The organism is Sphingobacterium sp. CZ-UAM, from assembly GCF_002000245.1.
Classification (GTDB): domain Bacteria; phylum Bacteroidota; class Bacteroidia; order Sphingobacteriales; family Sphingobacteriaceae; genus Sphingobacterium.
In genome coordinates, this window is sequence record NZ_MTCM01000008.1 from 1 (window position 1) to 57,671 (window position 57,671).

Here is a 57,671-nt window from a genome sequence, read left to right on the forward strand (position 1 = left end):
ACAACAATAAAAGAATAAAAAATAGATTAAATGGAAAGAGCCCGGTGGAATACCGAGCTCTCGTACAAAAAACTTAATTTTGTTAATCCGTCCAACTTTTTGGGGTCACATCATTTTTCATCAGGCCTTTTTTTATTTCATTTTATTTTCTAACTTAATCTAGAGGAATCTAACTTTCTGCCGGGATGGCTGTTTCTTCAACCAACGGATAACCAATATTTAATAAAACCTATTATGAAATATTGTAGCAAAATTTTGCTCTTTATAGGTTGTTTTATTGGGATAACCTGTATGGCGCAAACAAATGAAAAAATCAACCTCGAAGAATTATTTGAAAGTTTATCGGAGGAATTGCCCGAAGACACTGATTTAAGTGAATTAAGTGAAAAATGGCAGTATTATCTCAAACACCCCATCGATCTGAACAAGACAGATGGGATGGAATTAATCGAATTACAATTTATAGATCCGCTGTTGATACAGCGGTTGATCGAACACCGTCAGGTTTCTGGTAACTTTATAAATACCTTAGAGATTCAGTCCATAGCCGGTTTTAATACACGGCTCGTATCCTTATTGCTACCTTTCGTTAAGGTCAGAGAAGCTAGTCCACTTACAGGAAACAAATTCAAAGATGTATCCCACGAATTTATATTGCGTTATGGCCGGCCCCTGGAGCAAACAAAAGGGTACCAGATTACAGATACGACAAGATCTCGGTACTTGGGAGATCCCAATCGATTTGCTATTCGATACCGGGCTAATCTAAAAGATAAAATCCGCCTAGCAATTAATATGGAAAAGGATGCCGGTGAGCCATTTTTTAGGGATAAGCAAAAATTAGGATTTGATTTTTATGGAATAAGCCTGATCGTTAAATCGATCGGTCCTATTCGCAATCTCGTCGTTGGGGATTATGCATTGCAATTTGGTCAGGGGCTCAGTATGTGGAACGGTTTAAGCTTTGGCAAGGGTGGGCTGGTACAAAATACTGCCCGGCAGGGTATCGGTGTAAAGCAATACACCTCTTTAAACGAGGTTAATTTTATGCGTGGTATCACAGGAACCTTGCAGCTGCAGCGATTTGAGGTCACTCCCTATTTTTCTTACCGATCCATTGATGCCAATGTAGTCGATGATTCAGCAGGAACGAGGGTAATTAAGACGATTGCGCAGTCAGGCCTGCATCGAACAGCAACAGAACAGCGCTACAGAAATGCTGCGCATCAAATGACCTATGGACTGAATGTTCTGTGGCGATATAATCGTTTCAAGATTGGGATTCATGTCAATCAATCCCAATTGGATGCGATTAGGCTCCGGGGAGCGGCCAAAAGGCAGCAGTATGATTTTGAAGGTGATGTGTTGCAGAATATAAGCCTGTATACAAATTATACGTTCCGAAACGCCCATCTCTTTGGAGAGTATGCCAATAGTTTAGACGGGGGATCGGCTATATTATTGGGATCAATCGTTAGTTTACATCCAAGACTCTCTACTGTTGTTCTCGTCCGGAACTATAGAAAAAACTATCATACTTTCTACGGGCAGGGTTTTGGGGAATCAGGCAATACCGCAAATGAAGAGGGGATGTATGCAGGACTTACCTATCAATTGGCAAGAAAATTAGTTTGGTCCAGTTACATGGATATCTTTCGGTTTCCGGAAGCTAAATACCAAGCGGATACCGGATCTGTGGGAGCAGATTTTTTTAGCCAGCTCAGTTATATCTGGTATAAGAAAGGACAACTCATTTTAAGGTATAGAAATCGATTAAAGCAGACGAATTATATTGGGCAGGGACAAACTGAATCAGGACTAGTAAATAGTTCAAAGCAGCAGTTACGCATAGAATTCCAATATAAGTTGAATACCACCTGGACGATTCGTTCCCGGGCTGAGGCGAACCTGTTCCAAAGGGAATATGAGGATAATAGCCTAGGCTATCTATTTTATCAGGATGTTTTCTGGAAACCTGACATCGGTAAGATTCAGCTAAATGCCCGGATAGCTTATTTTCGGACCGATACCTATGATAATCGGATCTATGCCTATGAGAATGATGTGTTGTATGCTTCAGGATTTGGAATGTATCATACGAAAGGATGGCGTGCATATGTGAATTTGAGATATAAAATAAATCCTAATCTCGATATATGGGCAAAGTATGGGGTTTATTATTATCCGGATAAAGACACAATAGGTTCTGGTTTGGAGGAGATCAGCGGTAACAGAAAGTCCGAAATTAAGCTACAGTTGAGATGGCAACTATGAAAGAATTAACCTTTTATCAAAAGCTGGAGCGAATTCCGATATTAAAGATTACCTCTGTTTACGTTATCGGGCTCTTTTTAGCACCGCTGCTAAAATTCTCCCCCAAATGGTTTCAATACCTGGAATATAGCTTATTCCTATTCGTGGGGCTAACTCTTTGTTGCTATTTGCTCAGAAAAACAGGATTTAGATATGGCTATCTTTTCGGATATTATGTGCTGGTCCTGCTATTTGGCATATGGCAATTTTGGCGTAGCGACCCATTGTTTGTCAAAGATCATTTTTCGCATTTTCAGCTGGATAGCTATGTTGTCGATATTATCGATGAACCTAAAACAAAGGCCGATATCGTCCGATTCGAAGCTGAGGTAATTGGCGGTTATAAGCACGGAACTTTTGTTCAGACTACGGGCAAGATCATGGTTTCAATAAAATCGAAATTGAAAATCCAGTTTCAATATGGCGATCGGCTCTGGGTAAAGGGCAGTATGGCCCGTGTCGCCCCGCCATTGAATCCATTGGAGTTTGACTATAGAGGGTACCTGGAACGAGCTGATATCTACCATCAAATTTTCTTGCATACGGATAACTATACGGTAATTGCAAAAGGAGTTTCACAATCCAATGATATGAGAGGTATGGCGCTGGAAACACGTGGATATTTTTTACGAAAACTACAGCCTTACTTCCAGAATGAGGAATACTTTTCCATTGCAGCTGCTTTGTTATATGGTTTTCGTAGCGATATTGATGAGGAAATCCTAAGAGCATTTACAAACACGGGTACCATACATGTATTGAGCGTTTCTGGAATGCACGTAGCTGTACTCTTTGGTTTTTTGTCATTGGTTTTCAGGTTTGTGCCGCTGCCTTCTATGTTGCCCTGGTTACCTTTTGTAATAACATTTTCCGTTATTTGGCTATATGCTTTTATTGCTGGTCTGGGGCCGCCTATTGTGCGTTCGGCTATTATGATCAGTTTTGTTTTATCTGCGCAGTACTTTAAACGAAATAGCTCATCACTCAATGCTTTGGTAACAGCTGCAACTATTATTTTGCTCTGCTCTCCCAGAGCGCTTAGGGATGTTGGGTTTCAGCTCTCCTTTTTGGCGGTTTTAGGCATGATATTGTTTTTGCCCATTTTTGAAAAAATTATTGTGGTAAAAAAGCCGTTGATGCGTTTTTTTAGGGACGCAGTGAGTATCTCCATCGCTGCGCAGATTTTGACGACACCACTGACCCTCTATTATTTTGGACAGTTTCCCACCTATTTTTTACTGGCAAATTTACTCGTCGATTTCCCTTCAACATTAGCTATGTATCTAGGCTTTGTAATGACGGTCAATCCTTTGGATTGGCTCAATGAGATCCTGGGAATACTTTTGGAAAATTTAATCGGATTTATGCTTTATTGTCTGCAATCTGTTGATAGTCTTGCCTTTTCAACGATCAAAATCAATATCATTGATAAGGGCCTACTTTTTCTTTCCTATGCTGCTATTTTTTCCTTTTTATATGCCTATCAATGGAAGGACAATAAGTATCACTATTTAGGATTCTTTTGTGTCGCTGGGATGCTGATCATAGATATCCACGGTCGGGTTATCGACAGGAATATTGAGCGATTTCGGGTATATAATACGAGAAATGAGTTGACCATGGCTTATTTTAAGCATCAACAGGCTGTTATTTACAGCACTTTTGATTCGTTGAATCATAAAGCCCTGCAATATGCTTGCGGCCGCGAAATCCGGGTATTGGCCTCAGAAGATCATGTTCAATTTGTTCCATTGGGAAATGCAGGGAAAAGAGTGAATTATTTGATCGCGTTGCCAATAGGAAAGGTAATCATTATGGAACATTTTGAAGAGGTATTACCAACCGCAGATCTACTGATTGTCAGAAAAAATGCCATTCAAAAATTAGCTGCTGCAGTATCCCTTATTTCACCCAAACAGGTTATTCTCGATGGCTCCAATTCTTTGAAGAAATCACTCCGCGCAAAGGTCATACTCGACAGTCTAAGGATAAAGAATTATATCATAAAAGATAATTTTGCGTATGTTTGGGATAAGGAGAGCTTATGACTTTAGATAGCATATCAATCTTAAGACAATATTGGGGGTTTGAATCCTTTCGGCCATTGCAGGAAGAAATTATTCAGTCAGTAATTTCTGGTAAAGATACACTTGCTTTACTACCGACAGGAGGGGGGAAATCCATCTGTTTTCAGGTGCCGGCATTGATGATGGAGGGCATCTGCATTGTTGTGACACCCCTGATTGCGTTAATGAAGGATCAGGTGGAACATCTGAAGAAAAATGGTATCCAGGCTGTCGCTATTTATTCGGGGATGAAAAAAAGAGAAGTGGATATCACTTTAGATAATTGTGTCTATGGAAAGATAAAGTTTCTTTACCTTTCCCCGGAACGTTTGTATAGTGATCTTGTTAGAGAGCGGATCCGGTTTATGAATGTTAATCTGTTTGCCATAGATGAAGCGCATTGTATTTCGCAATGGGGATATGATTTTAGACCGCCCTATTTGGAGCTGGCCAAACTGAAAGAGCTTCACCCTAAAGTACCATTTTTGGCACTGACCGCAACAGCGACCGAACGGGTTATTGCCGATATACAACAGAAACTCAATTTTCCAAAGCAAAATGTATTTGTCAAAAGTTTTCTTCGGGACAACTTGGCTTATATGGCGATTGAGGAAGAGGACAAAATGGGCCGGATGCTGCGTATTATTCATAAACTAGGCGGGTCAGGTATCGTATATGTTCGAAATCGAAGAGAGACGCAGGAAATAGCCCGTATTTTGATCAACAATGGAATTGCATCTGACTATTATCATGCGGGATTACCGGGGCAGGAGCGGGATCGTAAGCAGGATGAATGGATGTCGAATGCTGTACGTGTAATTGTTGCTACAAATGCTTTTGGTATGGGAATCGATAAACCCGATGTTCGCTTTGTCATTCACCTGGACCTACCTGATTCGCTGGAAGCGTATTATCAGGAAGCCGGTAGGGCAGGACGTGATGGTAAAAAAGCTTATCCGGTTATTCTTTATCAAAAGAACGATGAAAGAAAACTTGTTGATACATTGGAGGCTAGTTTTCCAGATGTTCCTTTCATACAGCAGACTTACCATTATTTATGTAATCATTTCCAGATTCCGTATGGTGCTGGTGAAGGGCTTACGGTGGATTTTGATGTGGTTACCTTTGCTAAAAAATATCAATTGCCTTTGGTGCCGGTAATGAATGCATTAAAGTTTTTGGAACGCGATGGCTGGTTGACATTGTCAGAAGCAGTGACGATACCTTCACGTTTCAAATTTGAAATTGACAGCACAGAGTTGTACAAGATTCAGGTGCAATATGTCAAATATGATAAATTGATCAAAGCAATTTTACGTACTTATGGCGGCGTTTTTGAGAACTATATCCTAATTAACGAATATGAATTTGCAAATAAACTTGGCGTTCCATACGGTCGGGTAGTAGAGCTTCTCAAATCGCTGGAAGCATTGGAAATAGCTAGTTATCTCCCTTCTACGGACGCTCCGCAGTTGACTTTTTTGCAAAATCGAGTTGATTACAAGCATCTGCATATCGATCATATTTTCATCCGGGATCGTCATCAGGTGAAAGAGGAGCAGGTCAATGGAATGATAGATTATTTGGAACAAGCAAATTGCCGTAGTCAGTCATTATTACTTTATTTTGGAGAAAAGAATGCTGGTTTTTGCCAGGTATGTGATCTTTGTTTAATACGTATACACAAAGAAAACCAACGAGCTCAAATCAAGGAAGAGATAAAGAACAGCTTACTTGCCACATCTAAAAATCTTCACGATCTTGTTGATAGTTTAACCCTTGGAACTGAAAAAAGAAGAATAGAGGTTATCCGGGAACTACTGGATGCCGAAGTAATTCGTTTGGAGGATAAGCTCTATTCCTGGAATACGGTATTTTGATTATTTTTCTATGGGAAGATTAAGTTCTTCACGGCCCCATTCAGACCAGGAACCATCGTATACACGTATGTTTGGATGACCTGAAATATAGGATGCAAAGGCTAGGATAGAAGCTGTCACTCCCGAACCACAGGAAAATACATATTCCTTTCCTGTTTTGAATTGATCAAAATGCTGCTTGAGTTGGTCAACTGGTTTATAGTAAATACCGTCAAGCAATTCCTCGAAAGGCAAATTTTTAGAGTGGGGGATATGCCCGCCGTTCAGTCCTTTTCGGGGCTCGGCAACTAAGCCAATAAATCTTCCTTTACTTCTTGCATCGAAAATGCTTATAGCTGATGACTTATAGTGTGCCAGGATATACTCCTTGTCGGCATACAGGTTTTTCTGAAAATGTGCTTTAAAGTTTCCCGTTTTTCGCTGTTGCTTATAATTGTCTGCTAGGTCAAATTTGTTTTTTTTCCAAGCGGGCACTCCTCCATTTAGAATATACACCTGATCAAACCCCATCACCTTAAACATCCACCAAGCACGCGGACTGGAGTACACCCCCCATCTATCATATAAAACTACGATGCTGTCCTGATCAATACCCAAGGCTTGGGCTTCAGTTTCAAACACCTGTTGTGATACCAGTGTATGTGGTAATTTAGCTGTGTGGTCAGAAAACTTTCCCTCGATATCAAAAAATAATGAATTTGGCAGTAATTCTAAATTTGAATCTTTTAAGGATTGGCCGACTTTATCGATGGTACAGTCAAGTAGGATCACATTGTCGTCTCTTGTCAATGTATCCCGAAGTTCGGATGGATTAATTAAGGCTGATCTGAATGACATAACAATTATTCTTATGTATACAAAATTACAAAGCAGACCTTTAAAAACAAAGCGGCTGTCCTTTTGGAACAGCCGCTTTTTATGGATTGAAAATACTAATTACTTAGCGTTTTTGTCATTTTCCATTTGCTCTTTCAATTGAGCTAACACGTCTAAGTCGCCTAAAGTAGATTTTTCAACAGAATCTTTTACTTTTTTAACAGCTGAAGATTCAGCTTTAGCGTCTTTTTTACGGTTGTTAGACTCTTCTTTGCGAGCTTCTTCTTTCTCTTCTTCCCAGATACGAGAGTGAGAAATTACCAAACGTTTGTTCTCTTTGTTGAACTCGATGATTTTGAATGAAGTAACTTCATCAACTTTCAATGAAGAACCGTCTTCTTTAACAGAGTGTTTAGAAGGACAGAAACCTTCAACACCGTATTGTAGCGCAACGATATCACCTTTGTCACCAACTTTGATCACAGTACCTTCGTGGATAGAACCTTCAGTGAAGATTGTCTCGAAAGTATCCCAAGGGTTTTCTTCCAATTGTTTGTGACCTAAAGATAATTTACGGTTTTCTTCATCTAATTCTAATACAACTACGTCTAATGTTTCACCAACTTTAGTGAATTCGTTAGGGTGGTTGATTTTTTTAGACCAAGAAAGATCAGAGATGTGGATCAAACCGTCGATACCTTCTTCTAACTCAACAAATACACCGAAGTTAGTCATGTTTTTAACAACAGCTGTTTGTTTAGAGCCTACAGGGTAACGCTCAGTGATGTTTTTCCAAGGATCTGGAGTCAATTGTTTGATACCTAAGCTCATTTTGCGCTCGTCACGATCTAAAGTTAAGATCTGTGCTTCGATCTCGTCACCAACTTTTAAGAACTCTTGTGGAGAACGTAAGTTTTGAGACCAAGACATTTCAGAAACGTGGATCAAACCTTCAACACCAGGGATGATTTCTAAGAAAGCACCGTAATCAGCAACTGTTACGATTTTACCTTTCACTTTAGAACCAACTTCTAATGCTGTATCTAAAGATTCCCAAGGATGCTCAGATAATTGTTTCAAGCCTAAAGCGATACGTTTTTTCTCGTCATCAAAATCTAATACAACAACGTTGATTGTTTGATCTAGAGATAAAACTTCTTTTGGATGCTCGATACGGCCCCAAGAGATATCTGTGATATGCAACAAACCGTCAACACCACCTAAGTCGATGAACACACCGAAGTCAGTGATATTTTTAACAGTTCCTTCTAATACTTGACCTTTTTCTAATTTAGCAACGATCTCAGATTTTTGGTTTTCTAAGTCGTTTTCAATTAACACTTTGTGTGATACGACAACGTTTTTGAACTCGTGGTTGATTTTAACAACTTTGAATTCCATTGTTTTACCTACGTATACATCGTAGTCACGGATAGGTTTGATATCGATTTGAGATCCAGGTAAGAATGCTTCAACACCTTTGATGTCAACGATAAGACCACCTTTAGTACGGCTCTTAACGAAACCAGTAATGATTGCATCATTTTCCAATGCCTCATTGATAGCTTCCCAAGATTTTTGAGTTTTAGCACGTTTACGAGAAAGTACTAATTGACCGTTAGCATCTTCTTGAGATTCAACGAATACGTCAACTTTGTCACCAATTTTTAATTCTGGTAAGTCGCGGAATTCGGATAAAGAAACTAAACCGTCAGATTTGAAACCAACATTTAAGACAACGTCTTTGTTGTTGATAGAAACGACAGTACCTTCGATAATTTCACCTTGGTTAACTTGGTTGAAAGTATCAGCGTATTGTGCTTCAAGTTTAGCGCGTTCAGCATCGCTATAATTTCCGAAACCTTTGTCATTTGCATCCCAGTCAAATTCACCTTCTGGTGTGATCCAAGTGTTTGATTTGATTTCGTCGATTAAGTTTGAATCAGCTTCTGATTCAATTTTTTCGGTGTCTTTCACTACTTTAGTGTCAGCACCTTGTAGCTCTGCGTTTTTCGCTGCTAATTCTTTTTCTGCTTCTTGTTTTTTTGCCATTAATTAATTTTCTCCTTTTTCCTACGTTGTAGGAGTTGCAAAGGTACAAAAAAACTTTTAATGCAAAATTTTATTTTTCTTATTTTATTGAAGGACTTTCAGTTATAGCTTGTTGTCGAATAACTTGGCTGCGGAGGGCAAAACAGGTTTTTCATTGACCAGCGAGCGAGCTGAGCCCCATAAGCACGTTCTATTTGTCAAAAAATCGCCCTTAAAACACAGGTACAGCCTATTCGTTGTTTTTTTTAAATGAGTTGAAGATCCGAGGCTTGGCAATTACGATGGTCTGTTTGGATAATGCTATTGCTGCATTCAACTCATAGCCCAACAATAGTATCAGCGTATTGAGGTAGATCCATAGCATAATGACGATTAGCGTTCCGATCGACCCATATAATTTATTGTATGCACCGAAATGATTAATATAGAACGTGAAAATTGAGAAGGTCAAAATAGCCAAAATCGTAGCCATGGATGCTCCCGGGCTAAACAATTTCCATTTGTTAGATGTAGAAGGACCAAACTTATAGATGCAGCTTACCGTAAAGAAATAAATAGCAAAGATAATAATCCATCGTGCAAGCTTTAACAGAGTCGCCCACATGCTGGATTTAATACCTGTAGTTTCTTTAAGATAGTCTATTGTTACACCCGCGATGGTAAATACGGTCATCCCAACGGTGAGGGCAAAAATAATCAGAAAAGCTAATGTTAGCGCAATGAGTCTTTTTTTTACCCAAGGTCTTTTTTCCGTCATTAAGGAAGCTTTATTGAATGCATTCATTAAGGATGCCATACCATTCGTCGCAAAATAGGCTGCGAAAAGAAAACCGAAGGAAAGGAGCCCCCCATTCTGGTTTTTAATAATGTCTTCTAGGGTAGTTTCGACGACAAGGAACGCATTTTTTGGAATCACCACCGCTAAAAAATCCAGTAATTGTTCCTGAAAGTTGTTGATCGGAATATAAGGAATTAATGTAAATAGAAAGATGATGCCGGGAAATATGGCCAACAAAAAGCTATACGATAATGAGGAGGCCTTACTGACGATTGAATCCCTGGAGAGTTCCTGAAAGAAGAATACGGCCACCGTATAAAGGGGAAGCGAACCAAAGCCCGGCAACACAACCCCTTTGCTCCATTCGATTAGTCTAAAATAAGGTTCAAAATTTAATAGCCATTGGTGGAATTTCCCCATATCAATTAAAATATTTACTCATCTTATCCTGGAAGATCTGGGGCGGCATGCAAGGTTTGTTCTTTTCCATATTAACAAACACCAATGTTGTCTCGCCTTGATTAAGCAGTTCGCCACTTTCGTTAAAAAGCTCATATTCGAAAATAATACGTACCGCCGGTTTCTTACGAATCGTTACCCGGATTGTTATCAGATCATCATACTTGCCCGGTTTGAAATACTTTGTTTTCATCTCTGTGACAGGTAACATGACGCCCATTTCTTCCAGTTCTTTATAAGATATTCCTGTACTTCTCAGCATTTCAGTTCTCGCTATCTCGTAAAAGGCAGCATAATTGCCATAATAAACATAACCCATTTGGTCGGTTTCGGCATAGCGGACGCGGATCTGATGGTCAAATACAAACATTATTTCTTGATATTTCTGGCGTCTAAGGCTTGTTGGAATTTTCGCGCATTGACCAGATGTTCTACTTCTGTTTTTGCAAAATTATGATAACCCGAAAAATCATCCTTTGCACACATATAGATGTAGTCATGTTGCTTGAAATTTAGAACAGCATCAATAGCGGCGATACTCGGGATCGAAATAGGGCCCGGAGGCAAGCCCCTATAGATGTAGGTATTGTAGGGGTTGTCTGTTCTTAAATGTTTATTTAGGACTCTTCGGATCGTAAAATCATTGTTCGCAAAAATCACTGTTGGATCAGCCTGTAAGAGCATACCTTTTTTGAGGCGATTTAAATATAAGCCAGCGATCATGGGCATTTCGTCCTGGTGCAAAGCCTCCCCTTTAACAATAGAAGCCAATGTGCTCACCTGTTGTTGAGTGAGGTTAAGTGCTTTTGCCTTAGCAATGCGATCTGCATTCCAGAATTTTTTCCACTCATCATCAAATCGGGCAATCACCTTTTCTGGACTTGTATTCCAGTAGATTTCGTAGGTATTAGGAATGAAAATTGAAATCAGGTTCTCTTTGGTAAAACCAAACTTTTGAGCAATGGCTTCATCATTCAGTACCGCAATAAATTGTGCAGAATCAGCCTCAAAGTTTTTGCCTAATAACGCAGCCATATTTTCCTTTAGTCGGACATTGGCAAATCTAAACTTCACAGGTTCCTGGTAGCCGCCGATCAGATTGCCGATCAAACGCCGGTTGTTCATCCCCGGACTTAATAGATAGCGGCCCGGTTTTACGCTTTGTTCGTACTTTTTATATTGTGCTGCACGTTCGAAAGAAGCGATATCATCCAAAAGACTGGAGTCTTGAATCGATTTGAGAACATCTTCGTATTTAGCGCCTTCATGAATGTAAAGATATTTTTTCTCTCCAGAAACGTTTGAGGCAAAGAAAGCCTTATAAAATGTCCATGCAAAATACCCCCCTACAAGAATGACGATTAATGCAACAATTTTTAACCAACTTGGTATTCCTTTTTTATTTTCCATCAGAATTACTTTTTAGATCTGTAATGAAACCTTCATGGACATATGACTCATCATTTATGCAAATGATCTATGCTCATGAAGGTTTCACACTGGCTTTAGAAGCCTAGACTATTTGCTTTATTTTCCTTTTTTTGCCCCGCTGCAGGTGCTGTATTTGAAGACTTGGCCGGAGGGGTATTTGTTGTCGTTTTTGTTGTAGCAACTGGCTTCGCCGCAGGCGGGGTCGACTGTGTCGGATTCACCTGTGGCTTTGGAGTCGTTGTCCCCCCAGAGCTACCGCTTGTAGGTGAAGGTGCTGTCAGTGAAAGTGTCACATCTATTTTTGCCCCCAAGCTCGTTAATCCCTTTTCTACCCCTGGAGATTGTACACTGATCACAGCTGTTGTGGTATCGGTAACGTTGGGATCATAGGTCACAGTTCCTAAACCAAGTCCGGCACCAGAAAGCGCAAATTTAGCTTCGTTCAAAGGGAGGCCGATCAGGTTGGGAATTTCAACTTCATTCGCCCCGAGGCCATTACCAAGGACAAGATCTATCCTAGAGCCTTTCGGGATCATTCGGCCATTTCGAATGGACTGACCTGCAAATTGAGCGTCTAACACAATATCCCGGGCAATATCAGCGACATAAGTAGTGTCACCTATTTTAAGATTATGATTTTTTAAAATAGCTGTTGCTTCGATCAGGGTCTTATCTTTTATATTCGGAAAAGAGACTTCCGGTGCCACCTGAGTGATAATGGTCAGATAAATTGTTCGACCAGATTTCACGTGAAATCCCTGCTCGGGATCCTGTTCGATCACGAGTCCCGGTTTGGCGTCCATCTGATAAACGGAGTCAATTTGATATTCCAATCCAGCATCTTCCAGTGCCTGGATGGCAGCGTTGATATGTAGGCCCTTTATTTTCGGAACTGCAATGGATTCATCATGTTTAGTATATATTTTCAGCCCGACATATACCGCAAGAAATAGGCAGACTATCGCGACGAATGCGGCAATGAGATTTTTTCTGAATGTGGGTGTCTGAAGATATTGTACGACTTTGGACATTACTGTATTTGATAAAAATGAATTCTGCATAGAACCGCAATATTGAAGCCAATTTTGCAGAATGGTTAAATAAAATTATTCCTCACAAAATTATTCGTTTTTCCGTGTATAGCAAATTATATTTGCTATTCGAATCGCTAAAATTTATGAAAGCAAAAATAGCATTAATAACTGGAGGTTATACAGGGGAGGCCGAAGTTTCTTTTAAAAGCGCCGCCTTTGTCAATTCCCAACTCGATCATGACAAATACGATGTATACCTGATTACGATTTCAAAAGACGCATGGTTTTATACCGATAAAGATGGTCAGCAGTATCCTATACAGCGTGAAAGCTTTACCTTACCATTAAATGGGGAAACGATCAGTTTCGACTTAGCCTTTATTATGGTTCATGGCGTACCGGGCGAAGATGGTAGACTACAGAGCTACTTTGATTTGCTGGATATTCCTTATACTTCATGCGATGCACTGACGTCAGCTCTGACGATGAACAAGGGCTATACGAAGGCGATCTTAAGTGATATTCCTGAATTGTATCTGGCCAAATCTGTTTTATTATTTGAATCACAACGAGGGGAAGCCGTTAGCACGGTAGAAAGTAGTCTTTCCCTTCCATATTTTGTAAAACCGAACGCTGGTGGAAGCAGTATAGGGATGACAAAAGTGAAAGAATCTATTCAGCTACAGGAAGCTATTGACAAAGCCTTTGATGCCGAGAATACAGGAAAGCAGGTCATTGTTGAGGAATTTGTAACGGGGCGGGAATTCTCGGAAGGAATATTCCGTAATGCAAAGGGAGAATTGGTCGTATTGCCAGCAACAGAGGTTCGTACGACACGTGAATTTTTTGATTTTGAGGCGAAGTATATCCCTGGTTTGACAGAGGAAATTACACCAGCAGACCTGACTACAGAGCAGCAAGAACGTGCCGCCCGTATTCTGAAGGAAATTTATGTTAGATTAAATTGTAAAGGTATGGTACGTGTAGACTTCTTCCTGGAAAATGGCACCGATAACTTTTATTTTATTGAGATCAATACTATTCCGGGGCAGACAGCACAAAGTTTTATCCCACAACAGGTACGTGCATTTGGTATGAAAGAAGGTGACTTCTATGCCGAATTGATCGAAAGTGCTTTGTTGTCCGCTAAATAGCTAATGGACGGGGGTGTTTTCCTGATTCTATTTCATCCGCATGTATAGAAATGAACTACCTTTGTGTCGGGGTAACAAAAAATATCAATTTTGACATACAAAAGGGCTTTCAAAAATCTGAAAGCCCTTTTGTATTATTTTCTGAAATCAAACTTGGATAAATCAGGTTTGATTTTTTTTGTTCTTTTTAATTCTTCCTGATAGATAAGCTGGCCGATGTTTTTCAAAAATGGATAGGTGACGGTCTCGTATTCATAAATGCCGTCGTTGTAAATTCCGTTTTCATTGGATTGGACAACAACAGCAAGGAGAAATTCAACACCCTGTTCGAAATCTACAATATAGGCATTATCTATATTATAGCCGTAGGAGTCACCATATTTATTGAAAATACGGATATTGGGATTTAGCTTTGCCTCTTTTTCGCGACCATAGAAGAGCAATTTGCTGTAGGTTGGCCAGAACTCTGTGGTATCATATTTTGGGAAATCCGATTCAAACGGATAGCGGGACATATAATCGTAGAGCAGGTTATAATCTTCTTTTTGTAAATTAAACCTGTCTTTGCTTTTAAATGCCTCTGGAAATAATAATTTCTTCAGGACCAGTTGTTGATCCTCTAGCGCATACACATTGAGGCCTTCAAAGCTCCATGGCTCATGGATAAGTTCATCTTTATCATTCATGTAACCTTTTCCCTGAAGCGTATTGGCTAATTTGATGTCATAGTCTTTGGGGTCAAATTGTTCTTTCTGCTGGTAGACAATATGGTCATCCTTATAGAACGTGAAGGGATTCGTATGCTTGGCCCAGATTCCTTTGTCACCTATAGCAAGCCTGTTGACAATCCGGCTATATTTGGTCTCATATTTTTTCAATTTTGCATTTAATTCAGCACGGCCAATAAATTCGAATAGCCTATTTTGGGCATCATTATCGCTGGTCAATAGTATCTTTTTTACATATTGGGCGATAGATGGCAGTCCGTTGGCCGCTGACTCATCTACAGCTACTTTGGTTTGTTTTTCAAAAGCAGAATCAATACGCAGCGGCGTATCTTTAGTCAGCCCATTAATATGTAAGTCATTAATTTTTTCCAGTGCCAAAATCGCAGTTGGCAGTTTCACAGTACTCGCTGGATAGAAGTACCAATTGGGATTCAGCCGATAACTATAAGACCGGAAATGCGGAATATTGGATTTATCACGGTCAATTTGTGTGTACAGGATCTGTACCTCATGTTTTGTCGGATGATTTAATATTTGCTGGAATAGATCAGGGCGGCTCTGAAGTAATTTTTCCAGGTATACGGTATCTATCTTTTGAGCATATGTCTTGGACATCAGTATAATGAAAACAAGAGATAAATATTTTAACATTCCAATGGTTATTTTCTTTTGTATACCTCAAAGGTATAGCTGAACGCATGCTTATCATCTGCCTGATGCGGTTCCGCAGAAATCATTTCCCAGTCTTCCGATGATAATGCAGGAAAAAACGCATCACCTTGGATCGTTGTGTGTACACGGGTCAAAAGCACCTTGTTTGCCAGCGGTAAGGCTTGTTGATAGATATTAGCTCCACCTATGATAAATACCTCACGTTCATCGCGGCAATATAAAAGGGCTTCCTGGATGCTGTTGGCAACATCGATATCTGCTCCTTGGAAATCTGCATTACGTGTGATGACGATATTTCTTCGGTCGGGTAAGGCTTTTCCTATTGACTCAAAGGTTTTTCTGCCCATCAGGACCGAATGTTCAATGGTATTTCTTTTAAAATATTTAAAGTCGTTGGGTAAATGCCAGGGCATCTGGTTATTGATGCCGATCGCATTATTTTCCGAAGCAGCTACGATTAATGTGATCGTTGGGTTACTCATCTTGTGTCGTGTAGATTAGTCGTATTTTGTGTAAAGTGGTATCATGCAAGGAAAAGCTTCCTAAAGGCCTTCTTAAACCGCAACAGGAGCCTTTATATGTGGATGTGATTCGTAATTTAACAATTCGAAATCTTCGAATTTGAAATCAAAAATGTCTTTTACCTCGGGGTTTATCTTCATTTGAGGCAAAGGCTTTGGATCGCGGCTCAACTGTAGTTCAGTCTGTTCAAAGTGATTGCTATAGATATGTGCATCGCCCAATGTATGGATAAACTCAGCGGCTTCCATATCACAGACCTGCGCCACCATCATTGTCAACAGCGCATAAGAAGCAATATTGAAAGGTACGCCTAAAAATATATCAGCGCTACGTTGATAAAGCTGACAGGACAATTGGGGTTTCATAATCCCCTTTTCAGGTTGTGCCGGTGCTACATAGAATTGAAAGAAAGCATGACACGGAGGTAAGGCCATATGTTCAATCTCGGCAACATTCCATGCTGAGACGATGATTCGACGGGAATCCGGTGAGTTTTTTAGTTGGTTGATCACCTGTGTGATCTGATCGATATGACGACCGTCAGGCGTTGGCCACGAGCGCCATTGCGAACCGTAAACCGGGCCTAAGTTGCCCTGCTCATCTGCCCATTCATCCCAGATGCTTACTCCATTTTCTTTCAAATACTGGATATTGGTTTCGCCTTTCAGAAACCAGATCAGCTCATGGATGATGGATCTAAGGTGCAGCTTCTTTGTGGTTACTAAAGGAAATCCTTCCTGAAGATTGAAACGCATCTGATACCCAAAGACACTCTTGGTACCGGTACCGGTACGATCCGTTTTTACAACACCATTCGTGTATACATGTCTGAGTAAATCTAAATATTGTTTCATCTGTACGTTGTATTTATTAAATGCTTAATCTTTAAATCTTCTAGCGCCTAAGACTTTTCAAGATAGTCAAAACTAAGGAAAATCCTTATAACGAGAAAGTCAAAACTTAAAATGATAAGAAGGGTTACTGAAAAAAAATGTAATTTTGCAAAATATTATGGAGAATAAAAAAGTAGCTTTTTATACACTTGGATGTAAACTGAATTATTCGGAGACATCATCCATAGGACGTTTATTTAAGGAAGCGGGCTATGATACAACAGCGTTCAATAGCCGTGCGGACGTCTATGTAATCAATACATGTTCTGTAACGGACAATGCTGACAAGAAGTGTAGAAAAGTGGTCAAGGAAGCTTTAAAGCACTCTCCGAATGCCTATATTACTATTGTAGGTTGTTATGCCCAGCTAAAACCAAAGGAAATCGCAGAGATCCCAGGGGTGGACATGGTATTGGGAGCTGCCGAGAAATTTAATATCATTGAACATATCAATGATTTGACCAAACAGGAAAAAACAATTGTTTATAATGGCCCGATTGATGAAACCAATCAATTTGTATCAGCCTATTCCATTGGTGATCGTACCCGTACCTTTTTAAAAGTTCAGGATGGATGTGATTATTCCTGCACATTCTGTACAATTCCCCTGGCACGTGGTGGAAGCCGTTCAGGAAAGATTGAAGAGATTGTGAAACAGGCGGAAGAAATTGCGGCTTCGGGTGTAAAGGAAATTGTGTTGACAGGTGTTAATATCGGGGATTTTGGTATCCGCGATGGTAAACGCGAAGACCGCTTCCTGGATTTGGTAAAGGCGCTGGATGAGGTTGAAGGTATCGATCGGATACGTATTTCTTCTATAGAACCTAATCTTCTTTCAAACGATATCATCGAGTTTGTAGCGCAATCCAAAAGATTTGTTCCACATTTTCATATGCCATTACAGTCCGGAAGCAATAAGATTTTGGGTCTGATGCGTCGGAGATATAAACGCGAACTGTATACCGAACGAGTGGAATTTATCAAGTCTTTAATGCCGAACTGTTGTATTGGTGTTGACGTGATTGTTGGATTTCCGGGTGAAACACGTGAGGACTTTTTAGATACTTATAATTTCCTGAATAATATGGATATTTCCTATCTGCACGTTTTCACCTATTCTGAGCGTGAAAATACGATTGCAGCTCAAATGGAAGGAGCAGTACCGGGAGCACAGCGTAGTGATAGAAGTAAGATGTTACATATTCTTTCAGAGAAGAAACGTCGCGCCTTTTATGAATCACAGCTTGGCGCCCAGGGAGATGTCCTCTTCGAAGCAGATGAAAAAGATGGTTATATGCACGGTTTCTCCAAAAATTATGTCAAGGTGAGGACGTTGTATGATCCATTATTGGTGAACGAAGTTGTACCCGTTAAATTTATGGAAGTCACAGATACCTGTGAAGTAGAGGTAGAAGAAGTTCCAGAGACATTGGCACATTAGTTCCTGACCGAATTATATAGAATAAAAAGGGGTAATCTTTCAGAAGATTACCCCTTTTTCATGATCCAAAGCTTTATTTCCTTCTTCTTAGACGATTGTTGGTTTTCCGTTAGATATTAGAGTAGGGAATACCTGTCATCATGTTTTAAATAAATATTTTTGATTAGTGTGAACTGCTTTTCGCAGCATTTAACCAGATCACCGTACCCAAAATCAAAAGAACACCGATCCATTGTACAAACGAAACGGATTCATGTAATATAAAATAGGACATGCAGGTGGCGACAGGCAATTCCGCGGAACTTAATATTCCACCTAAGGAGAAGCCCGTTTTTGGCAAACCATAAGCAAATAGCAATGGTGGAATAACGGTGCCAAATAGCGATAGTATCAATCCAAAATGTAGAAAATTACCATCAAATCGACCATTAAATAAGTAGGTCGGTGGAAATAAGGTGAAAATCAAAATACAGGAACCTGTTACCATGATTGCACTCTTTTGTATCGGATGGTAATCATTACCTACGCGTCCATTCACGATCATAAAAACAGAATAAGCCGTTGCAGCCAGAATTCCAAATAGTAGGCCGGTTAAATTGAGATCTTCCAATCCCTTTTCGATGAGACCTGTGGCGAATAATGTTGCAAGCAGTACAATGCCGATGCCGATCAGATTATTTTTTGATGGCTTTGCTTTGAAAAAGATAAACTCAATGACTACGCCTATCCATATATACTGCATCAGCAGAACAATAGCCAGTGAAGCGGGAACCAGCTGCACACATTTATAGTATAAGACGCTCACCAGCCCTGTTGATGTGCCGCTGATTAAGATTTTTATCCATGAAGATTTTTTAGTTGAAGATTGGAAGGTTTTTCCAGAAAATAACTTGATCGCTATAAAGATAAGCCAAAGCATAAGCATTCCAAATAATACCTGAATACCTGTTACCTCTCCCAAAGTAAGTCCTTGGCCATATGCTTTTTTTACAAATGTTGATAATATCCCAAAACTGCTCGCACCTAAAAAGACGGCTAATGCACCTTTTAATTTTTCCATTCTCAAATAAATTAGGCGGCAAAGTTACGATTTCTGGACAATTCTTTTTCCGATCCGACGTTCTTGGTAAGGAAAAATGATAAACCCGGAACTATTGATGAGGTATCTATTGAGACTTTAAAGAAAGTGAAACAATAATGGTTGCCGGATCTATGGAATCATCTTTTTGCTACTGATCGTATTTGAATAAAATAGAGCGAATGAATAAATTGTTTTTTACGAAGGAGGTAAATAGGTTGTATATCAAGGGCAATTTATTTAAGTTTGTCCTGCAGGAAAGTAAATCGTACAGCATGATTGCAAAGTCTTATTTTATCTTCTTTTTAAGCGCACTACTATTCTTGAGCAGCTGTTCAACGAAGAAAAAAGTAATGACCTCGGGATCCCGTTCCTCCAATGGCTCAGTGCTGACAGATGCAAGCTCGGCACGCGGGAAAACCTTTTCAGGTTCCAGTCTTAATAATTACGCTTCTTTACTGAATGTAAGTGTCAAAAAACTAAACCCGCAGCTTTATTCTTTTATAGATGACTGGATGGGTATACCACATCGCATGGGCGGGCAGACCAAACGTGGTGTGGACTGCTCCGGATTTGTCAATCTGCTATATATTGAAGTGTATAAAGGCAATCTCCCACGGACATCCCGAGATATGGAGGGTATCGTAAAAAGAAAGAAACCTGAAAAACTAGAGGAGGGTGACCTGGTGTTTTTTTCCTTTGGTAAAAATGGAATAGACCATGTGGGTGTGTATTTACACAATAATAAATTTGTACATGTATCCACACGCAAAGGGGTTATTATTTCCGATCTTACGGATAGCTGGTATGCCAGAACTTTTGTAGATGCAGGTTCTCCAAAGATCTAACAAGGTGAAATCCATGTAGCTTTTATGTCATATCTTGACATAAACTTTTATACCCTATATAAATCCTTATTTTTGTCAAAATTTTATAGAAATGACAATAAAGAGTAAAAAGATTTTTTTAGGCCTTTGTATTATTGTGCCATTTTTGATGTATTGTGTTTATTACTACAGCAATATGATAAAAAATGCGCCCTTCCGTTTTGCTGATTTTGAATCAATTGAATTCAAATATGGCGAACCGAATCACATGGTCAATGAATACAATTCAAAAACGCGTATCTATAAATATTTGGACAAACAAGATTCTTTAATTACCGATACCGTAAAGTTTACAAAAGACGATCTATTGTACCTGCACCGTAAGGCAATGGAGCTAGGATTTTGGAATTTGGATACAGATATGACCGGTCCAGAGTGGAAGAAAGATTCCATTAATTCCAAAGTGCCCCGTTTTTATCTGGAATATAATTACAAAGATAAATCAAAACGTGTCACTTTAGATGCAGACTTTGCAGGCAACCCACGGATGCATGATGCCGCGAAATCGATGATAGACGAAGTAAACCGTATGTTAGCGACCGCACAAGCTAGATAATAACGATAATTATTTTTTTGAAGGAGCGACCAATCATTTGGTCGCTCCTTTTTTTATTCTTTCTATCAATTTAATGTTGATTTTCTTGTATACAGAGCGGTATTGCCCTTCATACTTATGCAAAGGCTGAAATTGAGCAACACGTTCGATGTAATAATAACAGAAAATTCAAGGAAAATGCTTTGGGAAAACTTGATATCAAGTGGAAGGCAAATTCATAATAAACAGTATACTAACAGGGACTTGATAGGGACCTCATTCGGACTTCATTCGGACCTCATTCGGATAAATACGTATAAAGTCCGATTTAAATCCCTATTATATAAGAACTAATTAAGTGTTATTTGTAAAGTTGTCCGCTCTTTGATACGCGTTTATGTTTACGAATTCTTTATATTCAATTGATATTGTCTTAATGGTAATAGGGTACTTTAGCGGCAAAACTAACGTTCGATATGAAAACATTTATGGCATTGGCCATTTCTTTGGCGCTGACCCAGACAGTGCAAGCACAAGAATTTGCAAAGGGAAAAGTTTTTCTCGATGTAAACAGAAATGGAAAACTAGATAAGAATGAGAAGGGGATAGCATCTGTTTCGATCAGCAACGGTCGCGAAGTAGTTGCTACAGATAAAGATGGTAACTATCAATTACCAGTTGGAAATGATAATATCATTTTTGTTGTCAAACCTTCTGGATATGCCCTGCCCCTTGATGAAAATAACCACCCGAAATTCTATTCTATACACAAAGTCAATGGCAGTCCTGCATCAAAATACCCCGGTGTTGCGGCGACAGGGAAAATTCCTGCTAGCTTGAACTTTGCTTTATATCAACAGGAAGAGCAACCTAATTTTTCTGCTTTTGTGTTTGGTGACCCACAAGCCTATACCGAGGAAGAATTGGGATTTTTTAAGGATGGCATCATTAATGAAATCGCTGATAAATCTGTCGCTAAATTCGGAATCAGCTTAGGGGATTTGGTGGGTGACGATCTATCCCTTCAACCAAAATATAAATCGGTCATTTCGACGATGGGCCTACCTTGGTACAATGTGATGGGGAATCACGATATGAATTATGATGCCAAAACTGACAGTCTTTCAGATGAGTCTTTTGAGCGTACTTTTGGCCCCAATAATTATTCCTTTAATTATGGAAATGCACACTTTATCGTATTGGACGATATCATTTATCCCAATCCACGCACTGGAAAAGGTTATCTCGGCGGTTTTAGAAAGGATCAATTGGATTTTGTTGAAAATGATCTAAAACAGGTGGATAAAGACAAATTGATTGTCCTTTCCTTCCATATTCCGTTATACCACGAAAATTCGAATGTGTTTCGCAATGAAGATAGGCAGCGTCTTTTTGATATCTTAGCTCCCTTTAAACATACACTTTCACTTTCAGCACATACACATTTCCAACGTCAATATTTTTATGGACAGAAAGATGGTTGGAAGCAGGAGCAGCCACACCACGAATATAATGTCGGAACCACATCCGGGGATTGGTATTCAGGCGAACTAAATGAGAAAGGAATTCCGGTTTCCACCATGCGGGACGGTACACCAAAGGGTTATGCCGTGTTGAAAATCGAAGGTAATCAATATAGTTTCGATTACAAAGTCGTAGGAAAGCCAGCAAGCTATCAGATCGATATCTATGGCGCGTCAGTAGTACCGGAGAAGTACACGAAAAGATACCCGATTTATGCAAACTTCTTCATTGGTAGGGAAGGCGATAAAGTTGCCTATAGAATTAACCAAGAAGATTGGAAAGAGATGGAATATGTTAACGAGAGTGATCCCGCTTTCTTAAAAGCGCTGGCAAAATATGATACTGCTGAAGAGTTGATGACAACGCGCCGTCCATCCAACCCAGAAAAATCCAGCCATCTATGGATGATGAATTTGCCGAAACTTAAAACTGGAACATATCAGCTTGAAATCAGGGCTACCGATATGTTTAACAGGGAACATTTTGCTACGAAAAGCATTGTTGTGAAGTAAATACATCTTTACTGTTTCAGGAAATGGGGCTATCCGAAAAAAGGTTGGATAGCCACATTTTTATGCGATTTTACCCCCGCTTACCAAAAACATCATTTCAGCTATTTCATTCTCTAATAGATTGACTTGATTTTTTGGATGCCTATTCTAATCCAGATTAGCCCCCTTGATTTATAGCGATTGAAATCGTATGCTATTTACAGTGAATAAGGATAACCCGTTCAGTTTTTAATAGCAGTGTATTGGTTTGATAGAATGGTCGAATTTTGGTTTTATCAAGCAGAAACCGTTTTATTGATAAACGATGCAGAATAAATAATTTAAATAACTATTTATCGAATTGTTTTAAGTTTAAAGTTAACTTAAGATGCACTTAACATAGCAGCTCTATATTTGTGTAGAGTAATTTTTGATTCATAAAGAGTTAGGGTTAATGTGTAGATCTGTTGTGAAACACGTCTAAAAATTTAGTTTGTTTTTAAAGTGAAAAGGTAATCTCCCCGGATTACCTTTCACTGTTTTTATGGATAGCGCCTGTTATTGTTATTAATTCAATAGACTTATTTTATGTGCGCTTACATACTGTCTAAAATCATCTGAGGCGGGATTTTCAAAGATTTCGAGATCGAAGTATTTTGTTGCAGCAAAAAGATGGTCAAACACATCAGAGACAATCCCTTCATAGTATTCCCAACGTATATCATTGACAAAAAAGTAAAGTTCGATTGGTACCCCATGTTCGGTCGATGCCAGTTGTCGCACCATTAGCGGCATTGTTTTGTGAATATTGGGATTCTGACGCAGGTAGGTTAGCGCATAGGCCCTGAACATGCCCAGGTTGGTCATTTTTCGCCCGTTTATTGGACTGGAAGAATCAATCTGATGCCTACTGTTGAATTCATCGATTGTCTTTGCACGGTCTTCGATATAGGGACGGAGAATCTGTATATTCTTTAATCCTTCGATCTCCTCATTCGATAAAAAACGGATTGTGGAGATTTTAATATTGATTGCTCTTTTCAGGCGTCTTCCACCAGATTGTTGCATACCTCTATAATTTTTAAAGGAATCGGATAACAGCGTATGTGTGGGGATTGTCGTGATGGTCTTGTCAAAATTTTGCACTTTAACGTTGTTGAGATTGATTTCCTTGACGGTTCCGTCTGCACCGTATTTGGGCATTTCAATCCAATCGCCCACCCGTATCGAGTCATTGGCCGATACCTGGATACTTGCCACAAAACCTAGGATGGTGTCTTTAAAGACCAGCATTAGGATTGCCGAGGCTGCACCCAGTGATAAGAGAAATGACCAAGGGGAACTGCCTGTCAAGATCGAAAAACAGATCGTACCGCCAATGAAGTACATAACAATCTGACACACCTGTAGGTAGCTCTCCAGCGGTTTGTCGGCAAAGGATTTCTTTGTGCGTAAGATATCCCGGATACTTTTTAATAGGGAATGAATAATCAACAAGCTGACGATTGTGGTGGCAATAGCCAATAATTTGTTGATATTTTCTTTCCAATTTGGAAAGCCCATAAAGATAATAGGGATGATGTATTGCGCAGCTAATATGGGAACGAAATGGGCTATCAGCTTTAAGGTTTTATTCCGGATTAACAAATCATCAAATCTATTGGCACTTCGCCGGATCGCTTTGATCGTCAGTAACAGCAGTGTTTTTTTGCTGAAATAATCAACAATGATCAAAAATAAGATGACCAGCAATAATAAAATAATGGAGTTGATAAAATGATTGGTTTGGTTGTCCAACCCTAGATTTTTAATCCATTGAAAAGTCCAGTTATAAATTTGGGATTGAGAGTCCGTTAACAATTCCGTTGATGTGTTTTGCATCCTGCAAATATACAAAAAGCCGCATTTGCGGCTTTTTGTTATTTTGAATTTAGCGACTCACGTTCGTGCTTATGTCTAAAGAATAGCGCAAAAAGGACTGCGATAACCAGTGTGTAGATCGCGAAGGCAAGCCAGATGTCATGCCAGTCCTTGAGCATAAGACTATTGTTCAGTGTGCCGTCTGGCAATAGCGAGATACTTTTTTCTTTTAGGAAGTCCAGAAAGTGTGTATCGTTGATATCTGTATCCAAATAGCCGGCAAGATCCTGTCCATTCTGAAAGCTTCTGGTGAAAAAATGATCGATAATCCATCCGGAAGCAAAACTGCCGAATACGGCTCCAAAACCATTTGTCATCATCATAAATAAACCCTGTGCAGAACTCCGTATGCTTGATGTTGTCGATGTTTCCACAAATAATGAACCTGAAATATTGAAGAAGTCAAACGCCATTCCATAAACGATACAGGAAAGAATGATCATCCATAGGCCACCGGCAGGATCTCCGAATGAGAACAGTCCAAAACGTAATACCCAGGCAAACATGGAGATCAGCATAACTTTCTTTATCCCAAATCTCTTTAGGAAAAAGGGGATTGCCAAGATAAAAAGTGTTTCTGATATCTGTGAAATCGACATAATGATTGTTGAATATTTCACAACAAAAGATTCGGCAAATTTCGGGTAGAATTTAAATTCGTCAAGAAACACATCTCCATAGGCATTGGTCAACTGCAATGCAGCTCCTAAAAACATGGAAAATATAAAGAACAAAGCCATTTTATAGTTCCCAAATAATTTAAATGCTTCTAAGCCCAATAATTGTGTCCAAGAAGCATTTTCCTGTTGTAATTTTTTAGGCGGACATTTGGGTAAAGTAAAGGCATAGAGACTTAAGGCCAAGGCTGCTGTTCCAGCAATATAAAATTGGTAGGCAGTTGCTTTATTACCTGTTAGATTTGTGATCCACATCGCGACAATAAATCCAATGGTTCCGAATACGCGAATAGGGGGGAATGCCTTGACCAGATCGTAGTTGTTTTCATTCAATGCAGTATAAGCAATTGAGTTGGATAAAGCCAGGGTCGGCATATAGAAACACATCGCTGCGAGCATCGCATAAAAAAAAGTATTGGGGTCATTGACTTCCGGTAGATAAAAAAGAACAGCAGCATAACACAGATGCAGGATAAAATATAGTCTTTCAGCATTTATCCAGCGGTCTGCAATTATCCCCATCAGTGTTGGCATAAATAACGAGGCTATTCCCATTGTCGCGAAGATAGCGCCGAATTGGGTGCCATCCCATTGCTTTGTGCCAAACCAATAGTTAGCTATTGTAATCAACCATGCTCCCCAGACAAAAAACTGAAAGAAGCTCATGATGGTCAATCTTAATTTAATAGACATAAAACGATATTATTTAGAGTTTTTGTTTCGCTTTAGTGAGAGGAGTTATTTTCTTTTAGAAATCTCATCCCTAATCAAGGCTGCTTGCTCGTAATTCTCTTCCATTAATGCCTGGTTGAGTGCCTGTTCCAATTGCTCGTCCGTCAACGAAGAAAAAGGGTTGTTAGGAGATTTGGAAGGAGCCTTTTCTTCGATCTCAACCATATTAGGGTCTTGTACTTTGTTCGCTTTGTCCAGATTTTCCAAAAATGCGAATTCATGTCCCTCAATAATAATTCCTGCAGATGACATGATAAATTCGTAGGCGTAAATCGGGGCTTCGAATCGAACAGCCAAAGCAACGGCGTCGGAGGTACGGGCATCAATTTCGACTATTTTATTGCCGTCAGAACAAATAATCTTCGCATAAAAAATACCTTCAATCAGGTTATAGATAAGTACCTCAACGAGTTTAATGCCGAAAGATTCCGCGAAAGATTGAAATAGGTCGTGCGTAAGGGGACGGCTTGGAATCATTTTTTCTATCCGAATAGCAATCGCTTGGGCTTCATGGCTACCAATAATGATGGGCAATCTTCTGTTGCCCTCCACTTCTCCCAATACAAGGGCATAGGCCCCAGATTGTGTTTGACTATAGGATAAACCAACGATATCTAATCTGATTTTCTTCATTTTAATTCCAAAGCGGTCTACAAACTTAGATAAATTTGCTTTTATATGCAATTATAATTGCGTTACTTGTCAAACAAATTTATCGTCCTCTCGTTCGTAATCAAGACCTTTTTATCAGGAAAATAGTAAATATGCAAGGGCAAATAAAAACTCCCCATTCATTTTTTTATGAATGGGGAGAAAAATATGTTAATAAAGTTTAACTGCCTTTGTAAGCTTTTAAAGCCTGTGTCAATTTGGGGACAACATCGAAGGCATCGCCAACGATACCGTAATCGGCTACTTTAAAAAATGGTGCTTCGGGATCTTTGTTGATGACAACAATTGTTTTCGAAGAACTGACTCCAGCCAAATGCTGGATGGCACCTGAGATACCGATTGCGATGTACAGATTAGGGCTCACAACGATACCCGTCTGGCCCACGTGTTCAGAATGTGGACGCCATCCCGCATCAGAAACAGGTTTTGAACAGGCTGTGGCAGCACCAAGAACATCTGCTAACTCTTCGATCATCCCCCAGTTTTCAGGACCTTTTAATCCACGCCCTGCGGAAACAACGATTTCGGCTTCTGGTAGCGAAACTTTGTCTGTAGCACGAACAATCTCTTTAACAATCGTCGAAAAGTCGGCTTGGGTGACATTTGCCGTAAATGATTCTACTACCGCATGACCTCCGGTTTCCTTGGTCTCATAGGCATTGGGACTAAGGGCAATGACCTTGGTTGCTGCCGTCAATTCTACTGTGGCGAATGCTTTATTGGAAAATGCGGTCTTTTTAACCGTTAGTTTTTCGCCTTCGATTGTTGGTAAGGCTAATGCACCGTCTGCAAGTGCCGCATGGAGTTTTGCCGCAATCCGCGGGGCTAGGCCTTTACCCGAGAACGAATTAGACAGCACAAGCAGATTTGCCCCTGTACTCTTTACAGCCTCAGCGATAATACTGGCATAAGCCTGATTGACGAAAGAGGCGAGTTGCTCGTTATTGACTGTAAGTACTTTGGATGCTCCATAATTGCCCAGGGCAGCAAGTTCTTCCTGAGCGACATTGCCGATAGAAATGGCGACAAGATCAGTGTTTGTATTATCGGCGATGGCTTTCGCATAAGAAACTACTTCAAAAGCAGACTTTTTGAATTTTCCATCGGTATTTTCTACATATACTAGTATTGACATAGTTTTTTCGGAATTTAATGATTAAATAACTTTGGCCTCATCATGTAGCAGGGAAACCAGCTTTTCCACCTCTGCAGCATCGACGAGTTTTACAGTGCCGCGTGGAGCCGGCGTCTCATAATTGACAATGTGGGAAAGCGTATCCACTGTAGATGGCTCCAGCACATCCAAGGGTTTGGTACGCGCACTCATTATCCCGCGCATATTTGGGATCTTAGGCTCAGCGACTCCCTCAGCCGTGCCGACAACAATTGGAAGCTTAGCGGTTAAGACCTCTTTTCCGCCTTCTATTTCACGTTCTATACTGACCGCATCAGCAGCGACATCAACCTTTTTGGCAATTGAAACGGATGGTATATTCAGTAATTCGGCAACAATTGCACCGACCTGAGCACCATTATAATCGATGGATTCCCGTCCGGTCAAAATCAGGTCAAAAGCATTGTCTTTAGCGTAATTTGCAATTTGATTGGCTACAAACCAGGCGTCTCTTGGAACAGCATTAATACGTACGGCATTGTCTGCGCCTATAGCTAATGCTTTGCGGATGGTCGCATCGGTGGATGCATCTCCAACATTGATGACAGTCACTGTTCCTTTTCCACCTTCAGCCAATTCAACTGCCTTTGAAAGGGCAATCTCATCATAAGGGTTTATAATAAACTGCACCCCAGCTGTATTAAAGGCAGTGTTGTCATTTGTAAAAGTGATCTTCGATGTAGTGTCAGGGACATTACTTATACAAACTAATATTTTCATATACGATTGGTTTTACCCAAACTTACCATATTTTCTGTCAAATAAAAAGCCCCCGCCTTCTTAAAATTGTGGCTTGCTAGTTCTTTTTAATGTTATGTTATTTTGAATTTATGGTCGATAAATGCAGTTGTTTTTGTTGTATTCGTAATTTTGTGCGCGTATTTAATTGAATTTGTTAATTTTTTATTGAATCAATGCTCTTTTTTTTAATGAAAATCTTGCGTCAGGATAGTGTCATTTTGTATGCTAGCATAGTATTTTTTTTAAATCGGTGGATTCCTCAGCCTCTCGGATTGGATATTCAATAATGCACAAATCATTGCTCTAACTTGTTATATGTTTCGTCAAGTTGAAAAAGGAAACACTTTTTATACTGAGCTCCGATTTTCTCTTATGTAATCCTGGCAAAAACGAGTATGCGATTCAATTCAGGATATAACCCTTACGCAGACATTAAAATAATTGTTGACAGATGAAGGCAATTTTAGTTAAGTTTGAAATAAAAAAAGATATGTCAACACGATTGGATCAACTCCAAGAATTTTTGAAAGAGAGCCCCGAAGATCCTTTTTTAAAATACGCGATTGCTGCGGAGTATTTGAAGCAGCAAGATGAGCAGGAAGCTTTGGCGAGATTTGAGCAACTGATAAAGCAGCATCCCGATTATGTGGGAACATATTATCATCTGGGAAAATTATATGAAAAAATGGACAAACAGGAAGTTGCAATCATCACCTATAAAAATGGGATTGAAATTGCTCGTAAAAGCCGTAATTTCCATGCATTGGGAGAGTTACAGGGAGCTTTATCATTTTTAGTAGAAGATGAGGACGATGAATTTTAATCCGTTCTAAATTTTTGGTATTTAATTTGTTATGAACTATATGGGTGTAACTATTGGATGCTGATTTTTTTGAATTTGGAAAGAGATGAAAAGGTTTATTTGGACAGTGGGACTGTTGGTAATGATTATGTTAGGGGGATGTGATAATCCCAAACAAAGTGTGGCTGCCTATAAAGATAATTTACAGGAATTAAAGGGAAGGGACAAAGCGGAAATTGTGATCGGGGAATATAAAGGGGTTATGCCCTGTGCGGACTGTGACGGTATAGAAACATTGATCTCATTGCACAAAGATAATTCCTATAAATATTCGTCCAAATATCTCAACAAAAGTGATGATGTTTTTGTACGTGAAGGTAAATGGAAACTGGACGGAAATATTATTACACTGGACGGTGTCGACTACAAATTCAAATTGGGGAATCATTTTTTGAGCCAGCTCGATCTATCGGGAAACGATATTACTGGTGACATCTCCAAATACTATATCCTAACGAAAAATTGAAATCTGTCGAACGATAAATGATCTACATAAAACAAAAAAACGAAGAGAATTCTCTTCGTTTTTTTGTTTTTATTAGTCTTTGGTCCTATTTGCTTTTTGTACAAAGTTCTTTTAAGGTGGATACCACAAAATTCACTTCTTCTTTTGTATTGTTTTTGCAAAAGGAGAATCTGACGGATGGACGGTCTGAATTTGTTTTAATAGCGCCTAAGACATGAGATCCGATATCAGTTCCTGAGCTACAAGCGCTTCCGCCAGAACAGGATATGCCGGAAATATCCAGATTGAACAGCAGCATATCTGCAAGATCACTGCAAGGGAAAGATACATTAAGCACTGTATAAAGCGATTTATCGGGTTCGACAACGCCATTGAAATCGATATCCGGAATTGCTTTCTGCAATTCTTCAATCATATACGATTTGAGCCCCTGGATATATGCCTGATGTTCATCCATATGTTCATAGGCCAGTTCTAATGCTTTGGCAAGGCCCGCTATACCATAGACATTCTCCGTTCCACCACGCATATTTCGTTCTTGGGCACCGCCATAAATCAGCGGTTTGATTTTATTATTTGCATTGATATAGAGAAAGCCTACCCCTTTTGGACCGTGAAACTTGTGGGCTGCGCCTGTAATGAAATCAATTTTTAGCTGACTCAGGTCATGTGGATAATGGCCCATAGTCTGTACGGTATCCGAGTGAAATATCGCATTATATTGTTGGCATAATTGTGATATGCGCTGGATATCGTTGAGGTTACCGATTTCGTTATTGGCGTGCATAATGGAAACAAAAGTACGTGGATTGCTGCTTAAAAGCTCTTCCAGTTGATTCAGATCTAAATTACCTTTATTGTCTACATTGAGCAGGTCAAGATGAACTTTTCCTTGCTTCTCAAGCTCCTCCAGGGTATGAAGGACAGCATGGTGCTCTATTGGTGAAGTAATTGCATGGCTAATGCCAAAGTCCATAATCGAGCGTACGATAGCCATATTATCTGCTTCGGTTCCGCCCGAAGTAAAGAAAATTTCAGCCGGAGATACATGAAGTAGGTTGGCGATAGTTTTCCGGGCTTTTTCTACGATTGTTTTTACTTGTCTTCCGTGACTATGGATAGAGGATGGATTTCCAAAATTGTTATCCATGACATCTACCATTACTTTTATAACTTCAGGATCTAAGGCTGTAGTCGCAGCATTGTCAAAATATACTTGCATGCTGCAAAATTACAAATCTCAAAAGTAAATCAAATGCATTAAATGACTTATTTTCATCAGAATTTAGTCGTTTTTTTTAGGCCGTACTGAAATCTTCGGGACGCACTCCATTTGAAGCGAGGGAAGAGTCGATAATTGTGCCATAGCGAGACTGTTAAGGTTGCCGTGGAGTTTATCCTGTTTTGAAAATGCGATAACCATTGTAAGGAGTAAAAAATAGATTGAACGAAAAGAGCCTGATATCAGGCTCTTTTAATGGTATCTTTTGATTTTGTTTATCTTTTCCCGTTTTAGAGGAAATATATTGTTTTTGAATTCGCGTAGGTCATGGTAAGGGTGCACGTTGCCGACGGATGATGAGGATAAGAAATCCACCCAGGGCGATTGCTAAGCCTACATAGGCAGCAATATCTCCAGTTTTGGTATATATTGTAATCTCCTCATTTAAATTGATTTCCTGGTTCAGTGCTGCAGGTACCCACCATGTTGTCTGTTGTACAATATCACCGCGTTGATTGATAAAACCGGATATTCCAGTATTTGCCGATCGGGCAACCCAGCGTCTATTTTCAATGGCTCTCAGTTTTGCGTATTGCAAATGTTGGTCTTTCCCGGAAGTATTGCCCCACCAGCCATCGTTGGTGATGATAGCAATAAATTGGGCTCCTTTTTTAATATATTTTGCTACATAATTGCCCCAGATAGACTCATAGCAGATAACAGGTGCGGCCCCAATACCACTCTGCGCGTAGAAGACCGAAGGTTCGGCTTGCTTTCCATAGCCGCCAGTGGTGCCGCCAAAAGCTTTAAATAATGGTTTTAAAAAATTCATTGCAGCACCAAAGGGCATCTGTTCGACACCCGGGACCAATTTGGATTTGTGGTAAAATTGAAGTTTGGAGGAGTAATCGATCAGTGTTGCTGCATTGAAGTTGTCCTGGTAAATATTAGGGGCAATTTCACGTGCAGTGGGTGTCTTTGCATAATTATATAATTGATAACTTTCTATCCCCGATAAGACATTGCCATTTTTATATTGATCCAAAAATTTCAGAATCCGTTGGTAGGAGTAGGTGTCCCGTAAGTTTTCCTCGTCAAAATCGCCATGTTGGGAAAGCGCAGTTTCGGGCCAGATAAAAAACTCCGTATTGGGTTTTGCCACCGAATTTGATAACGAAAATAAGGTGTTTAATTGTTCCTCAGGACTGAGCTGAAACTTGATGTAAGGATTCACATTTGGCTGTACTACCACCACCTGGGCTGGATTTTGGTGCTCCTCATAGTTGAAATAACGAAACAAAGAATAAGTAGCAGGAGCCACTAAGGCGAAAATCAAGCACAGTGCTGGGACAAGTTTGTTTTTGAGCTTATAGATCCCTTTTCGGTTGAGGTAAAGAATGAAAATTAGGATATTGACCAACCAGACCCATATTGAGCCTCCATAAACACCGGTAATATCGTACCATTGAATCAATTGATGAAAGTTGGCAAAGCCGTTTCCTAAAGTCATCCATGGAAATGCCAGATCCCAGGATGCATGTAGAAATTCATAACTGATCCAGAATCCCATTAATCCAAATAGGGATAACAGCAGTGAGGTTTTGCGTCTTAATTGGTAATACAGGCTGAAGGCAAGAGCCATTAATGCTGCTCCTAGGCAGAAGGGGATCAAACTGATCATAATTGCTGCGAAAGGCGGCATTACTGCTGAGATCGAATTATATACCCAATAGATGGAAGCGGTATTCCAGAAGACTGCCATTAGACCTGCTGTTAGAAAGACCTTTTTACCTTTTTTTTTGATTGTTTCGCTGCGGATGATATTTTCCAGCGCAATCAACAGCGGTAGAAATCCAATAAAGAGCAGCAGACTGGAATAGGGGATAGGAGGCCAGCCTAACCACAATAAAAAGGCACTAAAAAGTGCCAATAAATAGTTGTTCTTCACAATAACCGTCTATTTTATAAACTGGATAAAACTTCTCTTTTCTTTTGCTCGTATTCGTCCTGAGTGATCAATTGCTTGTCGAAGAGTGTCTTTAGTTTTTTCAGTTTTAATGTAATTTCATCATCTTCCTCTTCTACTATCGGAACAACCGGGGCAGGAGCCGCCGGTGCTGTACCTGGAGCAGATGCTGTAGGTTGTACTACCGGAGAGGGAGGTGTGATGACCGGTGTCGGTGATGTCACAGGTGCGGGAGTTGGTAGGTTGCTTTCAACTTTCTCAACCACGACTTCACGAGGACTGCTGGGGGCTATCACGATCTTTTCCTTCTCAGCGGCCAGTTCTGTTTTTTTATAGTTTTCAAGAGCTGCTTTAATATATTGGTAAAGCTTTCTCGCTTGAACTTTTGGAATATAGTCAATACTTAAATTCTCTCCGGTGAAGGGAATGACGGTAACTTTTGAACCAAAGATCTCTTCTTTGAACGCAATATCCTTTATATCCTGCCAACCGAAAATTTCAAAATCCGTCGCTAAGCCCAACTTGGTAAATTCGCACATAAAAATGCGTTTATTACTAATGGTAATACTGTCTGGCAATATGGTTACCGCTGGTTTTTTCTGTACTGCGATATAATCTATTTTTTCTCCTGGAGTCAGCATGTCCTGGACTTTAGTAATCAATTTTTCAATGATTTTTATATCCTGTCCATCTTGTGCAAATTGTTCCATGTTCATGTCAAATTCGTTTTATTAATCAAAGATTGTCAAAATTTATTCCAATCCACCTACACAAAATACAAATTCTCCTTTAATTGGATTGTTTTCGAAGTGTAATTTTAAATCAGTTAATGTTCCGCGGACATTTTCCTCGTACAGCTTGCTCAATTCTCTGGAAATAGAAGCTTGTCGCTCGGCACCGAAGACAGTAATAAACTCTTCTATCGTCTTGAGGATGCGGTGTGGTGACTCATAGAAAATCATTGTTCTCTTTTCTTCCGCTAATGCCTTAAGGCGGGTTTGGCGCCCCTTTTTAACGGGCAGAAAACCTTCAAAGCAGAAGCGGTCATTAGGCAAACCTGAATTGACAAGTGCCGGAACAAAAGCTGTGGCTCCCGGTAAACATTGCACTTCCAATCCTTCTTTAAGAGCAGCCCGAACCAATAAAAAGCCAGGATCTGAGATCGCAGGCGTTCCTGCATCTGAAATCAGGGCAATGTTTTGGCCTTCTTTCAGAAACTTAATGATTTCGGAAACCGCTTTGTGTTCATTATGCTGATGATGTGCAAATACCTTTTTATCAATGCCAAAATGCTTTAAAAGGGGCGCACTTGTTCTGGTGTCCTCTGCTAAGATAATGTCTACTTCTTTCAGAACATTGACTGCACGAAAAGTCATGTCCTCCAGATTGCCAATAGGTGTTGGAACTAAATATAACATGGTCAAAGTTAAGTTTTTTTTACTATATAATATGTGCTAAAACATTCTGTCTATTTTGGAGTTATTTTCTATATAAATGCAATAATAAATTATGCAATACATAGAAAAAATACAAGCACATCTAGGTGCGGAATCAGATTATCTATTAGCGTTTGACAAACCGGCAGTTTCAAAAACCATGCTCTATCTTCCCGAAACTACTTTTATTGATCAGGTATATGGTGCCAGCGACCGTACGCCACAGGTGTTACGCAGCTTAGGGCAGCTTTTTGGAACAGGGCGATTAGCTCATACAGGCTATCTATCCATATTGCCCGTAGATCAGGGGATTGAACATAGCGCGGGCGCCTCTTTTGCGCCCAACCCGCAGTATTTTGATCCGGAAAATATCGTGAAACTGGCCCTGGAAGGGAATTGTAATGCCGTGGCGTCAACTTTTGGTGTTTTAGGGGCTGTAGCCCGAAAATATGCACACAAGATTCCTTTTCTGGTCAAGATCAATCATAATGAACTATTGACTTATCCTAATCGGGCCGATCAAATTCTGTATGGCACCATACGCGAAGCCTGGAACATGGGGGCAGTCGCTGTCGGAGCGACCATTTATTTCGGTTCGGAAGAATCCGATCGTCAGATTATCGAAGTGGCCAAAGCATTTGAGGAAGCGCATTCACTCGGTATGGCTACCGTTTTATGGTGTTATTTGCGGAATTCGGCGTTTAAGACCACAGACAAGGATTATCATCTTGCTGCGGATCTAACAGGACAGGCCAACCATCTCGGTGTTACCATAAAAGCGGATATTATTAAACAGAAACTTCCGGAACTGAACGGTGGTTTTAAGGCGCTCAATATGGGCAAGAGCAGCTATGGTAAATTAGATGAACGCATGTATACACAATTGTCATCAGACCATCCGATCGATCTTTGTCGCTATCAGGTGCTCAACTGTTTCGCCGGTAGGGCGGGATTGATCAATTCGGGCGGAGCATCCGGGCAGAATGACATACAGGAAGCTGTAAAAACTGCCGTGATCAATAAAAGAGCTGGCGGAACAGGCCTGATATCCGGGCGGAAGGCTTTTCAAAAGCCAATGCAGGAAGGCGTGGAATTATTACATGCAATCCAGGATGTCTATTTATGCAAAGAGGTGACGATCGCTTAAATCTGATTTTATGATCAGCCTGCCGACAGGAAGTCTTTATTATTATTCTACTAAGTGACAAAAAATAGTGTTTTGAATGATCTCCGGAAAACTGCTTTTCTGGAGATCGTTTTTTTTTTTTTGCGGCAGAACAGCAAATAGGGGAAGGGTATCGCTTTTATTGTTATTGATTATTGTTATTGATTATTATTGAATTTATGGCTATTGGCATTAAAAGCGCCTTGGCTCCGATGGTGATTAAGTTATCGAACGTATTCGCCAAACTGTCAATAATAAAGGTTAATACTTCGGGTATCGGCTAGCTTCCCGAAGCAATCGACAGCTGTGCCATGCGTATTGTGCCGTTAATATCCAAGACGGTGTAAAGAGAGCATCAATAGGCTATAAACAGGCATTGCTGAATAAATTTGCTTGTATATGAAGGCAAATTTATCTAAGTTTGTTCACTATTTTTTAAATAATACATTCATAATTATGTTGCAATTGAATTATATCCGTGAAAACAGGGATACGGTTATCGAAAGATTGGCTGTCAAGCATTTCAAGGAAATTGGGTTGGTCGACGAAATCATCCGTTTGGATGAAGACCGCCGTAAGATCCAAGCGGAATCGGACGCCCTTTCGGGGGAGGCTAATGCGGCGGCAAAACAGATTGGAGATCTGATGCGCCAAGGGAAAAAAGAGGAAGCTGAAACCGTTAAATCGCAATCGTCCGGATATAAAGAGCAGGTGAAGCAACTGTTGGATAAATTAAGTGCGATCGAAATCGAGTTGAATGATAAGATTGTGCAATTGCCTAACTTACCGCATCAATCAGTTCCTGCTGGTGTAAGCGCTGATGATAATGAAGTCGTTTTAACGAATGGGGAGATTCCTGCTTTAGCTGAAGATGCTTTGCCACATTGGGACTTGTTAAGCAAATATGATATCGTGGATCTGGAGCTCGGTGTAAAAGTCGCAGGGGCCGGATTTCCGATTTACAAGGGTAAGGGAGCAAAATTGCAACGTGCATTGATCAATTTCTTTTTGGATCAGGCTGCTGAGCAAGGATACGAAGAGGTGCAGGTGCCGATCTTGGTGAATGAAGACTCTGCTTTCGCTACGGGACAATTGCCCGATAAGGAGGGGCAGATGTATTATGTAAACAATGATAATCTATACTTGATCCCTACCGCGGAGGTTCCGGTAACCAATATTTACAGGGATGTGATTGTTAAAGAAGGGCAGTTCCCTATTAAGCATTGTGCCTATACGCCATGTTTCCGTCGCGAGGCCGGTTCTTATGGCGCACATGTACGCGGTTTGAATCGTCTGCACCAGTTTGATAAAGTAGAAGCTGTACAGATTGTTCATCCGGAGAAATCGTATGAAGTGTTGGAGGAAATGAGCCTGTACGTACAGGGCTTGCTTAAAAAACTGGAATTACCTTACCGTGTGCTGCGCCTATGCGGTGGTGATATGAGTTTCACTTCCGCTCTTACATATGATATGGAAGTGTATAGCTCGGCCCAAAAGCGTTGGTTGGAAGTGTCTTCCGTATCTAATTTTGAAACCTATCAAGCCAATCGCCTAAAAGTGCGTTTCAAAAATACGGAAGGAAAGATGCAACTAGCTCATACATTAAATGGGTCTGCTTTAGCTTTACCTCGTATTGTCGCGGCTATCTTAGAGAATAATCAAACCGATAAAGGCATTCGGATACCAGCGGTTTTGGTACCTTATACTAAATTTGAGTATATTGATTAATAGTATTATTAAACAATAAATTCCTGTTTTCGGGATTTGTATTGAAAGGGACTCTACCTGAGCGGGTAAAGTCCCTTTTTTTGGGATAACTCGATTTGAAATGATTTTAGAATCATTATAAATTACGACTTTTTTGGTGATAAAAAACGAACGAGCTTCTATGTTAATGTTTTCTTATTACATTGTTAATGTTTTGTTAAATATAAGTGATTCCGTATAAAATTCTGTTTTAAATTTGTTTGAAGAGTTTTTATTCTAAAATGAATCTTCTGTTTGAATTTGTAAGATACGGATGTCTTTGTTGCGGTATTTTTTGTTTTTGCGAGTGAATGTTAAAAAACTTGTAAAAGCAACTTTGGCTTTATATATTTGGAACCGCTAATAAAAATCGCACTAACTATTATATACTGTAAATGCTGAAAAGAGCAAATTTTACAGCTGAGTATTTTCAACGGATTGACTTTACATCTATCTAGGGTTGACTTTCCCAATAATATTTTCAACTGTTACCACATGAATAGCGGTATGCTATTTTGCGTATTGCTGTTTATTGTCTAAACAATGTGTGTTTAGACAGTTATGCTAACGGATATAATTTATATCAATATAAAAGGATTAGAAAAATAATAAAATTAACTAACTAAAACATGAAACAAACATTACTAAGTTTTCTTGTTGGCGGTATGATCCTGACTTCGGTCGCATTCGCACAAGAAAAAAAGATTAGTGGTCGTGTTACATCTGCTGATGGTAAAGCAATACCTGGGGTGACAGTAGTTGTACAAGGCACCAATCAAGCTACTCAGACTGATACTGATGGTAATTATTCATTGAATGTACCGGCAGGTAAAGTTGTCGTATTCCGTTCCGTTGGTTTTGATGATAAAACTATTATTGTTAACAACAACAGTTCTGTTTTCAATGTCTCTTTAGTCAATCATGACAATGCTTTGGAGGAAGTTGTCGTTACTGCAAATGCAATCAAAAGAGAGAAACGTTCTTTGGGATATTCTGCGCCAACAATTAAGAGCGATGAATTGACCGAAGGTCGTAATTCGAGTGCGATCAACTCCTTAGCTGGTAAAGTTGCAGGGGTAAACATTACTTCTACGTCAAATTCTCCAGGTAGTTCATCTCGTGTTGTCCTACGCGGTGGTTCTTCTATTTCAGGAAATAACCAAGCTTTAATCGTTGTCGATGGTACGCCAATTGACAATACAAGTAAAATGGGTGGTTCCAGCGATCTAGCGAGTGTGGATTTTGGTAACCGTGGTAATGATATCAACCCGGATGATATCGCTTCGGTAACAGTATTGAAAGGTCCTGCGGCGGCTGCATTATATGGTTCGAGAGCCTCTAATGGCGCGTTGATAATTACAACAAAAAGCGGTAAAAAGGGTTCAAAAAATGAGATTACTTTCAGCTCAACCAATACGTTGTCATCTATTTTAAAATTACCTGAATTTCAAAATGAATATGGACAGGGGTATTCAGGTTATAATAAGGCTGGAGATTTGGTGTTTGTAAATGATCCTAAGGAAAACTGGTCTTGGGGAGCGCCTTTCACTGGTGAGGTTCAAGAATGGGGACAAGCAGTAAATGGTGTTCGTCAGAAAAAGGCATATTCTGCGGTGAAAGACAATGTACGTGATTTCTTCGATCTAGGTATTGCTTCTGATAACAATTTAAGCTTTTCTGGTGGTTCGGATAAATCAACTTTTTATTTAGGATTAAACGCTTTGAATTCCAATGGTGTTTATCCCGGTAAAAAAGATAACTATAACAAATATGGTGTTAGATTTAACGGAACAACAGAGTTCTCAAATAAATTTAGTGCTGGTATTGCTGTAAATTATAGCCGAATCAACAGTAATAATGTTGGTGGCGGACAAGGTGGTGGTTCTGTATACAATAACTTGTTACAAACACCAAGAGATATTGATATTGTTGGTTTAAAAGATTTATCCAATCCTTATAACGGCTATGGTTATACGGACGAAAATGGTGTAGCTCACAATGATGTTTATGGTTACTATGGTGCTTATACCATGAATCCATACTGGGTATTGGCTAACTATAATAATTTTAATGATGTGAACCGTATTATGGGGAACTTCAATGTGAATTATAAACCGACAGAATGGTTGACATTTCAAGAGCGTATTGGATTGGATAACTATAGCGACCGCAGACGTTCGGAATCTCCAAAATATAGCTATTTGCCAATAGATAACACCACTGGTAATTATTCTGATGGTAATATCCAAACTGATCCAGGACAATACCGCATCGATCAATTTAACGTGAATGAAATTGTACACGATTTCATGGCGACAGCCAAACATACCTTCAATGAAGATTGGGAAGCGTCATTCATGATCGGAAATAACATTCGTCAACGTAAAACAACGTCCAATAGTACGGCAACAAATTCAAGTGGTGGACTTGTTGTTCCAGGGTGGTATAACCTTGCGAATTCTAACGGCCCATTGGATCTGATTGAAGATACATGGACAAACCGCCGTCTGGTTGGTGTTTATGGTGATTTGAACGTTTCCTATAAAAATATTGCTTATTTACAAGCTACAGCACGTAACGACTGGTCATCTACTTTACCTAAGAAAAATAATTCATTTTTCTATCCAAGTGTTAGTGGGTCTTTTGTCGCATCAGAATTATTCTCTCCAGAGTTGAAGAGTAAGTTCAGTTATGCAAAAATTCGTGCTAACTGGGCGCAAGTAGGTTCGGACACAGATCCATATCAATTGATTTCAACTTTTTCTAGAAGTAGTATTGCAGGTGGTTTCGGTTCTACGACTTTCCCATTTGGAAACGTATCTGCATTAATGTCAGGAAATACCATCGGGAATTTAAACTTAAAACCTGAAATCACGACTTCGTTCGAGGTAGGTGCTGAATTAGGCTTTTTTAACAACCGTTTGTCAGCTGATTTTACCTACTACAAGAACAATTCAAAAAATCAAATTTTAAGTATTCCTATTCCACTTTCTACAGGTTACGGACTTAGTTTGGTAAATGCTGGTAAAGTTCAGAATAACGGTGTGGAATTAACTTTGCGTGGGACTCCAGTGAAGACAGAAAACTTGACATGGGAATTGTTTGGAACGTTCACAAAAAACAACAGTAAAGTTGTCGAATTAATGGACGGTGTACAACAAGTGTCGGTTGGTGGCTTCTCTGGGATGAGTATCGTAGCTGCAGTAGGACGCCCATATGGTGAGTTTTATGGTGTTACAAATGCTACAGATGCGGAAGGACGTACAATTGTTGATCAAAAAACAGGCTTGCCAATTGCTTCTTCTAAGCCTGAATATTTGGGTACGTATAACCCAGATTTCCAAGCGTCTTTGGGAACAAGCTTGAGTTATAAAAACTGGTCAATGAGTGCATTGTTTGATACAAAACAAGGAGGTGTATTCTATTCCAGAACAAAAGATATAATGGGCTTTGTTGGTACTTCAGCTGAAACCGGAGGAGACCGTTTTGGTCAGATTTTCCCGAATTCCGTTTATTTGGATGCTTCGGGAAATTCAGTTGTGAATACAACTGCGACTTACGATAAAGTTGATTATTATCCAAATATGGAGTCGGGTGTAAATGTTGTAGATGCGACTTATATCAAACTGCGCAACCTTACATTCTCGTATAAATTCTCTAAAGACATGTTGAAAAACACACCATTTGGAGCTGCTTCTATCGGAGTATTTGGTAATAACCTATTTATCTGGACACCAAGCGAAAATAAATATGCTGATCCGGAGGTGAATTCATCTGGTGCTGGTAATGCGCAAGGTTTTGACTTTACAGCTCAACCTTCATTACGGAATTATGGTATCAATGTTAAAGTTTCATTTTAAGAGCAAGTAAAGTATGAAAACTATAAATTTTAAAAATGCTAAGAAGCTTTTAGTTTTAGCTTTAGTTGGCACACTAGGACTGACTAGCTGTAATAAATTTTTGGATGTGAACGAAAATCCAAACAATCCAGAGACAGCTACCCCTAGTTTATTATTACCTACAGTGGAAGCTGCCATCAGTCAAGTAGTAGGTAACAGTTTTCAGGTATATGGTAATATCTGGGGACAATATTGGACACAAAATCCTACATCTTCTCAATACCGCTCTATCGACAGGTATCAAGTATTGAATACTGCGATGGATAGATCATGGTTGATTTTGTATCGTAGCGCATTGAATAATGCGGAATTGATCATTAATTCAAATGTGGCGGCGAATGACAATTACAAAGGTATTGCCTATTTGTTGAAAGCGTATACATTTCAAGTAGCAACAGATGCCTTTGGAGATATTCCATTGTCAGAGGCACTAAAGGCGAATGGAAACCTTAATCCTAAATACGAAGCTCAAGCGGTTGTTTACGATTCAGTTTTCAATTATATCGATAAAGGTTTGGCATTGTTAGCAACACCGCAAGCAGTACCTGTTTCAACTCAAGATATGATTTTCAATGGTGACTTGGATAAATGGAAAGCTTTTGCAAATACATTGAAGTTGAGAGCATATTTACGTATTTCAAATGTGGATGCGAATAAAGCTGCCGCAGGTATTAAAGCGCTTTATGCAAAAAACGCTAAATTTTTGGATCAAGATGCTTCAATAGCTTATACAACAACAGGTGGTAACGAAAACCCATTCTATAATGAGATGGTAGGATTAGGTAAAACCCAAAATGTTGTGGCTAGTGGAACCGCAGTTAAGGCGTTTGTGAGAAACAATGACCCAAGAAGATTCAATTTGTACAACAAATTGAGCGGACAAGATACAATTGCATTTATCCTTCAAGGTGATTTTAGCGCAAATTCAGCGAAATTAGTTTCTTCTCCTTCGGCACTTGTTGGCGGTCGCGCTGTAGATCCTACATCAGCGACGGCGCCAGTGAAATTGTTATCAGCTGCTGAAAGTAAATTTTTGCAGGCTGAGGCAGTAGTAAAAGGTTGGGGTACAGGTGATGCGAAAGCATTATTTGAATCTGGTATCACGACAAGCTTTGAAGCTACCGGTAACGCTAATGATGCTGCTAAATATATTACAGAAGCTCCGGATGCGAAATTCACAGGTGATGCAGAGGCAAAAGTCAAAGCTATTATCACACAAAAATATTATGCAATGTGTGGTTTTCAAGGTTTTGAATCTTGGACTGAGTGGAGAAGAACAGGTTATCCAACTTTCTTCACAACTTCTATTGCATCAACTTTAGGTGCAGGAAGAATGCCGTTGCGTATGCCTTATGCCAACAGCGAAGCTACTTCAAACGTAAATTATCCAGGTAACGTTGTTATCTATACGCCTGTATGGTGGGACGTTAAGTAATTTTTTAGATTATATATGCTTATAAAAGCGGCAATTTCGAAAGAAATTGCCGCTCTTATTTTTTATATATTGGGACAATCAGAACATGCTCTTATTTTTATGTTTTTTGATACTGTTTTTGTTATTCCGCATTTATCAGTTATTGTACATCTAATAATCATTAAACCATCATAAGCACCTGCGGGGAAAGAGTCTGCTTCTATCTCCACTGAACGAGAATTTTTATCCGATATAAGTCTGCCGCCATCAACTGACCAGGACTGAGATACAACATCTTTAGCATTATATAAATTGTATTGAGAAGAATTTCCGCTATACACAAATGTATTGCCAGATATTTTTACCTCTTCTGAGCTGCGAGTAGTTATTTTTGATTCAATTCCTTTTGGACTATTGTTCGAGCAACTGCTGTAGCCTACAGTACCACCGCTTGATCCTATACTTTTTATTGTGACATTTGGACCGTGGCTATTCCCAACAATTTGTAAGTCTCCTTTTACATACCAATATACGGGTTCATTGATGGTATAACCAGATTTTGTTTTGTACGATATAGTTTGGGTTGAGCCCAGACACATTTCAGGCTCGCCATCTAAGTACATTAACGGTGTTACACTTATTGTACTATATTTTATATGGATGCTGACTTTCTCGTCTAAATTATTGCTAGTAGTGAAACCGATGTATTTAAAACATTTATCGGGTGTAAATTTCAATGTGAGTGTTGCTGACTGTCTACGGTTAATGTCGAGAGGGCCTTGTTTGTACCATCTAGTCTCAACATCTTCATTTCCTTTTTTTGATACGTCAATATCTGAGACTAAAGTAGCTCCAGAAATGTTTTTTAATGTGAAAAATTTTATTTCTGGAAAGTAAGATTTGCTACTTGCGGATATAAAGCCACTTTTATCAACGCCAACAATATCTACTGGTATTGAGATCGTATATTCATTTCCTTTCTGAAAATCTCCTTTGATAACGCCGTTAGCACCAGAATATTTGTCTAAGTTTATATTTACGGATGTGTCGTTATTTCCCTTGGACATATTTCCCATGCTGACATAGAAAATATTGGCTTTCATTTCATCCAAAGTAATTTGCTTATTATCAATAAAACCGCCTAAGCCTTGTGACCCATTGGTAGTAGGTATATTGGCGGCTTTTAAAGATGTTTTAGTTTGATCCAGATTTGAATCCAACTTATCCATGCTTCCATTCTTTACACAGGAAAGAATGGGTAATAATGATAATAAAATTGCGACTAGTTTAATTTTCTTCATATATTTTTTTGTTTTATAATTTTTCTAATATATAAATATTTGTGATTTTAATGTATGTTTTTATTTAAAATTATTGTAAATAGGTGTTATAGAAGATGTTTAATTTTCTAATAGGTGTATTTATTTGAGCTTTAGTGTTTTAATTTGGAAGATATATGAGGATTTTACACCTTTTGTCTATAATTTTGGAGTCTCATAGGACGATATGAGATTAAAATGGAAGCTCTTTATAAGCTTTTAGACGAATGGACTGTTGAAGTTGAACCACTATCGAAAGTGGCCTATTGCTAATGCGAAGAAATCTACTAACGCAAGTTTAAATTCTGCTCTGTTAAAGGTGCAACTAAAGGGGGGGAATCAGATAAAATCACCGCAACAGCGGCAGCAAACTATTTTGACACGAAAATCGAAGGCTTGTTCCAAATGAATTCTTTAAAGGTTATTACGAATCAGAAATATTGGCATTCTTTGGTGCGTCTGGTGAATCAACAGAAATGTATAACGATATCCGCCGTTGGAAAGCGAATGGTGAGAACCTTGTTGAATTGAAAAACCCAGGTAAATTCCCATTACGTTTACCATATGGTAATGATGACACAACGACTAATCCGAATGTCCAAGCAGCATACGGTGATGGACAATATGTGTACACTGAAAATGTTTGGTGGGCAGGCGGTAAGCGCTAGTCTATCGATCTAAACTTATAAAATGGAAAGCGGTCTCGAAAGAGACCGCTTTTTTTGTTGCAATCTTTGGTGTCAAATGCTCCATTTGTTTTAATAAACACCTAGCTCTACTCAAAAGTACAGCTATCTGAAATTACCAGTAAACGCGATCCACAATTCAAAATCGATAAAAAGCTGGCCAAGCCTTGATAGATAAACTATCGTTCAGAAAAGAATGGAAATGTGATATATACCCAGCTGTTTTACCAAATACCGCTGTAATTAAGTTTAATTGTATTTATTTAAGATTTGCCTTCTTTCCATACCGGAGGAAGCCTTTTTATTTGTCTTAAATAATAAATCCTGTTACAATTGGAAATTATTTAGTTAGAATTTAATTAATTGATTTTGTGTCTGTTGTGAGTAAAATTAGCGTGGTTTTTTAAAATTGTTATGTTAGCATTGTAAAAGTAGAATTATATTTTAATATTTGTCTTAACATTTTTTAACATAAGATCGTTTATCAAAAGATGTTCAGCTAACTAAATAAATTACAAATAGCAACGTGCTAACCAATATTTCATTAGAAATAATTTTTTAATAAACTAAACATATGAATCACAAATTACTCAGTTTTTTCGTGGGTAGTATGATCCTGACATCGGTTGCGTTCGCGCAAGAACGAAAAATCAGTGGTCGTGTTACTGGAGCTGATGGAAAACCATTGGCGGGCGTAACGATCGTTGTGCAGGGATCGAATACGGCTACCCAAACAGATGCGGATGGTAACTATTCCCTGTCTGTTCCAACAGGAAAGGTTATTATCTTTCGTTCAGTCGGTTTCGCGGATAAGACATTAATTGTAAAAGAGGGACAATCCGCTTTTAACGTTATGCTAGATAATTCTGATAACGCGCTTGATGAGGTTGTGGTAACGGCTTTGGGTATTACAAGGGATAAAAAATCGCTAGGTTATGCGACCCAAGAAGTTAAGGGGGAAGTATTATCCGCGGCAAGGGGAGGTAATGCATTACAATCACTCTCCGGAAATGTAGCTGGTGCAGTGATTTCCGCACCATCTTCAAGTTTGGGTGGTTCTACACGTATCGTTCTCCGGGGGATAGGTTCCTTAACTGGGGAAAACAAGCCCCTAATTGTGGTAGACGGAATTCCAATGGACAACTCTAATTACAATAGTGCAAATGCCGAACGTGGAGCTGGGGGACGTGATTATGGAGATGCCGGTTTTGATATTAATCCAGACGACATTGAATCCGTTAGTGTTTTAAAAGGAGGACCGGCATCAGCATTGTACGGTGCTCGGGCATCCAATGGTGTAGTGCTTATTAAAACAAAAACGGCAAAAAAAGGGCGGGATGAGATCATTTTTAATACTGGTGTAGCTTTTGAGCAATTGGGTATTACCCCGAAACTTCAGAAATTATATGGTGGTGGATTCACACCTGAGTTTAATACCGCAACCATCAATGGTAAACAATATCAGTTGGTAGATTATTCTGCGGATGAGTCTTGGGGACCCAAATTGGATGGGCAAGAAGTATTGCATTGGGATGCTTTTGATCCCAATGATCCAGATAATTATTTAAAAACTCGTCCTTGGGTTTATCCAAAAAATGATTATAGATCATTTTTTAATACTGGTACCACTTATACGAATTCCTTATCATTGGCTAAATCGTATGAGAATACCTCCGCTCGTTTGTCGTTATCAAATACGAGCCAATCGGGGATTGTTCCAAATAGTAACCTAAAACGCACAACTGTAGCCCTAAGTTTGGACAACAAATTTTCAGATAAGCTGACTGCTAGAGGAACAATTAATTATATTCGGACTAATGGTTTTAATAGGCCTGAGCAAGGTTATGGCGATAACTCTATCGGTCAAAAAATGTTTCAATGGGGGCAAACACAGTTAGATTACACTCGCCTTAAGAACTATAAGACTATTACGGGGGCACAAAAATCCTGGAATATAAAGTCATGGAACGACCCGACACCAAACTATTCGGATAACCATTATTGGATAATCAATGAAAACATTTCCAAAGATCAGCGTGACCGTTTTTATGGTAATGTAGAATTGCGTTACGATATCGCTCCTGGATTGTATGCTACAGGAAATATCTATGGTGATAATTATACCTTGAAAATAAACGAACAGGTCGCTGTGGGCTCCCTTTCTACATCATCTTTCTCGGAAGCCATTCGGGAGTTTATGGAGATGAATTACGAAGGTCGCGTGCATTTTGACAAAAAATGGGATAAATTTTCTTTAAATTCATTTGTAGGAGCAAATAGACGGAACACAACAACCCATCGGTCTAGTGCTGCGACAGCCGGTGGTTTGATTGTACCAGGCTTGTATTCAATCAATAATAGTACGCAAACAGCAACAATCGAAACATTCGGGACAAAAAAACGTGTGAATTCGGTATTTGGAAGTTTCTCCGCAGGATATAATGACTTAGTCTATTTAGATTTTGGCTGGAGAAATGACTGGTCTTCTACGCTCCCAGAGAACAACAATTCGTATTTTTATCCATCAGTGACCGGATCATTTGTCTTCTCACAGGTCGTGAAAGCACCTTGGTTGAATTTCGGAAAACTTCGTGCTGGATGGTCACAAGTCGGTAATGATACTGACCCCTACCGTTTAGCCGATGTATATTTCAATAATGTGTTTACAGGAACTACGTTCCTAGATGCGCCTTACTTTTTGAAGGGGCTTTCAAAATTGAACCCAACGTTACGTCCGGAGACTAAAAGATCTTATGAATTCGGGGTGGAAGCACAGATGTTCCAAAATAGAGTGGGTATTGATGTTACCTACTATAATGAAGAAACGACTGATTTGATTATGGCAGTAACTTCCGGCGCTGAGACCGGTTATAGTTCGAGAGTATTGAATGCTGGTCGGGCAGTTAACAAAGGTATAGAGGCTATGCTGACTTTGGTTCCCGTACGAAAGGAGAATTTTGAATGGACATCCAACATTAATTTCTCGCGGAATCGGAATAAAGTAATGGAATTGGCCGAAGGAATACAATCTTTAACAATCGGTACCGCGCCTTTTAATGCGACATTAATTGCACAGCCGGGACAGCCTTATGGACAGATTTTTGGATCGGATTTCGTCTATGATAGCGATGGCAATAAAGTTGTTTCCCCAACTTCTGGATTATATTTAAAAACGCCGAATAAGAATTTAGGGTCGATTTTACCTGATTTCAATGCAGGCTGGCGTAATACTTTTACTTACAAAGCAATTACGTTATCAGCTTTGATCGATATGCAGAAAGGAGGAAAGTTCTTCTCTATCTCTAATATGTTTGGACATTATACAGGTGTTTTGGAAGAAACAGCAGCTAATGGTGTGCGGGAAAATGGCCTAGTTGTTCCTGGAGTAACCGGTAAAGTCACTTTTAATCCAGATGGATCTTATGTGGTTACTGATGTAAACGAAAACACTAAAAATGTTACTGGCAAAGCGTATTTCAGACACTATTACGCTGGTCCTACTGCACAAAATGTTTTTGATGCCGATTATATTAAATTACGAGAAATCACGCTAGGTTACAATCTGCCATCAGATTTTATTAAAAGATTCCATCTAAAAGGAGCTACAATTTCAGCTTTTGCAAGAAATCTGGCTGCTTGGGGATTGGCCAATAAAAACTTTGATCCGGAAATGGCGACTACAGGTAGTGGTAATATCCAGGGTTTTGAAGGTGGAAATTTGCCGGCTTCTAAAACCTTTGGTTTCAATCTAAAACTACAATTCTAACTAGAATATATTAACATGAAAAATATAAAAGCTATATTGTTGTCTTCTGTCATAGGAATTTCAGCTTTGTCCATGAACTCCTGTACAAAAGATCTTGCTGATATTAACGTAAACCCGAATGCACCGGAAAAGGTGCCAACTTATTCCTTGTTCAACGGGGCAAATAGATATTTAATCAATTTTACGCGCGATGAATGGTTAATGGCGAGGATGTCGATGCCTTGGATGCAATATTCAGCGCAGAATAATTATCTGGAAGAAGATAAGTATCAATATCGTGATAATCAGACTACTAATGGTTGGACCTATTTGTACAGATCTGCGCATACTTTTAAAGATCTTATTGATGTTTGTGAGACACCCGAACGAAAATTAGAGTCTGAACAGAATGGTAATTTGGATAATCAAATAGCTTCCGCTCGTATTATGTTGGCTTACACATTTGACTATTTGGTCAGCCATTTTGGACCTGTTCCTTATTGGTCTTACGGGCAGAGAGAAAATCCAAATTTCCAAGCATTGAACGTGAATAAATATCCACTGCCTGTATATGCGTCGGAGGAAGAGATCTATAAAGATCTGTTAAAAGAACTAAAGGAAGCCGCCGCTCAGTTAAAGACAGGAGAATCAGGGTTCGTTCAAGGCGATAACATTTATGGTGGAGACGCGGCTAAATGGAAAAAATTTGCTAATTCATTGCGTCTGCGTATAGCAAACCGAATCAAGAAAGTGTATCCTGCGGCAACGGCGGAGATTAAAGATGCTATCGCTAGTGGTGTCTTTACGTCCAATGAAGATAACGCTATTCATGCGTTTGGCTCAACCGATGTTGAAGGTAATCCTTTGTGGAAAACGTTTTATACGGGTACACCACGTACGGATTTTTGGCCTAACCGTACTTTTGTACAGTTGCTAAAAGGAGAAACAGCAAACTTCGGATTTGACCCCCGTCTTTATAAGATAGCCGCACCTAAGGGGTTGACATTTTTACAGTACAATAAAAATAATAGTTATGGCGATTCTACCAATTTAGCTGTTTATACAGGTGTGCCTTATGCTTTGCCAGATGTGGAACCGTATTATCAGGAAGCTAAGAATATAAATTTCTTTACTAAGGACATTCTGTCTGCTAATCGCGGGGAAGTTCTTATGGAATATGCTGAAGTAGAGTTTATATTAAGTGAAAATAACAATTGGTCAAAAGTTAACTATGAAAAAGGTGTGCGAGCAAATATGGATCGCCTCGGTGTGCCCAAAGATTCTATAGATAAATTTATAGCTAAACTACCTGTAGCCAATGAAAGAAATGTCATTACGCAGAAGTATGTGACTTTGTTCTTTAATCCCGATGAAGCATGGAACGAATATCGGAGAACTGGTTACCCTGATACGCAGGTGTTGTTAATGCCAGGCGAAACAGCCAAACGCCCTCACGATGGATCGACCTATGTATTTACTCCACTCCAATCAGGCAACGTCATTGCGAAGGATCTTCCGGCACGTGTAAGATATCCGGTCACTCAACAAACGCTCAACGGCCAAAATTGGAAGGAGGCTTCCACTAAACTTGGCGGTGATGAAATTGACAGAAAGCTATGGTTTGCGAAATAAAAGTTGCTTAAACTAGCAATCAATATGTAAGGAAATACTCTCAGATAATCTGGGAGTATTTTTTTTGAGTTATCTGTAACAAGTTATAGCGGTTTCAGCAAGCAAATGTTTTTTACTCTTGTAAAATGCTTAAAGTTTACAAGTATGATGTTACAACATAAAAGACGCTATGGTTTATTATATTTTTTTGTAAATTAGCTTGTTACGTTTTTGGTTTTATCCTTGTAGCGGATCGGCTACGAAAATTAAATTATTATTGTTGCAAATATAAAACAAAGTTTTATATTTGTTTTTAACAAAACTTTAACACTTTTAACAAAGTTTTGGTGATGCCGCCTCTCTTCGCATTAAAGAGCGCAGAGACCTGAAAAACATTAAATGCCGATATATTTTTAGTTGACCTTCTGAAGTGGTCGACTGACTTATTGACTAACTAACTAACTAACTAACTAACTAACTAACGGCTAAGAGACAAAAGATTAAACAGATTGAAAAGTAAATTCTAACCAAGGTATTTTTATACCCCAAGAGCTAAATAAACATACTTAAATTAAACATAAACATATGAAACACAAACTACTCAGTTTTCTTTTGGGTGGTGCTATCTTGACATCGGTAGCATTTGCTCAAGAAAAGAAGGTTAGTGGACGAGTAACTGGTGCAAATGGCGAGGGGTTGCCAGGCGTAACCATCGTTATTCAAGGTACTAATCAAGCTACCCAAACCGATGCAAACGGTAATTATTCTATTAATGTGCCAACTGGAAAGATATTGATCTTTCGTTCTGTCGGATATTCCGATAAGACGATCACAGTATCCCCGAGCTCAAGGTTTTATAACGTAGAACTTAGCAATAATGATTCGGTACTAGATGAGGTTGTGGTAACAGGGGCAGGGCTTCAGGCGAGTCGTCGCTCTGTTGGTGTAACCCAGACGACCATTAAAGCCGATGATTTACAACAAGCCAAACCTACTAATATTGTTACGGGTCTGACAGGCAAAGTGGCCGGTTTGACCGTTCAGGGGGTAGGTAGTGGGGTTAACCCAAATTATCGTGTTGTATTGCGCGGTATGCGTTCATTAACGGGAAATAACCAAGCGCTCATCGTAATAGACAATATGATTTCACCCTCATCCATGTTAGGGAATTTAAATCCTGATGATGTCGAAGATATCACCGTACTGAATGGAGCGTCAGCAGCAGCTCTTTATGGGTCTCAGGCTTCAAATGGTGCATTAATCATCAAGACTAAAAAAGGAGCTTCTTCTCAAGGTTTAGAGGTTACAATAGATAACACGACGACCTTTGAAAACTCGGTATTTCTGCCTAAAATGCAGAAATTATTTGGATCAGGGGCAGATAAATACGTGCAAATTTTTCTACCTTATGAGAACCAACAATATGGTCCTCGATTCGATGGTTCGAATGTCCTCATTGGGGACCCTCTCGAAGATGGACAGACGCAATATGGCGCTTATTCCTATAATGGTGATAAAGATGCTTTCTGGGAAACAGGGGTAACGAATATGACGAATTTATCGGTTGCGTCAAAGCTTGAAAAAAGTTCATTCCGCTTTTCTGGCCAATACCTTAACTCCACAGGAACGGTTCCTGGAGATAAATACACAAGAGCCGCAGCTCGTGTAAACGGGTCTCGGGAATTGAATGATAAATTGAATATTTCCTATTCGTCCTATTATGCACAAAATCGCTATGATCAGACGTCGGTGAATTCTTCGATATATGACGCTGTACTGAATCAACCGGGACATATCCCTTTATTAAGTTATAAAGATTGGAAAAATAATCCTTTTGCGGATCCTAGTGGTTATTATAATGCGTATTACAACAACCCTTACTTTGTTGCAGCAAATAATCGCCAGAACATTCGAAACGACTATTTTATGGGGAATGTCGATCTTAGTTTCAAACCATTGGAATGGCTGGATTTTACTGGCCGCGTTGGTTTGACTACGGCCAATCAGTCCTATAAATATACAACTGGAAAATATTCTTTTACACCTTATGCGGCTGGACTACATGGGTCATATAAAGCAAATAACATTACAGGAGGTGTTACCGATGGTTTTAATTACACTACAAACATTGCGTCGGATTTTATTTCGCATGCTACACATACCAATGGTGACTTTAAATTTGATTATACCTTACTTTTCCAATTTTTGCAGAACCAATATTCTGGTATGAATGCCTCGGTGAGTGGCCTTGTTATACCTGATATCTACAACTTAGGTAACTCATTAAATAATCCAAGTGCAGGACAATCTTCATACCTTGCACGTACCTTTGGTTTATCTGGAAAAGTTGATGTGGCCTATAAAAACTATTTGTACTTGAGCCTTACCGGACGTAATGATTGGGTTTCTATCTTGGATCCTCAAAATAGATCGTTTTTCTATCCGGGTGTTGCACTCTCTTTTGTCGCAACAGACGCGATTGAAGGTTTAAAGGATTTCGAACCTTTGAACTTTTTGAAGTTGATTGCAAACTGGTCAAAAGTGGGACAGGTTAACGTGGGAACAACATCAACCTTTGGTGCTTATGCTACAGTACCAACGTTCAGTCAAGGAGCAGGCTATCCATACAATGGCGTAGGTGGGTTTACGATTGGAAATCAGATTGTTCAGCCTGGATTGAAACCTGAAATGACTCGTTCAATTGAATTTGGATTTGAATCGCAATGGTGGAATAATCGAATTACGGCTAATGCAACTTATTTTAACAATAGAACGACGGATAACACTGTTCCTGCTATTATTTCTTGGGCGACTGGCTATAGTAATTATTTAGTGAATGCCGGTATTACAACAGGTAAAGGTATTGAATCCAAATTGACTGTAACTCCTATCAGAACTGAAGATTGGGATTTGACGTTAGGCGGTAATTTTACCTATATTGATAATAGAGTTGAAGCCGTAGGCGCAGGCTTGACACAGTTGGCCTTAGGAACCTATGGTGGAAGTACAGGCTCATATGCAATCGCGGGTGAAAAGTTTCCTGTAATCATGGGATATGGTTATAATAGGGATCCCGAAGGTCGAATTATTGTAGATAAAACTACAGGATACCCTACGAAAACGGAGAATCTAATCAACATGGGACCAGCTATGCCAACACATACCCTTGGTTTAAATTTGAGTTTATCATGGAAAGACTTGACATTCTATACAAGTGCTGAATATCGTACAGGAAACTACATCTATCATAGAGGTGCCGGCAGTTTTGATTTTTCCGGTTCAGGAATTAATACAGTAGGTTATGATAGGGAGCGTTTTGTTATTCCAAACTCTTCATATTGGGATGATGCGTCGCAATCATATGTCGCAAATACCAATATCACTGTGTATGATGGTGGGGCAGATTATTGGACAATGGGAAGTGTTAGAAGAGATATCGATGAAACTTATGTGACTTCTGCAGCATTCTGGAAAATACGGGAAATGTCTGTAACCTATAATATTCCAAAGACTTGGTTAGCTGGGCAGAATGTGATTAAAAGAGCTCGGGTAAGCGCTCAAGGCCGTAATTTGTTCTTATGGACACCAGCCACTAACGTTTATACTGACCCAGAATATTCTGACGGAAACGGATCATCTAATGGTAATGCAATTGGTTTGACGGGATTAAGTCAAACACCTCCTTCTAGATATCTAGGATTTTCCGTTAGCTTAACTTTTTAATTTTACTAAAATGAAACGAAATATTAAAAAATACATCATATTGGGATTGTCAGTCGCGCTTGGTGTGCCGACAATTCAATCCTGTAAAAAAGCTTTGGATATTAATACCAATCCCAACTCACCTACTTATTCAACACCCGAATTGGTATTACCTCAGGCGATGGTAGCCACTGCACAACAAGTACCAGGATTTAATACCTACGGTGGCCGTTTCGTCGGATATTATGCCACTTCAGGTGGCGTGTCCGGTTGGGGAGATATATTGACCTATGATTATGCGACGAGTGCATTTGGTGGCTTGTGGAGTGGAATTTACAATACTTTAACCGACTTGGATTACGTCGTTAAGAATACAAATGAGAATTCAAACTACAAAGATCTCAATCAGGCCGCTGTGGTATTAATGGCCTATAATTTTGCCAACCTAGTTGATACTTATAATGATATTCCTTATTCAGAGGCATTACAGGGGGCGGCATTTTTAACCCCTAAGTATGACAAAGCAAGTGACATTTATGTGGATCTCGCAAAAAAATTGGATGCTGCGGTCGCATATTTTAAAGCAAATCAAGCATCTGATGTATTTAAAAAATCTGATATTATCTTTAAAGGTAATAATACATCTTGGGCTAAGTTTGCGAACACATTGAAGTTGAGATTAGTACTTCGGGCAGGTAGCAAAGCAACTTTTGCTAATAAGACAATTGATCCTATTGGCGTAATTACTGATGATGTTATTGTTCAGCCAGGGTTTACGAAAATTGCGGGAAAACAAAACCCAATGTGGAATACTTGGGCTTACGGAGCTGATGGTGCTGCTGTTGGAACCTGGGGAACACAATTTATTCCAACACCATTCATTATGGCATTCTTCGATGGCTCTAAATTGTCGGATGAGGCCCGTGCCAGTTTATTCTTTGCGAATGGTATTTCTACAAATGTAAACCAGCTGGGTAATACAACGAACCCACCTGTAGGTGTTGCTCCTTCCGCTTGGGTAATGCGACCTGCTTCGGGAAGTATAAGCGCAACTAACTATCGCGGCTATGGGGCAATCAAAGGTCCGTCAGCTGGTCAACCTCTCATGTTAGGTGCCGAGGGGAATTTTCTTGGTGCGGAGGCAGTTGTTGAAGGTTTGCTAAGTGGTGATGCCAAAACTTATTTTGAAAATGGTATCAAAGCTTCTTATATTTATTTGAATAAGAACGAATCTGACGTAGTTGCAAACGGTGCTAATGCAAATACGTATTTAGAAAATTATGTTGCTGCAAATGAGGGTAAATATTTGGCTGACTGGTCCGCTGCTTCAACAAAGGACCAAAAGTTAGAGGCTATTATAACTCAGAAATATATAGCAATGAATTTTTTATTTGGTCATGAATCTTATAATGAATACCGCCGAATTGGATACCCTAAAATCACAGGTTCGAATGTCGCAGGGAATGCTAAGAACAACTTTATTTCAACAGAATCTCGCTCTACAGCTCCAGATAAAAATCTAGCAAGACTACCTTATCCAGCGAGTGAATTCAGTTACAATAGTGGTAATATCCCGGTTGTGGATAAATACACTTCTAAACTATTTTGGGCAAAATAAATGATTTGAAATGAAAAAGATTATAAATTATATAACGGTATTGTTATTACCGTTTTTACTAACAGGTTGTCTGAAGGACGATGCTATCATTGGACCTGATGCAGCGGGGAATGTTGAGAATATTATTGAATTTAAAAATTTTGTAGCACCTTCATCGGGAACTTCTAGTCGGTATCCGCTTTATATACAAGCGTTTGATATGGTTCCGACTACAGATTTTGCTGTGCCAGTGCAGATTGCAGGTGTCTACAATCCGAAAGCAGATGTTAAAATAACTGTCGAATTGGATAACAGTATTCTTACAGCATATAACAGTCAAAATAATGCAACTTATGTTCCTTTGCAAACAAGTAATTATACGGTGTCTTCATATGAAATTACAATTCCAAAAGGACAGAAAATAGGTAATTTAAATATTAAGTTTTTTCCTGAAAAGTTTGATTTTAAAGCGAACTATGCGTTGGGTTTGAAGATCAAATCGGTTAGCGAAGGAACAATTTCTGGCAATTTTGGCGCTATTGTCTTGGGTATAGTACCGAAAAACTTATATGACGGTATTTATACCGTTGAGAAAGGTGTAGTGCAACGTTACACAGGAGGTGTTTTAAATTCGGGAGACGCTTTAAACGGAAGTTTAGCTGGAAATCCAAATGTTACGCTTAAATCCATTGATGCAAATACAGTGGAAATTACAAATATGAGATGGGCAGGTGGAACTTCAGGTATTGCGGGTATCGATAATCTCCGTGCTACCGTAAACCCAACAACAAATGAGGTAACCATGTTCTCTATTGGTGGGCCGACATTGAAAAATATCGCTGGTAAGGTGAATAAATATGATCCAGCTACAAAAACTTTTACCTTGAATTTCGATTGGGCACAAACAACAAATAAACGGGAGATATTAGATCTTCAGATTAAATTTGATTCGGCTCGACCTTAAAAGGGTAATTTTTTAAAAATCTAAAGGCTATCATATTGATAGCCTTTAGATTTTTATGTTTTAAGAATCGTTAAGGGTTGTCTATATTTGTTCATTGTTTATAAACTGTTATCTTATGAAACTCTTTTATACATTAATTTCTCTGCTTGGCTTTACGTATGGATTTGGTCAGGAAAGGGGCGCTACCCCGAAGATGGGACAGGAGCAATTTGTTAAAAAGATCAATAGCGAGCTGAAATTGACCGATGCGGAAATGCAAAAGGATATAGCAGGCGAGGTTATTCTCGATTTTCGAATAAATGAAAATGGAAAAATAGATTCAATAGACGTCGTGCGTGATTTGGGCGATGGAATTGCTTTACGCTTGATAGATATTTTAAAGAGGAGCGGCGATTGGGCCCCAGCCCAAAAGGGAGGAGCGATTGTCGCTTCATGGGTGCGATTTCCCTATAGAGTTTTAAGTTTTAAAGACTCTGAGTCTTCATCGGTGACAAAAAAAGCGGACCCAGTGGAAGGAATGGAGGTGTTTATGGAAAAATTATATAACAACTTTCAATATCCCCCAGAAGCAATAAAAGCAGGGATATCGGGAGATTATGAGATAAATTTTGTGGTAAAGGAAGATGGGAAAATAACATCGGTTAAATTAAAGAATGACCCAGGTTATGGTATTTTAACAAGTGTGCAGAGAGCGCTCAATAAGTCTGGTAGATGGAAGCCAGCTAGCCAAAATGGAAGAGCTGTTCGTTCCTCTGTTGTAATACCACTTAAACTAAATCTTAAACAATTTAGAACACACATTTAAAAGGGAAATAGTTTAATTTTACAGCATAGAAGGCGCCTAAACATAGGTTATCTCCAAAAAAAAGTAGCTAATTTTTTGGAGGCACTATGATAGGCGCCTTCTCTTTATTTACGTGTTTTTTCGTTTGTGGAACAAGACTCTTTTTTTTGCCTAAACTCTATTTATCGTCTTTGATTAAATGTAGTACGGTATAGCTATTTTAACATAAACCCAGCTTGGTTCTTTTGTTAAAGTATTTTTTACCTAGTTTCCCTTGCTAACCATCTGCTTGACAGTTTTTATAAGTTATAAGCTAATAAAAACAAATTTGCTATCGACGAATTCAAACTCCCGCATTGAGAAGCTTCCACTACAACCGGTTAATTTTTCGAAACTTACATAATAGAACATTTCTTA

41 protein-coding genes are annotated in these 57,671 nt (G+C 39.2%); 21 read left to right on the forward strand and 20 right to left on the reverse strand.

The features are described 5' to 3' along the window. The first annotated feature begins 291 nt into the window (after window positions 1-291). From BWD42_RS21775 to BWD42_RS21785, 3 genes are read left to right on the forward strand one after another with little or no spacing between them, the layout of a single operon-like run. The gene (locus tag BWD42_RS21775) at window positions 292-2,274 is read left to right on the forward strand and encodes a ComEA family DNA-binding protein (protein ID WP_077438526.1); all 1,983 of its coding nucleotides are present in this window, start codon (window positions 292-294) and stop codon (window positions 2,272-2,274) included. Further along, window positions 2,271-4,361: a ComEC/Rec2 family competence protein gene (locus BWD42_RS21780; RefSeq protein ID WP_175992124.1), complete on the forward strand. Its 2,091-nt coding sequence runs from the start codon at window positions 2,271-2,273 to the stop codon at window positions 4,359-4,361. The genes BWD42_RS21775 and BWD42_RS21780 overlap by 4 nt, the downstream gene beginning before the upstream one ends. Further along, window positions 4,358-6,259 carry an ATP-dependent DNA helicase RecQ gene (locus BWD42_RS21785; protein WP_077438528.1) on the forward strand — a complete coding sequence of 634 codons (1,902 nt, stop codon included), beginning with the start codon at window positions 4,358-4,360 and terminating at the stop codon, window positions 6,257-6,259. Before BWD42_RS21780 ends, BWD42_RS21785 begins: the two co-directional genes overlap by 4 nt. On the opposite strand, the gene BWD42_RS21790 is transcribed toward BWD42_RS21785, so the two are convergent. The 6 genes from BWD42_RS21790 to BWD42_RS21815 all read right to left on the reverse strand — a co-directional run bounded on the left by BWD42_RS21790 (window position 6,260) and on the right by BWD42_RS21815 (window position 12,856). Continuing rightward, a complete protein-coding gene (locus BWD42_RS21790) occupies window positions 6,260-7,096 on the reverse strand; it encodes a sulfurtransferase (RefSeq protein ID WP_077438529.1) in 837 nt (278 codons plus the stop codon). A gap of 99 nt (window positions 7,097-7,195) precedes the next feature. After that, window positions 7,196-9,127 carry a 30S ribosomal protein S1 gene (gene rpsA, locus BWD42_RS21795; RefSeq protein WP_077438530.1) on the reverse strand — a complete coding sequence of 644 codons (1,932 nt, stop codon included), beginning with the start codon at window positions 9,125-9,127 and terminating at the stop codon, window positions 7,196-7,198. Between the two features lie 229 nt (window positions 9,128-9,356). Continuing rightward, on the reverse strand, window positions 9,357-10,325 hold the full coding sequence (locus BWD42_RS21800; RefSeq protein WP_077438531.1) for a YihY/virulence factor BrkB family protein: 969 nt from the start codon (window positions 10,323-10,325) through the stop codon (window positions 9,357-9,359). 1 nt (window position 10,326) lies between these two features. Continuing rightward, complete coding sequence (locus BWD42_RS21805; RefSeq protein ID WP_077438532.1) at window positions 10,327-10,734, reverse strand: acyl-CoA thioesterase; 408 nt, start codon at window positions 10,732-10,734, stop codon at window positions 10,327-10,329. Further along, window positions 10,734-11,774: an endolytic transglycosylase MltG gene (gene mltG / locus BWD42_RS21810; RefSeq protein WP_077438533.1), complete on the reverse strand. Its 1,041-nt coding sequence runs from the start codon at window positions 11,772-11,774 to the stop codon at window positions 10,734-10,736. The genes BWD42_RS21805 and mltG overlap by 1 nt, the downstream gene beginning before the upstream one ends. Before the next feature lie 95 nt (window positions 11,775-11,869). After that, a complete protein-coding gene (locus tag BWD42_RS21815; protein WP_254846298.1) occupies window positions 11,870-12,856 on the reverse strand; it encodes a PASTA domain-containing protein in 987 nt (328 codons plus the stop codon). 116 nt (window positions 12,857-12,972) lie between these two features. Between BWD42_RS21815 and BWD42_RS21820 the strand changes: the two genes are divergently transcribed. Further along, window positions 12,973-13,983, forward strand: coding sequence for a D-alanine--D-alanine ligase (locus BWD42_RS21820; RefSeq protein ID WP_077438535.1), 1,011 nt, complete (start codon window positions 12,973-12,975; stop codon window positions 13,981-13,983). A gap of 134 nt (window positions 13,984-14,117) precedes the next feature. On the opposite strand, the gene BWD42_RS21825 is transcribed toward BWD42_RS21820, so the two are convergent. From BWD42_RS21825 to BWD42_RS21835, 3 genes are all read right to left on the reverse strand, one after another. Next, window positions 14,118-15,326 carry a serine hydrolase gene (locus BWD42_RS21825; protein WP_254846299.1) on the reverse strand — a complete coding sequence of 403 codons (1,209 nt, stop codon included), beginning with the start codon at window positions 15,324-15,326 and terminating at the stop codon, window positions 14,118-14,120. A 44-nt stretch (window positions 15,327-15,370) separates the two neighbouring features. Beyond that, window positions 15,371-15,865: a dihydrofolate reductase gene (locus BWD42_RS21830; RefSeq protein WP_077438537.1), complete on the reverse strand. Its 495-nt coding sequence runs from the start codon at window positions 15,863-15,865 to the stop codon at window positions 15,371-15,373. A gap of 72 nt (window positions 15,866-15,937) precedes the next feature. Beyond that, on the reverse strand, window positions 15,938-16,759 hold the full coding sequence (locus tag BWD42_RS21835; RefSeq protein WP_077438538.1) for a thymidylate synthase: 822 nt from the start codon (window positions 16,757-16,759) through the stop codon (window positions 15,938-15,940). Window positions 16,760-16,916: 157 nt separating this feature from the next. Between BWD42_RS21835 and mtaB the strand changes: the two genes are divergently transcribed. Beyond that, window positions 16,917-18,239, forward strand: coding sequence for a tRNA (N(6)-L-threonylcarbamoyladenosine(37)-C(2))-methylthiotransferase MtaB (gene mtaB, locus BWD42_RS21840; RefSeq protein ID WP_077438539.1), 1,323 nt, complete (start codon window positions 16,917-16,919; stop codon window positions 18,237-18,239). Window positions 18,240-18,402: 163 nt separating this feature from the next. Here mtaB and BWD42_RS21845 read toward each other — a convergent pair whose 3' ends face one another. After that, complete coding sequence (locus tag BWD42_RS21845) at window positions 18,403-19,299, reverse strand: EamA family transporter (protein ID WP_077438540.1); 897 nt, start codon at window positions 19,297-19,299, stop codon at window positions 18,403-18,405. 200 nt (window positions 19,300-19,499) lie between these two features. Between BWD42_RS21845 and BWD42_RS21850 the strand changes: the two genes are divergently transcribed. The 3 genes from BWD42_RS21850 (at window position 19,500) to BWD42_RS21860 (ending at window position 22,775) form a co-directional block, all read left to right on the forward strand. Further along, entirely contained in the window at window positions 19,500-20,165 is a 666-nt protein-coding gene (locus BWD42_RS21850; RefSeq protein ID WP_254846300.1) for a C40 family peptidase, read from the forward strand. A gap of 175 nt (window positions 20,166-20,340) precedes the next feature. After that, the gene (locus BWD42_RS21855; RefSeq protein ID WP_077438663.1) at window positions 20,341-20,760 is read left to right on the forward strand and encodes a hypothetical protein; all 420 of its coding nucleotides are present in this window, start codon (window positions 20,341-20,343) and stop codon (window positions 20,758-20,760) included. A 455-nt stretch (window positions 20,761-21,215) separates the two neighbouring features. Beyond that, a complete protein-coding gene (locus BWD42_RS21860) occupies window positions 21,216-22,775 on the forward strand; it encodes a calcineurin-like phosphoesterase C-terminal domain-containing protein (RefSeq protein ID WP_077438541.1) in 1,560 nt (519 codons plus the stop codon). A 546-nt stretch (window positions 22,776-23,321) separates the two neighbouring features. On the opposite strand, the gene BWD42_RS21865 is transcribed toward BWD42_RS21860, so the two are convergent. The 5 genes from BWD42_RS21865 to BWD42_RS21885 form a co-directional block, all read right to left on the reverse strand. Continuing rightward, window positions 23,322-24,635: a mechanosensitive ion channel family protein gene (locus BWD42_RS21865; protein ID WP_217700115.1), complete on the reverse strand. Its 1,314-nt coding sequence runs from the start codon at window positions 24,633-24,635 to the stop codon at window positions 23,322-23,324. 38 nt (window positions 24,636-24,673) lie between these two features. Continuing rightward, window positions 24,674-26,044, reverse strand: coding sequence for a nucleoside permease (locus tag BWD42_RS21870; RefSeq protein WP_077438542.1), 1,371 nt, complete (start codon window positions 26,042-26,044; stop codon window positions 24,674-24,676). 45 nt (window positions 26,045-26,089) lie between these two features. Then, complete coding sequence (locus BWD42_RS21875) at window positions 26,090-26,716, reverse strand: bifunctional nuclease family protein (RefSeq protein ID WP_077438543.1); 627 nt, start codon at window positions 26,714-26,716, stop codon at window positions 26,090-26,092. 199 nt (window positions 26,717-26,915) lie between these two features. Next, window positions 26,916-27,890, reverse strand: coding sequence for an electron transfer flavoprotein subunit alpha/FixB family protein (locus BWD42_RS21880; RefSeq protein ID WP_077438544.1), 975 nt, complete (start codon window positions 27,888-27,890; stop codon window positions 26,916-26,918). Window positions 27,891-27,911: 21 nt separating this feature from the next. Further along, window positions 27,912-28,649 carry an electron transfer flavoprotein subunit beta/FixA family protein gene (locus BWD42_RS21885; protein ID WP_077438545.1) on the reverse strand — a complete coding sequence of 246 codons (738 nt, stop codon included), beginning with the start codon at window positions 28,647-28,649 and terminating at the stop codon, window positions 27,912-27,914. Between the two features lie 472 nt (window positions 28,650-29,121). On the opposite strand from BWD42_RS21885, the gene BWD42_RS21890 reads away from it, so the two are divergent. Together BWD42_RS21890 and BWD42_RS21895 are read left to right on the forward strand one after the other, a co-directional pair. Continuing rightward, window positions 29,122-29,493, forward strand: coding sequence for a tetratricopeptide repeat protein (locus BWD42_RS21890; protein WP_254846301.1), 372 nt, complete (start codon window positions 29,122-29,124; stop codon window positions 29,491-29,493). 85 nt (window positions 29,494-29,578) lie between these two features. After that, window positions 29,579-29,998, forward strand: coding sequence for a copper resistance protein NlpE (locus BWD42_RS21895; RefSeq protein ID WP_077438546.1), 420 nt, complete (start codon window positions 29,579-29,581; stop codon window positions 29,996-29,998). Between the two features lie 85 nt (window positions 29,999-30,083). Here BWD42_RS21895 and BWD42_RS21900 read toward each other — a convergent pair whose 3' ends face one another. From BWD42_RS21900 to rsmI, 4 genes are all read right to left on the reverse strand, one after another. Beyond that, entirely contained in the window at window positions 30,084-31,220 is a 1,137-nt protein-coding gene (locus BWD42_RS21900) for a cysteine desulfurase family protein (RefSeq protein WP_077438547.1), read from the reverse strand. Window positions 31,221-31,545: 325 nt separating this feature from the next. After that, entirely contained in the window at window positions 31,546-33,168 is a 1,623-nt protein-coding gene (gene lnt / locus BWD42_RS21905) for an apolipoprotein N-acyltransferase (RefSeq protein ID WP_077438548.1), read from the reverse strand. A 14-nt stretch (window positions 33,169-33,182) separates the two neighbouring features. Then, window positions 33,183-33,902, reverse strand: coding sequence for a PH domain-containing protein (locus tag BWD42_RS21910; RefSeq protein WP_077438549.1), 720 nt, complete (start codon window positions 33,900-33,902; stop codon window positions 33,183-33,185). A 36-nt stretch (window positions 33,903-33,938) separates the two neighbouring features. Then, window positions 33,939-34,604 (reverse strand): 16S rRNA (cytidine(1402)-2'-O)-methyltransferase, encoded by a 666-nt coding sequence (gene rsmI / locus BWD42_RS21915; RefSeq protein WP_077438550.1) that lies wholly within the window; start codon window positions 34,602-34,604, stop codon window positions 33,939-33,941. A gap of 91 nt (window positions 34,605-34,695) precedes the next feature. Here rsmI and BWD42_RS21920 point away from each other — a divergent pair, with 91 nt between their 5' ends. From BWD42_RS21920 to BWD42_RS21935, 4 genes are all read left to right on the forward strand, one after another. Beyond that, a complete protein-coding gene (locus BWD42_RS21920) occupies window positions 34,696-35,769 on the forward strand; it encodes a class I fructose-bisphosphate aldolase (RefSeq protein WP_077438551.1) in 1,074 nt (357 codons plus the stop codon). Between the two features lie 474 nt (window positions 35,770-36,243). After that, on the forward strand, window positions 36,244-37,515 hold the full coding sequence (serS, locus tag BWD42_RS21925; RefSeq protein ID WP_077438552.1) for a serine--tRNA ligase: 1,272 nt from the start codon (window positions 36,244-36,246) through the stop codon (window positions 37,513-37,515). Window positions 37,516-38,162: 647 nt separating this feature from the next. Continuing rightward, on the forward strand, window positions 38,163-41,393 hold the full coding sequence (locus tag BWD42_RS21930; RefSeq protein WP_077438553.1) for a SusC/RagA family TonB-linked outer membrane protein: 3,231 nt from the start codon (window positions 38,163-38,165) through the stop codon (window positions 41,391-41,393). A gap of 13 nt (window positions 41,394-41,406) precedes the next feature. Then, window positions 41,407-42,867, forward strand: a complete 1,461-nt coding sequence (locus BWD42_RS21935) for a SusD/RagB family nutrient-binding outer membrane lipoprotein (protein ID WP_254846302.1) — start codon at window positions 41,407-41,409, stop codon at window positions 42,865-42,867. Between the two features lie 62 nt (window positions 42,868-42,929). Here the strand turns inward: BWD42_RS21935 and BWD42_RS21940 are convergent, their stop codons facing one another. Continuing rightward, on the reverse strand, window positions 42,930-44,147 hold the full coding sequence (locus tag BWD42_RS21940) for a hypothetical protein (RefSeq protein WP_077438554.1): 1,218 nt from the start codon (window positions 44,145-44,147) through the stop codon (window positions 42,930-42,932). 494 nt (window positions 44,148-44,641) lie between these two features. Here BWD42_RS21940 and BWD42_RS21945 point away from each other — a divergent pair, with 494 nt between their 5' ends. The 7 genes from BWD42_RS21945 (at window position 44,642) to BWD42_RS21975 (ending at window position 57,275) form a co-directional block, all read left to right on the forward strand. Further along, window positions 44,642-44,833, forward strand: a complete 192-nt coding sequence (locus BWD42_RS21945) for a hypothetical protein (protein ID WP_077438555.1) — start codon at window positions 44,642-44,644, stop codon at window positions 44,831-44,833. 592 nt (window positions 44,834-45,425) lie between these two features. Continuing rightward, on the forward strand, window positions 45,426-48,617 hold the full coding sequence (locus BWD42_RS21950; protein ID WP_077438556.1) for a SusC/RagA family TonB-linked outer membrane protein: 3,192 nt from the start codon (window positions 45,426-45,428) through the stop codon (window positions 48,615-48,617). A 15-nt stretch (window positions 48,618-48,632) separates the two neighbouring features. Beyond that, entirely contained in the window at window positions 48,633-50,228 is a 1,596-nt protein-coding gene (locus BWD42_RS21955) for a SusD/RagB family nutrient-binding outer membrane lipoprotein (RefSeq protein ID WP_077438557.1), read from the forward strand. A 564-nt stretch (window positions 50,229-50,792) separates the two neighbouring features. Further along, window positions 50,793-53,930, forward strand: a complete 3,138-nt coding sequence (locus BWD42_RS21960; protein ID WP_077438558.1) for a SusC/RagA family TonB-linked outer membrane protein — start codon at window positions 50,793-50,795, stop codon at window positions 53,928-53,930. 10 nt (window positions 53,931-53,940) lie between these two features. After that, window positions 53,941-55,527 carry a SusD/RagB family nutrient-binding outer membrane lipoprotein gene (locus tag BWD42_RS21965; RefSeq protein WP_077438559.1) on the forward strand — a complete coding sequence of 529 codons (1,587 nt, stop codon included), beginning with the start codon at window positions 53,941-53,943 and terminating at the stop codon, window positions 55,525-55,527. A gap of 10 nt (window positions 55,528-55,537) precedes the next feature. Next, window positions 55,538-56,470, forward strand: a complete 933-nt coding sequence (locus BWD42_RS21970) for a DUF1735 domain-containing protein (protein ID WP_077438560.1) — start codon at window positions 55,538-55,540, stop codon at window positions 56,468-56,470. Between the two features lie 115 nt (window positions 56,471-56,585). Then, window positions 56,586-57,275 carry an energy transducer TonB gene (locus BWD42_RS21975; protein WP_077438561.1) on the forward strand — a complete coding sequence of 230 codons (690 nt, stop codon included), beginning with the start codon at window positions 56,586-56,588 and terminating at the stop codon, window positions 57,273-57,275. Window positions 57,276-57,671 lie beyond the last annotated feature (396 nt).

Excerpts from the sequence above, each read along its gene's own strand:
- BWD42_RS21775 (WP_077438526.1), top strand. The coding sequence starts at position 292 with ATGGCGCAAACAAATGAAAAAATCAACCTCGAAGAATTATTTGAAAGT.
- BWD42_RS21780 (WP_175992124.1), top strand. The coding sequence starts at position 2,271 with ATGAAAGAATTAACCTTTTATCAAAAGCTGGAGCGAATTCCGATATTA.
- BWD42_RS21785 (WP_077438528.1), top strand. The coding sequence starts at position 4,358 with ATGACTTTAGATAGCATATCAATCTTAAGACAATATTGGGGGTTTGAA.
- BWD42_RS21790 (WP_077438529.1), bottom strand. The coding sequence starts at position 7,096 with ATGTCATTCAGATCAGCCTTAATTAATCCATCCGAACTTCGGGATACA.
- rpsA (WP_077438530.1), bottom strand. The coding sequence starts at position 9,127 with ATGGCAAAAAAACAAGAAGCAGAAAAAGAATTAGCAGCGAAAAACGCA.
- BWD42_RS21800 (WP_077438531.1), bottom strand. The coding sequence starts at position 10,325 with ATGGGGAAATTCCACCAATGGCTATTAAATTTTGAACCTTATTTTAGA.
- BWD42_RS21805 (WP_077438532.1), bottom strand. The coding sequence starts at position 10,734 with ATGTTTGTATTTGACCATCAGATCCGCGTCCGCTATGCCGAAACCGAC.
- mltG (WP_077438533.1), bottom strand. The coding sequence starts at position 11,774 with ATGGAAAATAAAAAAGGAATACCAAGTTGGTTAAAAATTGTTGCATTA.
- BWD42_RS21815 (WP_254846298.1), bottom strand. The coding sequence starts at position 12,856 with ATGCAGAATTCATTTTTATCAAATACAGTAATGTCCAAAGTCGTACAA.
- BWD42_RS21820 (WP_077438535.1), top strand. The coding sequence starts at position 12,973 with ATGAAAGCAAAAATAGCATTAATAACTGGAGGTTATACAGGGGAGGCC.
- BWD42_RS21825 (WP_254846299.1), bottom strand. The coding sequence starts at position 15,326 with ATGTCCAAGACATATGCTCAAAAGATAGATACCGTATACCTGGAAAAA.
- BWD42_RS21830 (WP_077438537.1), bottom strand. The coding sequence starts at position 15,865 with ATGAGTAACCCAACGATCACATTAATCGTAGCTGCTTCGGAAAATAAT.
- BWD42_RS21835 (WP_077438538.1), bottom strand. The coding sequence starts at position 16,759 with ATGAAACAATATTTAGATTTACTCAGACATGTATACACGAATGGTGTT.
- mtaB (WP_077438539.1), top strand. The coding sequence starts at position 16,917 with ATGGAGAATAAAAAAGTAGCTTTTTATACACTTGGATGTAAACTGAAT.
- BWD42_RS21845 (WP_077438540.1), bottom strand. The coding sequence starts at position 19,299 with ATGGAAAAATTAAAAGGTGCATTAGCCGTCTTTTTAGGTGCGAGCAGT.
- BWD42_RS21850 (WP_254846300.1), top strand. The coding sequence starts at position 19,500 with ATGAATAAATTGTTTTTTACGAAGGAGGTAAATAGGTTGTATATCAAG.
- BWD42_RS21855 (WP_077438663.1), top strand. The coding sequence starts at position 20,341 with ATGATAAAAAATGCGCCCTTCCGTTTTGCTGATTTTGAATCAATTGAA.
- BWD42_RS21860 (WP_077438541.1), top strand. The coding sequence starts at position 21,216 with ATGAAAACATTTATGGCATTGGCCATTTCTTTGGCGCTGACCCAGACA.
- BWD42_RS21865 (WP_217700115.1), bottom strand. The coding sequence starts at position 24,635 with ATGCAAAACACATCAACGGAATTGTTAACGGACTCTCAATCCCAAATT.
- BWD42_RS21870 (WP_077438542.1), bottom strand. The coding sequence starts at position 26,044 with ATGTCTATTAAATTAAGATTGACCATCATGAGCTTCTTTCAGTTTTTT.
- BWD42_RS21875 (WP_077438543.1), bottom strand. The coding sequence starts at position 26,716 with ATGAAGAAAATCAGATTAGATATCGTTGGTTTATCCTATAGTCAAACA.
- BWD42_RS21880 (WP_077438544.1), bottom strand. The coding sequence starts at position 27,890 with ATGTCAATACTAGTATATGTAGAAAATACCGATGGAAAATTCAAAAAG.
- BWD42_RS21885 (WP_077438545.1), bottom strand. The coding sequence starts at position 28,649 with ATGAAAATATTAGTTTGTATAAGTAATGTCCCTGACACTACATCGAAG.
- BWD42_RS21890 (WP_254846301.1), top strand. The coding sequence starts at position 29,122 with ATGAAGGCAATTTTAGTTAAGTTTGAAATAAAAAAAGATATGTCAACA.
- BWD42_RS21895 (WP_077438546.1), top strand. The coding sequence starts at position 29,579 with ATGAAAAGGTTTATTTGGACAGTGGGACTGTTGGTAATGATTATGTTA.
- BWD42_RS21900 (WP_077438547.1), bottom strand. The coding sequence starts at position 31,220 with ATGCAAGTATATTTTGACAATGCTGCGACTACAGCCTTAGATCCTGAA.
- BWD42_RS21910 (WP_077438549.1), bottom strand. The coding sequence starts at position 33,902 with ATGAACATGGAACAATTTGCACAAGATGGACAGGATATAAAAATCATT.
- rsmI (WP_077438550.1), bottom strand. The coding sequence starts at position 34,604 with ATGTTATATTTAGTTCCAACACCTATTGGCAATCTGGAGGACATGACT.
- BWD42_RS21920 (WP_077438551.1), top strand. The coding sequence starts at position 34,696 with ATGCAATACATAGAAAAAATACAAGCACATCTAGGTGCGGAATCAGAT.
- serS (WP_077438552.1), top strand. The coding sequence starts at position 36,244 with ATGTTGCAATTGAATTATATCCGTGAAAACAGGGATACGGTTATCGAA.
- BWD42_RS21930 (WP_077438553.1), top strand. The coding sequence starts at position 38,163 with ATGAAACAAACATTACTAAGTTTTCTTGTTGGCGGTATGATCCTGACT.
- BWD42_RS21935 (WP_254846302.1), top strand. The coding sequence starts at position 41,407 with ATGAAAACTATAAATTTTAAAAATGCTAAGAAGCTTTTAGTTTTAGCT.
- BWD42_RS21940 (WP_077438554.1), bottom strand. The coding sequence starts at position 44,147 with ATGAAGAAAATTAAACTAGTCGCAATTTTATTATCATTATTACCCATT.
- BWD42_RS21945 (WP_077438555.1), top strand. The coding sequence starts at position 44,642 with ATGTATAACGATATCCGCCGTTGGAAAGCGAATGGTGAGAACCTTGTT.
- BWD42_RS21950 (WP_077438556.1), top strand. The coding sequence starts at position 45,426 with ATGAATCACAAATTACTCAGTTTTTTCGTGGGTAGTATGATCCTGACA.
- BWD42_RS21955 (WP_077438557.1), top strand. The coding sequence starts at position 48,633 with ATGAAAAATATAAAAGCTATATTGTTGTCTTCTGTCATAGGAATTTCA.
- BWD42_RS21960 (WP_077438558.1), top strand. The coding sequence starts at position 50,793 with ATGAAACACAAACTACTCAGTTTTCTTTTGGGTGGTGCTATCTTGACA.
- BWD42_RS21965 (WP_077438559.1), top strand. The coding sequence starts at position 53,941 with ATGAAACGAAATATTAAAAAATACATCATATTGGGATTGTCAGTCGCG.
- BWD42_RS21970 (WP_077438560.1), top strand. The coding sequence starts at position 55,538 with ATGAAAAAGATTATAAATTATATAACGGTATTGTTATTACCGTTTTTA.
- BWD42_RS21975 (WP_077438561.1), top strand. The coding sequence starts at position 56,586 with ATGAAACTCTTTTATACATTAATTTCTCTGCTTGGCTTTACGTATGGA.